The sequence below is a fragment of the Oleiphilus sp. HI0066 genome, assembly GCF_001635725.1.
The window spans coordinates 57,672-115,200 of record NZ_LWFH01000446.1 but is presented as its reverse complement, the minus strand read 5'-3'; the positions used below and the strand labels follow the sequence as shown (position 1 = coordinate 115,200).

Below are 57,529 nucleotides of genomic sequence, written 5' to 3'. Positions count from 1 at the left end.
TCAGTCCCGCGTTTTGTATTAGGTTGAACGCTTGTTCAACGGTATAGAAGTGTGCGTTGTCATTAAACAATATGTCTCTACACCCAGACGCACTGTAGAAGAATGGGCTTTCAAGAAGCTTGTTCCATAACCCGCTTTCTTTTTCCAACAGGATCGAGCTTCTAATCAGTCGAATATTGTCTAGGTTTGCTTGCATGCCGCGGGCTTTTACTAGCTCGGTGAGTACACCAGTGATCTCTCTGTGTTCCGTGCCTGGGCAGTTAATGCGCGCAACGCCATCATCATTTAACAGGTTGATCCATGCGTCTAGCTTTGAGAAATCAAAGCCTTGCCCAAACTCGATATAATCAAACTTTTCGATGTCTTGTGGTGGTAGCGCGTAGTCAGCAACAGCGAACTCAAGATTATCACATGCGCTATGTTGAGTACGCATAAGGGCATAGGCCATGTCTATTTGGCTCGCGTCAGCGCCTAGGACAGAAACATTAGTGAACTGATTGGCGTAGTCGAAGGCCTTTTGGCCAGAACCGCAGGCAAGTAATAACACGCGAACAGTTTTACCTTGCCAACTCGAAGGTGGAAGAGTTGGTGCCAGCTTTTGTTTCAAGGTTGCGTAGAAGTCTTTCTTCTGAGGAGTCTTGATCGCCGCCCAGCGCTCTTTGCTTCTCGGAAGGCCGTTCTCTAACAGTTCCGCCATCGTTTGACCAAACAATGTGTAGCGAGCATGATGCTCTTTGCTTAGTTGATATAGCGACACCTCTAACAGGCTTTGCATGGCGATTGGCCAGTCTTCTAAGTCGTAGCGTAGTAAGTCAAACGAGAAGCTCTGCACGTAGACTGCTTCGTACATACCCAAGAGAATTAATGCGCCTGAAATATCATCTATATCTGCCTTTTCGTAGCCGATATTCGTTGCGATCTGAAGCTGTATTGCCTTGATATGGTTTTGTTCTTCTTCTGTCGCTATGAGTGCGTAGTCGGTGTGGGATGCGTAAACACCAATTGCGATTGCGCAGGCTTGAAGCTCAGTTCGAAGAGTTTGGTTGATCGCGCATTCTGAAAAGATTGAAAGTCGAAGTAGGGTTACTAACTCTTCGAAATGTACGCTAGGTACAACGCCGGTCTCTAAGATACAGAGAAGCAATTCATCTTGAGCAAGTACATCGATGTCTAGTGCGGCTTCAGGATTTGTTAGATCATATTTATGCGTGATCAACTGCCCAGCGAACTCAATCAAACGACGCGTATCGATATCTTCTAGACGAAGCAGGTAATTAAGAAGCAGCTCTAACTCAACGGTGTAGGTATCGCATTGAAGATTCTCGATGCACTCTGTTATTTGGTGATGAATTTCTGTGCTTGTATGGCCATGTGCCAAGATACTGCGGTAGTGCAAGAAAGCAGCATCATATTGTTTGGTTTCGAGTAAACAGAATGCGATACCGGTAAATGCAGGCAGAGAGCTTGGCTCAAGATCGAGCACTTTATTGAATAAGGCTTGCGCTTGTGAATAGTTGCCTAGGAGTGCTTGGGCATTCGCATTGTTTAGCAGGTAATTCGCATTGCTTGGCTCAAGCATGCCGGCGCGCTGAAAGTATTCATTCGCCAGCTCTGTTAAGTCCAAATCAAAGCTAATCCGACCGGCAAGGTTTAAAGTTGCCGCTCCTGGAATGTCTTGCTCGATTACTTGTTCGATCTGGACTAGTAGTTGATTCAGTGCGGTCGTGCGTATCGCATCGCTAGAACTAAGTGCGGCATTTATCGTGTTGTAGTCTTGGTTGATCTGTATGACTCGTCGAGCTAGATCTGCCGCTTCAGTGGGTGAGAGGCGGGTGCTTTGATGGACTGTGATTGAGCCTTCTTGTGGAAGCATGAGGTAAACCTTTTCCGCTAATACTGGTAAATAAGTGATTTGTTTCGTTATTAAGGTAAGTAGCGAATGACGTGCCAAATATGATTTTGATTCAAAAAAATAATTTACTAAGTTATTGAATAAAAACAAAAAAGCCGGCATTTGGCCGGCTTCAAGAGATGTGAGCCTAGCTTACTGAAGAAGCTGCAACACACTTTCAGGCTGTGCATTGGCCTGAGTCAGAATTGATAGGCCGGCCTGCTGAAGAACCTGCGTTCGCGATAGCTCTGCAGTTTCTGCTGCGAAGTCTGCGTCTTTAATTCGAGAGTTCGAAGCAGACAGGTTTTCGGCTGCAATTTGTTGATTCTGAATCGTGGACTCAAACCTGTTTTGAATCGCACCTAAGTTCGCACGCTGCAGGTTGATGGTATTTAATGCGTTATCAACAGCATCAAGTGCTGCGATTGCGCCGGCAACCGTAGAGACGTCAATGTCTTTAACAAGAATGCCATCTTCCGCGCCACCATATTCGCCAACTTCGAAGCCTGAATTGCCGATGTTGCCGGTGAGAGTTTCAAGCGTGATCTTACCTGATGATTCAAGTGAGATTGTGCCGCGTGTTTCTGTACCAGTTGCTGGAAGACCCAAGTTAGCGAAACTCGCTGTAACAGCGCCGGTGTAGTTGTCGAGCACCATGTTTCGACCATCTTCAGCGATGAGTCGGTAAGTTGAACCGAATGCTTCAGCGCGGACACCACTCTGACCAGCTTTGTTATTGATCGCAGTGATTGTTGCGTTTTGAATATCGGTTGTCGTTGCCGTAGCACTCACAGAAATATCAATGCTCACGTCATTAATATCGAAAGTACCCGTAATCGCAGTACCAGTGGTCAGCCCTCCGCCATTTAATATGTTAGCGTTGACCTTCGCCACAACGCCGGTTTGCTCGCTAACACGGTTAATAGCTTCTGCTTTCGCGATAGCACTTTGATCAGAGTTGGCAGTAGACGCCGTGTCAAATGTTGTGAGAGTAGGGCCAACTGGAACGCCATTTATAACAATGTCACCAGATGCAAGTGCTGCACCCGGAGATGGCGCGCTTACAACACCAGAGTTGTTGCCACTATACGTTCCAACAGCTAAGCCAGCGTTCCCAATACCGCCTGTCGTTGTATCGACACTAATTGGAGAGCCGTCGTCTGAAACTAGCGTAAATGAGCCAGTGTATGTTGCGGCTGCCGCAAGGCCGATCGCGCTTGCCGTTGCTGTACCATCCGCCAAGACAACGTTTCGACCATCTTCCGCTCGTAACTGAATGCCTTCTGTTGGATTGCCGTTAAAGATAGCTTCGACACCAGTTTGTCCAGTGAAGTTATTAATCGTTTCGGCGACAGATGTTAGGTTTACTGTTTCACTAAGGTTGGCACGTGTTTCAACGTCAATGGTAATACCATTGATAACAATGTTTCCTGTCACGTTAGCAGAGGTGAAAGAGTTACCGTCGACAAATGTACCTTGAATCGAGGCTGATACACCCGTTTGCTCAGAAACAGAGTTAATTGCGGCTGCTTTTGCTATTGCAGATAAATCGTTGTTAGAGCTGGAAAACGCGTCGTCAACGCCTGATGATGCACCAATAGCTATGCCGTTGATGACGAGATCACCTGCCGCGAGGGCAGCTACAGGCGGCGTTGAAGCGGTGCTGCCCGGCGAGGATGAAATGCCATCAGTAGGTGAAACACCTAGTTGAGTAACATCTGTACCTTCAATACCGAAGCTTACATCTTCACCTTCATTTGCGCCGATTTGGAATGTAACATCGGTGAAGGATCCGTCTAGTAACTTGGTGCCGTTAAATGTTGTTTGGTCAGCAACACGTTCGATCTCAGTAATAAGCTGCTGAACTTCTTCATTCAAAGCTTCACGGTCTTGCTTGCTGTTCGTTGCGTTAGAGGCTTGTAGTGCCAAATCACGGATACGAAGTAGGTTGTCAGTCATCGAGCCGAGCGCGCCTTCAGCAACCTGAGCGAGTGACACACCGTCGCTGGCGTTTCGGATCGCGACTTTTAAGCCTTGGACTTGCGCGCTGAAGCGGGTAGAAATTGCAAGACCTGCTGCATCGTCTTTTGCGCTGTTAATACGCAAGCCTGAAGATAAGCGTTGCAGGGCTGTTTGGTTTTCGCTCTGAGACTTATCTAGGTTTCTTTGCGCGTTGATAGACGCAAGATTGGTATTAATTATTTGTGGCATGGTCTTCCCCTTCAGCCATACATGCGTGCAAATTCAAAAAATATTTTGGCGTGTTTGTAACGAATCGCCGATTGATTACTGTTCAGCGAATTCTGTGCCATGTTTGGTTTTTACTTTTATTAAATATTATAAATCAATGACTTATAGGGTTTTTTGTTTGAGGTTAAAATATGGGTGGGTTTTGATATGCCAAAAATCGGACACCGCTTGCCGCTTTTATTACAGACCTTAACACTCCGTAACAATATAGTTGCCGTTTCTTTTAAAGTTTATTTCCCGAGTGCCGTTAAGGTTTGCAACGAGTTCGACTTACAAGACATAGTTCTGTTGGTCAGAACTATGGTGTCGAACAGCAGATTGCTCAATTCAGGAGAGACGATATGCCACAAATAATTAATACTAACATCGCATCCTTAAACGCTCAGCGTAACTTGGATAGCTCTCAGTCAGCACAGGAAACAGCGTTGCAGCGTTTGTCTTCTGGTCTTCGTATTAACAGTGCAAAAGATGATGCAGCTGGCATCGCGATTGCTAACCGTATTGACGCTCAGGTTCGTGGTTTGAGCGTAGCATCACGAAATGCGGGTGACGGTGTCTCGCTTGCACAGATCGCTGAAGGTTCTATTGAATCGATTTCTACAAGTTTGCAGCGTTTACGTGAGCTTTCGGTTCAGTCTTCGAACGCTTCGAACGGTGATTCAGAGCGAGTTGCTTTGAATCAAGAAGCGCAGCAGTTGATTTCAGAAATTGAGCGAACTGCAGGTTCTGCAACATTTAACGGCGTAAATCTGCTAGACGGTTCTTTCCAAGGCAAATCTTTCCAAGTTGGCGCAAACGTTGGTGATGAGGTAACGGTTAGCCTAGGGTCTGTTGACACATCTTCACTTGGTTCAGCAGCCTCTTCTGGTGTGTCTAGTAACTCTAGCAAGGCAGCGATCGCAGCGAACGCCACAGGTGCCGCCCTTCGTGAGCTTGTTGCCGGCGATTTGGTAATCAATGGAGTGTCAGTTGGTGCATCATCTGGTGGTTCTGACACAGCATCAGCACTACTTAAGAGCTCAAGTGCAATTTCAAAAGCTGCTGCAATCAATGCAGTAAGTGACCAGACTGGTGTTGTAGCAACGGCGAATGCTAACACAGTAGAAGGTACTTCAGTAACGTCTGCATCTGGTACTACTGCGGGCACGCGTGTCGTAACTATTAATGGTGTTCAGCTGTCCTTGGTTGTTGCGGCATCAGGTGCGAACAACGCTACAGCTACTCAAACAGAACTTGGTAAAGTAGCTGATCAAATTAATTCTCGCCAAGACGCAACCGGCGTTACCGCAGCGGTCGTTGAAACTGACGACGGTTTCCGCGTTGATTTGACGGCTGAAGATGGTCGTAACATCTCGTTATTAGATGGTACGGCTGGTGACGCTGCTGCTGCAGGTTTACGTGCGGGTGCTGCAACTAACGCAAACGTCTACGTTGGTAATGTTACTTTATCAAGCACTGACGGCTCGGATATCACTCTTAGTTCAACAACAGGCAATATCGATAATGCCGGTTTTGAAACTGGTACATTCTCTGGTAACACTGCTTCAGTAGTTGGTGATAACTCTTCAGATGCCAGCCGTGCTGCGTTGGTTTCCGGTGACCTAACTATCAACGGTGCTAACGTTGGCGCTACCTTCGCAAGCGACGATACAGCTTCTACTGGTAGTCAGTCTGCTAGTGGTATCGCTTTAGCTGCAGCTATCAACCGCATTTCTGATACAACAGGTGTTTCAGCAACGGCTAACCAAAATACGGTCAACTCTGCTGCAGTATCGGCCGGTGCAGTCGCAGGTCTTACGATCAATGGCGCTACAATTAACGCTGGTGCGGGCAGCTCTTTAAGTGAACAGGTTACTAATGTCGTTGAAGCGATCAACCAAGCCTCTGGTCAAACAGGTGTTCGTGCTGAGGTTCTCGATGGTGACCAGTTAACTCTTGTTGCTGATGATGGTCGCAACATTGTCGTTGGTGGTACGGTAACAAACACTGGCCTTACAGCTGATACCTATGTAGCTGGCGTAACTTTAACTGGCGGTGGCGAAATTAACCTAGGTAGTGAAACTGGTGACATCGAAAGTTCTGGTCTGAACATTGGCTCTTACGGTGCGACAGAATCTGGTACGCTCCTTAAAGATGTGGATATTTCTACAGCTGATGGTGCTAAAGCAGCGATTGCCGCAGTGGATAATGCAATTAACACTGTGAACGCAGAGCGGGCGAAACTTGGTTCGATTCAGACGCGTTTTGAAAACGTTATCTCTGCTAACGCGATTGCGATTGAAAACTTCTCTGCATCATCAAGTCGAATTAAAGATGCGGATTTCGCAGCAGAAACGGCTGCGCTTTCAAGAGCGCAGGTTCTTCAGCAGGCCGGTATTTCAGTATTGGCTCAGGCTAATGCTCGGCCTCAGCAGGTTCTTTCACTTCTTCAGTAATAAGAAGCTAAGGACTTTTTGATCTTAGTGGCAGAAATCATTGTGCCACTAAGGTTAAACTTAAGCTAAGGATAAGGGTGCAATTATGAATGACGTTAAACTCGTAAACACTGAGTTCGCTTTGAGGCAGGGAGCTTCAGAGGTAACGCTTCCTGCAAAAACGACTGCAGGGGATTCAGCACCAAATCGTCAAGCGGATGAGATCGCTTCTGAACTAACTGATGTTGCCGAGCAGGGTGCAGAGCAAGTAGAGCAAGCGGTCGCGAATCTAAATGAATATGTTCAATCGGTACAGCGAGATTTGCAGTTTCGATTGGATGACACGTCAGGAAAAACAGTGATAACTGTTTATGATCGGAGTACTGAAGAGGTAGTTCGACAAATTCCAGATGATGTCGCTATTCGTTTGGCTCGAGATTTGCAGCAGGATGAACCGATAAGTTTATTTAAAGCAAAAGTTTAGATAAACCGGCAATCCGGTGCTGAATATGTAAGGGCAAAAGGTAAACTTTTGCCCTTTTTTGTCCTAGGCTAGTCTCGCTAGGGTAAATTATTTAAAAGGTAGTAATTATGGCTAACGTATCATCTGTAGGTATTGGTTCTGGCGTTTTGACCAGTGATCTTATCGATCAGTTAGTCTCTGCTGAAAGAACGCCTACAGAGAATCGCTTAAATTCACGAGAAGAATCCGTCACGGCTGAGCTGTCTTTATTCGCTCAGATACAATCTGCAGTGACAGATATCCGTCTTCCTGCTCGGAATCTAGCTAACCCCGATACATTTAATGAATTGACCGTCAATACAGGTAGTTCTGCCTTTACGGCAAGTACAAATTCTAAAGCGATTGCAGGTAACTATACGCTTGAAGTTACTAGTCTCGCTAAATCACAATCTTTGAGTTCTGGAACTTTCGCCGACTCCGATACAACGCAAGTAGGAGAGGGCACACTAGCCTTCACTATTGATGGTGTGACAACAAATCTCGCGATCAATTCGTCGAATAATACCTTGGATGGTATCGCGTCAGCGATTAATGAAGAGTCTGCGTTGGGAGCGAGCGCAACGGTTATTAACAATGGTTCTGGCTATCAGCTTGTTATCACGAGCAGTGAAACAGGTGTTGCGAAGGCTATAGAAATTAACGTTACTGATTCGGACGGTAATAACATTGATGGGACAGGGCTGTCGCAGCTTTCCTATACCACAGGGGCACAAAACCTAATTCAGAATCAGGCAGCAACTGATGCGTCGTTTAACTTCAACGGCATTGCTATTACGCGTACCTCGAATACCGTTGATGATCTTGTTGAAGGTTTGACAATCGAACTCAAAGGTACAAACACAGGCTCACCGGCAAGTCTTACTGTTGAGCGCGATGACGATGTGGTTGTCGAGAAAGTTCAAGAGTTTGTAGATAAATATAATGCCTTGCGAGCGTTGATTGTTGAAAACTCACAGATTGATCCAAGTAATCCTGCGGCAGCCGGCCTATTGGTTGGTGATACAGCTACGCGCTCAATTTCCAATCAAATCCGAAATATCTTAGGTAGAACAATCGAAGGTTTGGGTAATGATCCTGTACGGGGCCTTGCTGAGCTTGGTATCTCTACCAATAATGACACTGGAAACCTTCAGTTTAATGAGGCTGAATTCCGCGAAAAATTAGAGTCGAGCCCAGAGTCTGTTGCGGCGGTATTTTCTAAGCAGGGCCGTACGACCGATGGGCAAATTGAGTTTTTGAGAGCAGGGTCTGATACAAAGCCAGGTAGCTACGATATAAATGTGACGCAACTCTCAACGAAGGGTGCGTTTACAGGTGCAAGTGCATTGGCCGCCAGTACGGTGATCGATGGCGATAATGATACGTTTACGTTGAGTATCGATGGTAATAGTTCAGCGACAATTACCTTAACAGCAGGTACTTATAATCAAGCAGACTTGGTTGCAGAAATTCAATCTCAGATCAATGCGGATCAAAGCTTATCCAATGCTGGCGTAAGCCTTGTTGTCGCGCTAGATGGTTCTAATCAGCTTACGTTTACCTCTGATAGCTATGGTAGCAATTCCCAAGTTCAATTCCTTGGTGTTGATGCAACGACCTTAACTACGCTTGGCATAGATGCTGTTGCTGGTACGGCTGGATTAGATGTCGAAGGCACAATCAATGGTGTTGCTGCGACCGGTACCGGACAGGTTCTGTCGGGCGCATCAGGCACTGATGTGGCGGGGCTCTTGGTAGAAATCCAAGGTGGTGCGACAGGTAGCCGAGGATCTGTTAGCTATATCGAAGGTGTAGGTGAAAAGTTAGTTGACCTTATTAACAACTTTTTGTCCGTAGATGGTACGATAACCGCCAAGAATGAACGTTTAAATTCTGAGCTTGATAGCATTGCGTTATCGCGTGCAAAGCTTGAGGAGCGTCTTACAAATTTAGAAAGTAATCTTGTACGACAATTTACCGCTGCCGATATACTTATCGCGCAGTTAAACAGTACGCAAGATTTCATCAAGGGCCAGCTCGAAGCTTTAGCTGGTACCGGAAGCGATGACTAGTGGAGAATTATAATGAAAGCACTAAATCAATATGCGGCAGTGAATGCGCAAACTAGCGTTGTAGATGTTGATCGGCATAAGTTGATTGAGTTGCTCTATGACGGCGCTCTTGAGCGTATTAATATGGCCAAAGCACGTATTTTAGCGAAGGACTATGAAGCTAAGAATAAGTTTATCAACAAGACGATTGATATCTTGGCTGGTTTGCGAAGTTTTATTGATGAGTCAAAAGCGGAAGAGTTAGCCGATAACTTGGCGCAACTATATGCCTATTGTGAAAGCCGGTTGTTAGAAGCTAATCTCAAAAATGATGTTGAGTTGTTGGATGAAGTGGCAAGTCACATCAGAACAGTGCGCGAAGGATGGGCTGGCATTCGTTCAGAAGCAGAGGCGCAGGGGCTGATCTAAGCATTAGTGATTATCAAAAAAGGCCGCTATTGCGGCCTTTTTTATTGTGTGCGAACTAAGCGTTCTTAGTTTCGCGCCATCGATTGCTCCAGTGCTTGAATTCGTTGCTCTAATGGCGGGTGAGATAAAAACAACGCACCAAATTTAGAGTGTCTGAGTCCGGAAATGCCAAACGCTGTTAATTGGTCAGGGAGTTCTTGGCTCTCTGTTTGTGCTTGAAGTCTCTTCAATGCTGCGATCATCTTATGCGTGCCTGCTAGTTTTGCTCCGCCAGCATCAGCGCGATATTCTCGTTGGCGAGAGAACCACATAACAATGGTGCTAGCGAGTATGCTCAGTACGATTTCAGCGATAATCGTTGATACCCAATATGCAATGCCGTGGCCTCGTTCGTTTTTGAAAACCACACGATCGATGGTGTGGCCAATAACGCGACTGAAGAAAATCACAAATGTGTTCACGACGCCTTGGATTAAGCTCAATGTGATCATGTCGCCGTTAGCAACATGGCTTACTTCATGGGCTAAAACAGCCTCAGCTTCATCTTTGGTCATGTTGTTTAAAAGGCCTGCACTCACGGCAACCAATGCATTGTTTCGGTTGGCACCCGTGGCGAATGCATTAACTTCTTTACCCGGATAAATCGCGACCTCAGGCATTCCAATACCTGCCGCTTTTGCCTGCATGCTAACGGTGTCTACTAGCCATTTTTCTGTTGGGTTGCTGGCTTGCGTAATTACTTTAGCGCCGGTGGTCTTTTTCGCCATCCACTTTGAGATCGCAAGGGATATAAATGAGCCGCCAAATCCAAATACTGATGCGAACAGTAGTAAGGAGTTCATGTTTAGGTCGACACCGTTGGCGTCGAGAATGCGTTCGAATCCAAGTAGTCTGAGTGTAATACTTAAGACAACAATGATTGCTAAGTTAGTAGCTAAAAACAGTAATATGCGCTTCACTTCAATCTCCGATATGAGTACTTGAACGGATATATGGGTTAATAGTTCAAAATAAAGTGGATAGGCCGGTTTCTAAAATTACATTTTTGATATGTCTATGCAAAACGAGCGGCTAATTGCCGCTCTTTAAGAAGGTCTAGAAAATGAATTTAAGCGTCGATAATTTGAGTTCCAATTTCGATTTTCTTAGGCTTCATCGCTTCAGGAATCTCTTTGACAAGATCAACCTTTAGAAGGCCATTTTCGAGATCTGCGCCGACGACGCGAACATGTTCAGCGAGTTCGAAGGTGCGTTCGAAGTCACGACCAGCAATACCTTGATGTAGGAACTTTCGTTCTTTGTGGTCTGCAACATGCTTTCCTTTAATATTGAGCTTATTGCGCTCGCTTGTGATCTGAATTTCGTTCTTTGAGAAACCAGCAACTGCGAGTGTAATTTGATATTTGTCGGATTCGATTACTTCAATGTTGTAGGGCGGGTAGCCAGTATTTTTCGAATCGCCTCTACTTGCGCTTTCTAGCAAGTTAAGTACGTGATCGTAGCCAATTGCAGTTCTGTATAGTGGTGAAAGGTCGATAGATCTCATAGTTTTATCCTCGTTGAGCAATAAATATATCGATAACCCTGACGGCGTTATCTGTGCCCTTGTTTAGGCGTTATGTTAAGAAAAACCCTATTGGCGTCTCTCTTAATAATACATATGAGATCTTTTTTTGGGATTCCAAGGGGAGGGAATGAAAATATTTTTCTACCAAAAAGGTCGATGACTTGCAGAGGTTAAGACCTAAGGCCTTAACCTCCTATTGGTAAGCTTTAGTGTGGCTTTAAGCTGCAGATTCATCGTCTGTGATTAGGGCGCTAGTATCTTCTCCGCCAAATGCATTAAGTAGTGCTGGCAGTAAGCGGTCAACCTCAAGTGCCATGATCGCAAAACCGGCATCAAATTTTTCCGCCGCACCCTCGGCTTGTGTGTCGTCGAGCTTGTCTTGCATCATATCCAAGAATTTTACGCGCTTTACGCCAAAATCGTCAGAGAGTACGAAACTCAATTTTTCTTCCCAGGTAAAGGCTTGTTTTTTGACTTGAAAGCCTAGAGCTTTGTTTTGGTCCAATTGGTCTTTGCCGATTGCCATTCCTTTATATTTAACGGTCGCTTTTTCTTCACCGCCTGTAACAAGTTCAGACTCTTCATTTAAAACGAATCCCGAAGGAGGAAGGTCGTCCTCAGATAGCCATGCCGTCATTAATGCAGCGGGAGCTGTATTTAATGTTGGTACCCTGATTGGCAGAGACCCCATGGCATTGCGAAGATGGCTAGTTAGTTCATCAGCCAGCTTTGCAGACGATGTGTTTAACACCATGTACCCGTCTTTCGGACAAATATAAGCATAGTGTCGAACTGTTTTTGTAAACGATCTTGGTAAAAGTTCTTGAGTGACAAGTTCTTTTAGTTCGCTTTTTTCTTTGCGCGTAACTTTACGATGTTGTGCTGCTTCAATCTCAGCCGCTTTGATATTAACTTGTTCAGTGACGACTGAACTTGGCAGTATGCGCTCTTGTTTTTTTAAGCAGATCATCCAGTACTTGTCGCAAACGTGTACAAAAGGAGCGCCTTCTTGATCGATTGGGCTAGCCCACCCTAAGCGCATGGCTTCTTGGTTATCGCAAGGCTTGAATGTTCCCTCTGATAGACGAGATTCTAGCTCATCTAAGTCGAAAGGTACGGGTTTAGTAAAACGGTAGAAGAAAAGATTTTTAAACCACATAATGTCACTGCTTATATAATAGATGTTGGGTTAGACGGATATGCATCGCGCCATTATAAAAGTGGGCGAGATTATGCTGTGTATTGAAGAAAGTTCCAACTTAATTATCTAGAATTTTTATTAATAAACATCTGTAAGATATTGATAAATAAATATAATGAATGTTCGAAAAGTTGAACTGTTAGGCACAACTGCATGTCATCTATGTGAATTAGCCGTTGATGTAGTTGAGCAATTTAATGAAATGATGAAGGTGCATGACTTTCAGTTAAATGTTGAAAATTTGGATATTGCTTCAAGTGCTGCTTTGGTAGAGGTCTACGGTAATAGAATTCCCGTAATTATTGACTCGGATACCAAGAAAGAATTGGATTGGCCTTTTGATCCTGAAGGCTTGTATAACTTTTTAAGAGAATGCTCGACATAGCTTCGAGCATTATTGTGTACGAACGAGGAAGAGTTGAATGTTGTTTTTATTGTCACCCGCTAAGACGCTTGATTACGAAAATGCTGCATTGACGGATGATTTTACGACTCCAAGAATGCTTGATCATTCAGCGGAGCTAATTGAAGGCGCTAAAAATTTATCTGCAGCAGATGTAAAGGCATTGATGGGCGTCAGTGACACTATTGCTGAATTAAATGTTGAGCGCTTTGCTGCATGGTCTCAACCGTTCAGTCTTCAAAATTCAAAGCAAGCTGTCTATGCCTTTAAAGGTGATGTCTATACAGGGGTAAACGTAGAGACGATGTCTGGTCCACAGGTTGAGTATTTACAGAGCCAAGTGCGGATATTGTCTGGACTTTATGGTTTATTGCGTCCCTTAGATTTAATGCAGGCCTATCGGCTAGAAATGGGCATTAAATTTCAGAATGATCGTGGCCCGAATTTATACAAATTCTGGGGGGCGGAGATCTCTAATCTCCTAAATGAAGACTTAAGTGATTCCGAGCGCTTGGTTATAAATTTGGCGTCAAATGAATACTTTAAGGCAGTAGATAAGAAAGAACTAAACGCGCGGATTATTACGCCAGTGTTTAAGGATCTTAAAAACGGTGCATACAAAATTGTTAGCTTCTATGCCAAGAAAGCACGTGGCTTAATGGTCCGATATGCAGCGGATAAGAATATTACCGATGTAGAGTTATTAAAGGGCTTTGACTATGAGGGTTATAGGTTTAACACGGAGCTTAGTGAAGGAGATACATGGGTATTCACCAGAGATGAGCCGCCTAAAGCCAAATAATTAGATTGAAACTATGATGTCAAAACTTCTTGTTCCCCCACGCTGTGCGCGATTAGGCTTGAATATTTTGGGGGGCGCAACGGTAATAGAGTCGATTCATCGCTTTCCTCGAGCTTCTAAAATCGAAGACAAAGAGCTTAATGATTATGCGCCTTTCCGATATTGGGTGAAGGATTTGGTGCGCTCTCTTAATGTTGAGTTAGAAGTGAAAGGTACGCCCTTAGCGCAAGGTAACTTGTTTTTGGCAAACCATGTGTCATGGGTTGATACGGTTATTTTGAATCATGCTGAGCCTCTTGCTTTTGTTTCTCGTCATGATGTTGAAGACTGGCCATTCATAGGTACATTTACGCGGCGTATGGGGTCTGTGTATGTTGATAGAAGTAACAAGTTTCAGGCCTATCGCAGTATTCCAAAGTTAGAGGACAAGCTTCGCTCGGGTAGATCGGTCATCGTTTTCCCAGAGTCAACAACCTCCGATGGATCTCATTTGTTGCCTTTTTATGGGATGTTTGTTGAGTCAGCTGTTCGAGTTGGTTGTCAGGTTCAACCAATAGCGCTTCGTTATTTTGATAAGTCGGGGAATACGATGCGAGAAGCGGCTTACGCTGGTGATGACAGTTTCGGCGAGACCTTGGTTCGTATTTTAAGTCAGAAGAAAGTCTATGCCTCGATAGAATTTTTAGAGCCAATTGATGCTCTTAATGTCGATCGTAAAGAAGTGCTTCGTATTAGTAGGGATCGAATTGCGCGGGCTTTAAGTCTTTAATTGATTTTGATTGGGCACAAAAAAACCGCTAATTGAGCGGTTTTTTTGTGCCCGCTTGTTACGCAGGATAGTCACGCTTGTCGTAGCCTTTGTAAAGCTGACGAGGGCGACCAATTCGGTAGTTCTCGCTGACCATTTCATTCCAGTGAGCAAACCAACCAATTGTACGAGACATTGCGAAGATCACTGTGAACATCGACTCAGGGATACCGATTGCTTTAAGGATAATGCCTGAGTAGAAGTCTACATTCGGGTATAACTTACGAGCGATGAAGTATTCGTCTTCAAGAGCAATTTGCTCTAGTCGCTTCGCAATCTTGAGAAGTGGGTCGTTCTCTAGGCCTAGTACAGACAGAACTTCTTCGCATGTTTCGCGCATAACTTTAGCGCGTGGGTCAAAGTTCTTATAGACGCGGTGACCGAAGCCCATAAGACGGAATGGATCATTCTTGTCTTTTGCTTTAGCAACGAATTCGTCAATGTTTGCAACGTCGCCAATTTCGTTGAGCATGCTCAACACAGCTTCGTTTGCGCCGCCGTGTGCAGGACCCCAAAGTGCTGCAATACCAGACGCAATACATGCGAATGGATTTGCTCCGGTAGAACCCGCAAGACGAACTGTTGATGTTGATGCGTTTTGTTCGTGGTCAGCATGAAGCATGAAAATACGATCCATTGCGCGAACAATTGCTGGATCAAATTTAACATCGCCAGCAGGAGTGCTGAACATCATGTGCAGGAAGTTCTCTGCATAACCCAAATCATTGTTCGGGTACATGAATGGCTGGCCAATCGAGTACTTGTAACACATTGCGGCAATTGTTGGCATTTTCGCGATTAGGCGGAAGCCGGCGATCTCACGATCTTGTGCTTCAGTAATGTCCATTGAGTCATGGTAAAAAGCAGATAATGCTCCAACGACACCACACATAATAGCCATTGGGTGTGCATCACGACGGAAACCACGGAAGAACTGATTTACTTGGTCGTGAACCATGGTGTGGTTGCGAACTGTGGCGCGGAAAGCTTCACTTTCTTCTTTAGTTGGCAGCTCTCCGTGAAGAAGAAGGTGGCATAACTCTAGATAGTCAGAATTTTCAGCAAGATCGTCGATTGCGTAGCCGCGGTGTAAAAGAACACCTTTACCGCCGTCGATATATGTAATGGCTGATTCGCAAGCCGCAGTGGATACAAAGCCTGGGTCGTAAGTGAACAAGCCTTCAGATACGAGGCTTCGTACGTCTATTACGTCTGGTCCAACAGTACCTGAGTACATTGGTAAGTCGATGGTTTTGCCATCTACCAATAACTGAGCTTTCTTATCAGTCATTGTTTTCTCCTATTGCTTGAATCTACCCCGAAATGCGGTTGGCATAGCGGCGTTTTGTATTGTCAGTATTAAGGTGACCGTGTTTTTTATGATCGCCAAAGCGAGTTTCGATCTGATCGTCTATCCTTTCTAAGATTTGCACTAGTGAAGCGAAAGCATAGCTAGCGTAAATGCTAAGGCGAACCACTATAGGGTGTTGGGCAGGATTGTCAATTGCAGTCGGTATAACTAGGCTGAATAACGATAAAATGTGCGTTTGGTTGTGTTTGTTTTAACCCATCAATATAATCCTCGCGCCGACGTCAGAGCTTTGTTTTTCTTAGCGTTTTGATTTCGCCATTTTAAAAAATATAAGCGAACTTTGTGATCTGCGTTTTCTATAAGTTCGTTATTGAACATGATGTGTTCATCATCGATTTATTAAAAGAGAGAAGATAGCCGTGGAGAATAAAAGACCAGTCAATCTTGACTTGACTCAGTTTAAATTCCCTTTGCCTGCTTTAACTTCAATCGCGCACCGTATCACTGGTGTTATGTTGTTTGTTGGCTTGGTGTTTTTAATGTATGGGTTGGATTTGTCACTGAGTAGTGAGCAAGGCTTCGCTGAAGCGAAGGCGCTTTTCGATAATGCCTTGGTTAAATTCATCATTTGGGGTGTTGTATCGGCGTTGCTTTATCACTTGGTTGCTGGTGTGAAGCACTTAATTATGGATCTCGGTGTTGGCGAAACGATCGAGGGCGGTGAGCTCGGCGCACAGATCACAATCGTTCTTTCAGTGGTTCTAATCGTTCTGGCGGGGGTTTGGATATGGTAGCTAGTGTTACTAGTTTTGGTCGTAACGGTCTTTCCGATTGGATCATTCAGCGTTTTACTGCAGTCGTTTTGGCTGCCTATACAGTATTTATTTTGGGTTATCTGATTTATAACCCTGAGCTTACTTATGAGCAATGGAGCGGCTTGTTTGCGTGCACTGCGATGCGTATTTTCTCTTTGCTTGCGCTTCTTTGTATTGGTGCTCATGCGTGGGTTGGGTTGTGGACTGTGTCGACGGACTACATGCGTTCGACAGCGGTTCGTTTGAGCTTTCAAGCCTTTTTCGGCGTAGTGTTGTTTGCCTACGTTGTTTGGGGCATTCAGATTCTGTGGGGGTGATTTAACATGGCAGGATTAAGAACATTAAATTACGATGCGATCGTTATCGGTGGCGGCGGTTCTGGTATGCGCGCAGCGCTACAGTTGACAGAATCTGGCGTTAAGACTGCTTGTATCACTAAAGTATTCCCTACGCGTTCGCACACGGTTTCTGCTCAAGGTGGTATCACTTGCGCTATTGCAAGTGCGGACCCAAACGATGATTGGCGTTGGCATATGTATGACACTGTTAAAGGGTCTGATTACATCGGTGACCAAGACGCGATTGAGTACATGTGTTCAGTTGGCCCTCAAGCGGTTTTCGAGCTTGATCATATGGGACTTCCTTTCTCTCGAACAGAAGAAGGTCGTATTTACCAGCGTCCGTTTGGCGGTCAATCAAAAGGGCCTGACAACCCAACTCAAGCGGCACGTACTTGCGCAGCGGCTGACCGTACTGGTCACGCTTTGTTGCATGCGCTTTATCAAGGTAACTTGAAAGGTGGAACGACATTCCTTAATGAATGGTATGCGGTAGATTTGGTTAAGAACCAGAAAGGTGCTGTTGTAGGCGTTATCGCTATCTGTATCGAAACTGGTGAGACGGTATATATCAAAGCGAAAGCGACTGTCATGGCGACAGGCGGTGCTGGTCGTATTTATGAATCGACTACGAATGCATTGATCAATACTGGTGATGGCATGGGTATGGCATTGCGTGCAGGCTTCCATGGTCAAGACATGGAAATGTGGCAGTTCCACCCGACTGGTATTTATGGCGCGGGTACTCTCGTTACTGAAGGTTGTCGTGGTGAAGGCGGTTACTTGATTAACAGTGAAGGTGAGCGTTTCATGGAACGTTATGCGCCGAATGCTAAAGACCTTGCTGGACGCGATGTTGTTGCGCGCTCTATGGTAATGGAGATTCTTGAAGGTCGTGGCTGTGGTCCGAAGAAAGACCACGTTCTTCTTAAGCTTGATCACCTGGGTGAAGAGACCTTGAATTTGCGCCTTCCTGGTATTTGTGAATTGTCGAAGACATTTGCGCACGTTGATCCAGTGAAAGCGCCGGTTCCTGTTGTTCCAACTTGTCACTACATGATGGGTGGTATCCCTACTAACATTGGTGGTGAAGCGATCATGCAGGACTCAAACGGTAACGATCAAATCATAGAAGGTTTATACGCTTGTGGTGAGGCTGCTTGTGTATCTGTTCATGGTGCGAACCGTCTTGGTGGTAACTCGCTGCTTGACTTGGTCGTATTTGGACGCGCAGCGGGCCTACAAATTGAGAAATCTATTCGCGAAGGTCTTGTTCATGACGAGGCTAGTGAGTCCGATGTTGAGCAGGCATTATCTCGAGTTAATCGCTTGAATAGCTCTACTTCTGGTGAGAGTACGGTTGCTGTTAAAGAAGATTTGCAGCGTACGATGCAGCTTTACTTTGGTGTATTCCGTGAAGGTGAAAGCATGCAGAAAGGTCTGAAAATGCTTGAAGAGATCGGAGAGCGTTTGAAGAACGTACATCTTGAAGATAAGAGTCAAGCTTTCAATACTGCGCGTATTGAAGCGCTTGAGCTTGATAACCTTTACGAAGTGGCAGTTGCTACGGCAGTGAGTGCTGAAGGTCGTAAAGAGAGTCGTGGTGCGCACGCTCGTAATGACTTTACTGAGCGTGATGATGAGAACTGGTTGAAGCATTCCATCTTTAACCCAGTGACCAAGGAATTGACAAAGCGTGACGTGAACTTTGCGCCGAAAACGGTAGAGGCTTTCCCTCCGAAAGTTCGCTCATACTAGGAGTTATCAATGTTAGTTAGTATTTATCGCTACAATCCTGAGAAAGATCAGGTTCCTTACATGGAAGACATCGAGGTCGTGATTCCTGAGGGTAAAGACTTGATGGTTCTTGATGTGCTTCACCTTGTGAAGGCGAAAGATTCATCTGTTGCATATCGTCGCTCGTGCCGTGAGGGTGTTTGCGGGTCTGACGGTTTAAACATGAATGGTAAAAATGGACTTGCTTGTATTACGCCGTTATCGGATGTTGTTAAGAAAGGGAAGTTGGTTATTCGTCCGCTTCCTGGGCTTCCAGTTATCCGTGACTTGGTTGTGGACATGTCTATGTTCTACAAGCAGTACGAGAAAATTAAGCCGTTCTTGATTAATGATACGCCGGCTCCAGCTATTGAGCGTCTACAAACTCCTGAGGAGCGCGAGAAACTAGACGGTCTATACGAATGTATCTTGTGTGCATGTTGTTCAACTGCTTGTCCTTCTTTCTGGTGGAACCCTGATAAGTTTGTTGGACCTTCAGGTCTTTTGCAGGCTTATCGGTTCTTAGCTGATTCTCGTGATACGGCTACACAAGAGCGATTGGCAGACTTGGATGACCCGTTTAGTGTCTTCCGTTGCCGTGGCATTATGAACTGTGTGAACGTTTGTCCTAAGGGATTAAATCCGACACGCGCAATCGGTCATATTCGTGGAATGTTGTTGCAGCGTTCTACTTAATTGTTCACTTGTTGAGCAGCAAATTAAAAGCCGCTTTGTTAAGCGGCTTTTTTTTGCTTAAAAGTAGGTAAATATTTCTCAAATTAATGTAAAAGTCGCTATACTAAACGGGATCTATTGCTCCTTTTTGTTATTTGCTATCCCAATAACGTGAAGGGCAGTTTTAGAGCAGTTTGCTGCTTAAAAGGCGGCAAAGGTGTGTTCAAATACCGGGACGGGGTTATCCCCCCAAACCAAGGAAGTTTCGCAATCGCTTTTTCGTGCTTGTGTTCATTGCTTTTAAGGAAAACTCGGTCCGCATTTGATGCTAACAAGGCGAATATTTAATGCAAGACAACAACATGGCGCTACTCTGGCAGACATCCCATCTGGCCGGTGGCAATTTAGTTTATGTTGAACAACTTTATGACTCTTATCTAAGCGATCCCAATAGTGTGCCAGAAGAGTGGCGTTCTTATTTTGATCAACTTCCTCGTGTCGATGGCTATTCAGCCAAAGACGTACCGCATTCTACGGTACGCGAGCAATTTCTCCATATTTCAAAAAACAAAGCGTTAACAGCTAGCTCTGCAACTCCTGCAAGCGCAGTGTCAGAGCATGATGCGAAGCAAGTTAAAGTGCTTCAGCTGATTAGTGCTTATCGAATTCGTGGGCATCAAGCGGCGTCGCTTGATCCTTTGGGGTTAATGGAGCGTGAGAATGTTGAAGATTTAGATCTCTCTTATCATGGATTGAGTGAAGCGGATTTAGATACAGAGTTTCAAACAGGTAGTTTGGCTTTTGGTCCTGAAACCTTACCACTGAGAGACATTGTCTCAGGGTTAAAACAAACCTATTGTTCTTCAATTGGTGCTGAATATATGCACATCGTTGATACAAAGGTGCGCGCATGGTTTCACGCGCGATTGGAATCCGTACAAGGTAAGCCTGAATATGAAAGAGATACGCGCTTTCATCTTTTAGAGCGTCTTACCGCTGCCGAAGGTTTAGAGAAATATCTTGGTTCTCGTTATCCGGGGACAAAACGATTTGGCTTAGAAGGCGGGGAAAGCTTAATTCCTCTTGTCGATGAGTTGATCCAACGTGCCGGTGGTTATGGCGCGAAAGAGATCGTTATTGGCATGGCTCACCGTGGTCGTCTTAATGTACTGGTTAATACTCTCGGTAAAAACCCCAAAGACCTTTTCGACGAGTTTGATGGCAAGAAGTTGATTGATAGCTCGGGTGACGTGAAATATCACCAAGGTTTCTCATCTAACGTTATGACTCCGGGTGGTGAGGCACACTTAGCCTTGTCATTTAATCCTTCTCACCTTGAGATTGTATCTCCTGTGGTTGAGGGCTCGGTTCGGGCAAGACAAAATCGTCGCGAAGATGCTGTTGGTAATAGTGTGTTGCCGATTATTATGCACGGCGATGCTGCGTTTTCCGGTCAAGGCGTGGTGATGGAGACATTTCAGATGTCTCAGACGCGTGGATACAAGACTGGCGGCTCGATTCATATCGTAATCAATAACCAGGTTGGCTTTACTACTAACAAACGTGTCGATGCGCGATCAACTGAATACTGTACTGACGTTGCTAAGATGATTCATGCTCCAATACTGCATGTTAACGGCGATGATCCAGAGGCAGTATTGTTCGCAACTCAAGTTGCGCTTGATTATCGCAATGAGTTTAAAAGCGATGTTGTGATTGACTTGGTTTGTTATCGCCGTCGTGGTCATAACGAAGCTGACGAACCTTCAGGTACTCAGCCTTTGATGTATGACATAATTAAAAAATTGCCAACTACTCGCACCATTTATTCGAGCAAGCTTGTCGAACTTGGGTTTATTACTGCGGAGCAAAGCAAAAAACTTGAGGATGACTATAGAGCGGCACTAGATAACGGCGAGCATGTAACTCGCAGTTTGGTATTGGAGCCTACCTCTAAGATGCATGTTGATTGGGCGCCTTATTTGGGGCACGAGTGGACCGCTCGTGCGAAAACGGGTGTTGCTCTTAAGACAATACAGAAGCTCGGAAAGAAATTGCAGTCTACACCTGATGGTCTTCCTATTCAGCGTCAGGTGCAAAAAATTATCGAAGATCGTAAGAAGATGGACCAAGGCGCCTTGCCTCTTAACTGGGGATACGGCGAAACGATGGCTTATGCAACATTGTTAAATGAAGGACATGACATTCGTATTACGGGTCAAGATGTAGGTCGAGGGACGTTTTCACACCGACACGCCGTACTTCATAATCAGAAAGATGGTTCGGCTTATATTCCATTGGCAAATTTGAGTGAAGATCAGCCTCGTTTAGAGATATATGATTCTTTGCTATCAGAAGAAGCTGTTCTTGCTTTTGAATACGGCTATTCCACAACTAATCCAAATGCGCTAGTGATTTGGGAAGCTCAATTTGGCGACTTTGCGAATGGTGCTCAGGTAGTGATCGATCAGTTCATTACAAGTGGTGAACAGAAGTGGGGACGTTTGTGTGGATTAACCATGCTTCTACCTCATGGCTATGAAGGTCAAGGGCCGGAGCACAGTTCAGCTCGTCTCGAGCGATACTTGCAGCTTTGTGCGCAGCACAATATTCAAGTATGTGTTCCAACAACGCCTGCGCAGGTATTTCATATGTTGCGTCGTCAGGTTAAACGTCCTTTGCGTAAGCCTTTGGTCGCGATTACTCCAAAAAGCTTACTGCGTCATAAGGAAGCGATTTCTACGCTTGATGATTTGAGCAATGGAACATTCCAGACGGTCATCGGAGAAGTTGAAGACCTTAACCCTAGGAAAGTGACGTCGGTTATTTTGTGTAGCGGTAAAGTTTATTACGACTTACTTGATTATCGTCGTAATAATGAGATCGCAGATACAGCGATTGTTCGTATTGAGCAGCTCTATCCATTCCCTCACGACGACTTAGTTTCCGTATTCAACGAATATCCGAAGCTAAAAGATGTCGTTTGGTGTCAGGAAGAACCACAAAACCAAGGTGCTTGGTATCCAACTCAGCATCGAATGCGCGGAGCTCTAAAAGAAGTCACTGAAAAAGTCTATTTGCGTTATGCCGGGCGTGAAGGTTCAGCCTCACCAGCAGCAGGTTATACCTCTGTTCATGTCGAGGAACAGGCAGCCCTTGTTAAACAAGCTTTCGATAACGAATAAATTTTAAGGATTGGAAATGTCTATAGAAATCAAAGCGCCAACCTTCCCAGAATCTGTAGCAGATGGCACCATCGCTACGTGGCACAAGCAGCCTGGAGAACAAGTTTCTCGAGACGAGTTAATCGTCGATATTGAAACAGATAAAGTAGTACTAGAAGTCGTAGCACCTGAAGATGGTGTTGTTTCAGAAATCGTTAAAGGAGAGGGCGATGTTGTTCTCTCTGGTGAATTGATTGGTAAATTTGAAGCCGGTGTAGCTGGTTCCGAACCTGCACCAGCGGCAGAACCTGCTGCGCAAGTCGCTGAAGATGCAGCAGCTGCATCTGGCGATGTAATCATGAGCCCTGCAGCGCGAAAACTTGTCGACGAGAATAATGTTGATGTATCTCGTGTTGCTGCAACAGGTAAAGACGGTCGTATTACAAAAGAAGATATCGTGAAATATCTGAGTGAAAAGCCTGCTGCAGCGCCTGCATCTGCTCCAGTTGCAGCAGCGCCTGATTCGCCACAGTTTGTTGGTGAACGCCCAGAAAAACGCGTACCAATGACGCGTTTGAGAGCAAGTATTGCACGTCGCTTGCTTGATGCTAGCCAAAATACAGCAATGTTGACGACTTTCAACGAGGTCAACATGAAGCCGTTAATGGATTTGCGAAAGCAGTATAAAGATCTATTTGAGAAAACACACAACGGAACGAAGCTAGGGTTTATGTCTTTGTTTGTGAAGGCCGCGGCTGAAGCACTCAAACGATTCCCTGCAGTGAACGCTTCGATAGACGGTAATGACATTGTTTACCATGGCTATCAAGACATTGGTGTTGCTGTATCAACAGAGAAAGGTTTGGTTGTACCAATTCTCCGTGATGCGGACACTATGAGCCTAGCGAAAATTGAATCTTCGATTAAGGAATTTGGTGGTAAGGCTCGCGATGGCAAGTTAACGATCGAGGAGATGACAGGTGGCACGTTCACTATCTCTAATGGCGGTGTGTTTGGGTCGTTAATGTCAACGCCTATTCTTAATCCACCGCAGACTGCGATTTTGGGTATGCACAAAATCCAAGAACGTCCTATGGCGGTCAACGGTGAAGTTGTGATACTGCCAATGATGTATCTAGCACTTAGCTACGATCATAGAATGATCGATGGTAAGGAAGCTGTGCAATTCTTGGTAACGATCAAAGAGTTGATCGAAGATCCAGCACGTATTCTTTTAGATATCTAATTCAGGCGGGAAAATTATGTCAAATAAATATGACGTTATTGTCATTGGCGCAGGCCCTGGTGGGTATGTTGCAGCGATTCGTGCGGCTCAGTTGGGGCTAAAAACTGCTTGTGTTGAAAAATGGACCAGTGACAACGGAAAGGTTGTTCTTGGTGGGACATGTCTAAATGTTGGGTGTATCCCTTCCAAAGCGCTTTTAGAGTCATCTCATAAGTATGAGGAAGCTAAGCACGACTTCGATATTCATGGTATCTCTGCAGACGATGTTGAAATAGACGTGCCAAAAATGATGGGTCGTAAAGAAACCATCGTTAAAAACCTTACTGGTGGCGTTGGTATGCTCTTTAAGGCGAACGGCGTAACGTCCATTCACGGTACTGCAAAAGTGCTAGCAGGTAAGAAAGTTGAAGTGACAGATAATGGTGGGAAGGTTTCAAGCTATGAGGCTGAAAACGTTATTATCGCAACGGGATCTAAGCCTATTGAGATTCCGCCAGCCCCTATAACTGAGGGGTATATTGTTGACTCAACGGGCGCTCTCGAATTCACAGAAGTTCCAAAACGAGTTGGTGTGATTGGCGCAGGCGTTATTGGCCTTGAGCTAGGCAGCGTTTGGGCTCGTCTTGGATCGGAAGTTACGGTTCTGGAAGCTCAGGACACGTTTTTGAGTGCTGTTGATCAACAAATCGCAAAAGAAGCGCTAAAGCAGTTTAAGAAGCAAGGCCTCGATATTCGTCTTAAATCTATGGTTCAAGGTACAGATGTTAAGCGCGGTCTCGTGAACGTTCAGTACAAAGATGCTAAAGGCGATCAAGAACTTAAAGTCGATAAGTTAATCGTTGGAGTTGGTCGAGCTCCTGTTACCGATGGTTTGTTGTCTCCAGATAGTGGTATCAATTTGGATGAGCGCGGTTTTATCTATGTTGATGATCATTGCCAGACTGATGTGCCCGGTGTCTATGCGATCGGTGATGTTGTTCGCGGTCCAATGCTTGCGCACAAAGGTTCTGAAGAGGGCGTCATGGTTGCCGAGCGTATTGCTGGTCAAAAGACGCAGGTCAATTACGATATTATTCCGGGTGTTATTTATACGCACCCAGAACTAGCATGGTGTGGTCAAAATGAAGAGCAGCTCAAAGCTGATGGCGTTCCGTACAATGTTGGTATTGCACCTTTTGCTGCAAGCGGCCGAGCGATGGCGACAAACGCGACGGCGGGAATGGTTAAGATTCTTGCGCATGAAGAAACGGATCGCATTCTAGGAGTGCATATCATTGGACCTAGCGCGTCTGAACTTATTGCCCAAGCTGTGATCGCGATGGAATTTGGTTCTAGTTCTGAGGACCTTGGTTTGACAATGTTTGCGCACCCTACGCTTTCTGAATCTGTGCACGAGGCGGCTTTAGCTGTTTCAGGACACGCTATTCACGTAGCAAACAGAAAGAAACGCAAATAATACATAATTTAGATTCGCCTATAAGTATAGGTGTTAACTAGGGGCAGGTTTGTGGTGTTAGTCGTACGCCTGCCGCTCACTCATTAATACAACGGAATAAGCTATGAACTTACATGAGTATCAGGCAAAGCAACTCTTTGCTGAGTACGGACTGCCAGTATCACAAGGGTATGCCTGTGATACAGCGGAAGAGGCTGCAGCCGCTGCTGACAAAATCGGCGGCGACAAGTGGGTCGTTAAAGCGCAAGTTCACGCCGGTGGGCGTGGTAAAGCGGGTGGGGTAAAACTCGTCGATAGCAAAGAAGAGATCAAAGCCTTTGCTGAAAAATGGTTAGGCCAAAACTTGGTGACTTACCAGACCGACGAAAACGGCCAGCCAGTGAGTAAGATCTTAGTTGAGTCTTGTACTGATATTGACCAAGAACTTTATCTTGGTGCTGTTGTAGATCGTTCTACGCGTCGCGTTGTATTCATGGCGTCTACCGAAGGCGGTGTTGAGATTGAGACCGTTGCAGAAGAAACGCCAGAAAAAATTCTGAAAGCAGAAATCGATCCTTTAGTAGGTGCTCAACCATACCAAGCACGCGATCTAGCGTTCCAACTTGGTCTCGCTGGCGATCAGATTAAGCAGTTCACAAAGTTGTTTTTGGGGCTTTCTAAACTTTTCCATGATTACGATTTAGCGTTGTTAGAAATCAACCCTCTCGTAATTACTCCTGAGGGCAACATCCACTGCCTAGACGGAAAAATTAACATTGATAGTAATGCGATGTATCGTCAGCCGAAGTTACGTGAAATGCACGATCCTTCGCAAGAAGATGAGCGCGAAGCACACGCGGCTGAATGGGAACTCAATTACGTAGCCCTTGATGGCAACATTGGTTGTATGGTGAACGGTGCAGGTCTTGCGATGGGCACTATGGACATCGTTAAGCTTCACGGTGGCGCTCCAGCAAATTTCCTTGATGTTGGTGGTGGTGCAACTAAAGAGCGTGTAACTGAAGCATTCAAAATTATTCTTTCTGATAGCAACGTAAAGGCCGTATTGGTAAATATCTTTGGTGGTATTGTTCGTTGTGACCTGATTGCAGAAGGCATCATTGGCGCAGTAAAAGAAGTCGGTGTTGAAGTTCCTGTAGTTGTTCGCTTAGAAGGCAACAACGCTGAACTTGGTGCTAAAACACTTGCAGAAAGTGGGCTTGATATTATTGCTGCAACAAGCCTTACCAACGCAGCGGAATCAGTAGTCGCAGCGGCGGGAGGTCAAGCGTAATGAGTGTATTAATTAATAAAGATACGAAGGTAATCTGTCAGGGCTTTACTGGATCGCAAGGTACATTCCATTCTGAGCAAGCTATCGAGTACGGAACCAACATGGTTGGTGGTGTTACGCCAGGCAAAGGTGGCCAAACACATTTAGGTTTGCCTGTATTCAATACTGTACGCGAAGCTGTGGAGCAAACTGGCGCGGAAGCATCTGTTATCTATGTCCCTGCTCCTTTCTGTAAGGATTCAATTCTGGAAGCTGCGAATGGCGGTATCAAGCTAATTGTCTGCATCACAGAAGGTATTCCAACGCTTGATATGCTTGATGCTAAGGTTAAGTGTGATGAATTAGGCGTGCGTTTAATCGGCCCTAACTGCCCAGGTGTGATCACGCCAGGAGAGTGTAAGATCGGAATTATGCCTGGTCATATTCATCTTCCAGGTAAAGTTGGTATCGTATCTCGTTCAGGTACGTTGACTTATGAAGCAGTTAAGCAGACGACTGACTTCGGATTTGGTCAGTCTACTTGTGTAGGTATTGGTGGTGACCCGATTCCAGGATCAAACTTTATCGACATTCTTGAGATGTTCGAGAACGACCCTCAAACTGAAGCAATTGTTATGATCGGTGAGATCGGTGGCACTGCAGAAGAAGAGGCTGCTGAGTACATCAAGGCGAATGTAACTAAGCCTGTTGTATCATATATCGCAGGTGTTACTGCTCCTCCGGGTAAGCGTATGGGACATGCTGGTGCGATTATCGCTGGCGGTAAAGGTACTGCCGATGATAAGTTCGCAGCGCTAGAAGCAGCTGGCGTAACTACGGTTAAGAGTCTCGCAGACATCGGTAAAGCACTTAAAGAACGTACTGGTTGGTAAGTTCTTAAGGTTTAAAAAAGGAGGCTCTTGCCTCCTTTTTTAATTTTGAGGAGTTAGATTTTTACTGTTCTAGTACTTCTAAGAAAATCTTAGAGGCATGCTCTAAAAATGCGTTGAGCTTCGGAAGTTTGTTTCGGTGTTTTAGAAACAATGCATATATGCCTATATCTGACATTTTCCAATCGTTTAACACGCGCACAACGCTTCCTTCCTTTGCCTCCTCTTTGCACATATAACTTGGCAGTATCGCAATACCTAGACTATCTATCGCCGCCTGTTTAATAATCGAAAACTCATCAACGAGTAGTTTAGGTTTGATGCTGAGTGTAAGTTTGGTTTTGTTTGAATTCTGTTTATAAAAATCGACTTGATTGCGATGAGCAAGATGTGACATCAGGAGTATGTTGTGTTCTGTTAGATCATCGAGATCTTTGAGTGGTGCGTTATGCTTTAGGTAGCTTGGGCTCGCATAAATATAACGTTTTGCGCAACCAAGCGATTTCGCAACAAGACCCGAGTCATCTAGTTTTCCAACACGTATCAATAAATCATATCCACCTTCAATTAAGTCTATGCGTTGATTGATAAGACGAAGATCTACATCAATATCAGGATAGTACATTAAGAATTATGATAACGATGGTCTTAGAATTTCGTTTGCAATTGATATCGATGTTCCAATACGGAGTTGCCCACCAAATTCGTTTTTCATCTCTGAGATAGAGAAGTTTGCTATGTCAATCTCTTGCTGGATTTTCCTACAATGATCGACATATTGATAACCCACTTCCGTTAGTCGTTGCGATCTCGTTGAGCGCTCTAAAAGCGTCACGTCAAAACTGTCTTCGAGTTTGGACACCTTTCGGCTCACATTTGCCTTCGGAATATCTAATTTCTCAGCAGCTGCAGTAAAACTACCTGAATCAATGACAGCTAGAAAAACTAGCATGTTGTTTAAGTCGGTCTGTTTATCAAATCTTATGGCGAATAATTGTTGTCAAAAATGAGATTGTTTTACTCAATTATGCGTATATATAATTAATTGTGGTCTGTATTTTCTCCATATTGATAGGAAAAACGTTTTAACCAGGAGATCGAGATGGAAATAATAGCGAGAGAATCATTGCCATTAGGAGGCTTTGCAGGACTAACTGAGCATAGGCTCGTTACGGATAGCCGAGTGTTTAGTCATCGAAAACCTCTTAACACTTTTGAAGGGCTAGGGCGCTTTGTTTATCTTGCAGATGCGAAATTTGATCTTTACGTCTAAACGATCTTTTTCTGAGTTACAGAGTAGTGATGAACATATCTCCACAAATATTCTTAGTGCGAGGCTCGTTCAGTTAGAGCAGGACGGGCTGATTCATAAACAGGTCGATCCGGCTGATAAACGCCGAAAAATCTATACCTTGACGCCAAAAGGTGTAGATCTCATGCCAGTTATACTCGAGATGATCCGTTGGAGCGGCAAGCATGACTCAGCGACGAATGCACCTCAAGGCTTGCTTGACCGAATCGCTAAAGAACGCGATGAATTGATCGAGGAATCGCGTCACGCGGTAGAGTAATATTTAGCGAAATCTCTGATAAAAATAAGAAAATGTTATGTATGAACGATACATATTGCCTCACCTAATTAATTGCGCCTGCGGTTCGCCTCAGATCATGAAGCTCCGAAGCCAAATCGTGCCGAAGTGTTCTGGACGCGTCTTGGAAGTTGGTGCAGGTTCCGCCATTAATCTACAATTTTATGACCCAAAAATTGTTGAGTTTGTTTGGGGGCTAGAACCTTCAATAGGAATGCGTAATAAGGCTAAGAGTAACGTAGTCCAGAGCGGAATTGACTGGCGATGGCTAGACTTGCCTGGCGAGCAAATTCCTTTGGATGATGAAAGTGTTGATACAGTTCTTCTTACTTTTACCTTGTGCACCATTGTGGATACGAGGACAGCACTTGCACAGATGCGGCGCGTATTGAAACCAAATGGCAAGCTGCTTTTCTGTGAGCACGGTCTTTCTGCAGATCTAAACGTTCAAAAGTGGCAAAACAGAATTAATCCCCTTTGGTCTAGGTTAGCCGGCGGCTGTCAGCTTAATCGCTCTATTGATCTTCTGATTAGTGATGCGGGTTTTCAAATAAGTGAGCTTTCTAAAATAAACGTTCCTAAAACGCCGTCTTTCGCGGGTTTCGTCTATATGGGTGAAGCTTCTGTTTCATAACTGAAGTCGGCACGAAATTTGTTTGTTTTTTGAGCTGTCCACATTTGTTGCCGCTGTAAAGTTTTTGTAAAGATTATTGTGCAATGTGGCCACATGTAGCCGTATTGAATGTTCGTCACATCAATCGGAGTTTAGATCGTTGAGAATACGAGGCAGCTAGGGAGTAGTCAGCGTATAACAATAATTTGAGCGGGAAGAGCTCTATAAATATAAGGGAGTAAGCGATGCTAGATAAAAGCTTGGTATCGGGTAAGGCATTTCGTGACGACAAGAATTTTCCACATGGATTTAGTCGCAGTGGGAATTTTTCTCGTAATGAGTCAGAACTACTAACACGAGGAGGCTGCTGCGCAAACAGTCTTATTGCCGGAGAAATAGAGCCAAAGGGAAAGGCTCAAAAACAGCTGATTGCAGTGTGCCGCGGTGAACGCGACGCCGAGACTGAATTTGAAAAAGTCTGGATGAAGTACGCTGATTTTATTGGTCGTAAACGCTGCGTGTTTAGCTTTGCATCAAGTGGAAATTTAGCATCATCTGAAGGCAGAGTTTACGCTAAAGACTTATTGAGTTAAGTCAGCCTGAGATACAGACCAAAGTATGGTGCTTTGGGTCAACGTCTTGCGTTCGTAATTGGTGTTTTTGTATAGTTCGCCGCTCAAAATTCATTTGCTTGAGCGGTTATGTTGCAAAACTACATCAATTATCGGAAGCCAAAAATCGTTTGGAATAATCCGAATGCGGGATTTCTGACGGCGTTTGCCGCAGCGGTAATTGTTCATCTGTTGGTAGCGATCGTTTTCTATTCGTATGCGCTAGGGCCTAAGGCGTATATCGTCGATAATTCAACGTACCGGGTTGCCTTGTCTCAACGCATTTTAGAACCCACTCCTGAGTCTATTATTGAACCCTTGTCGGCCAGTCAAGAATCGCCAAAACAGGAAGATCTTACCCCTAAATCGAAACCCGATCCTGTGGTGAAGCCTGTCGAGAAACCGGTTGTCGAACCCGAACCTCAAAAGTCAACGGAAGCCATTTTAGAAAGCGAGCCTTCTAAATCATCACCGGTTGAGACTATTCAAACAGTTGCTCCATCCAAGAAGAAAATTGCGAAGCAATCCGAAGCGAGCATCAGTGATCATTCGGATAAGGGTGAACCTGCTAATAAAGTTGCCGAAAGCAAAGCAAAAGAGCAGCCTCAACAAGATCAAAAAGAGCAGAAGGCTCCGGTCAAGAAAATTGAAGAGCCTAAAGAGCAATTTAGATCGCCAGCTTATGTGCTAGGTAGCCCTTCAAATCCCAGACCAGTTTATCCTAGCTTAGCGCGCAGGCGTGGTTGGGAAGGGGATGTATTATTAGGAGTGCATGTTGATGTTACGGGCTCGGTGACTTACGTAGAGATTCTAGAATCGAGTAATGTATCGGCTTTAGATTTTGCCGCTTATTCAACTATTTACGAAAGCTGGAGCTTCTCTCCTGCTGATGCGGCTGAAGCTTCGTTGAGAGGCTATGTTACTGTACCCATCTCGTTTAGGCTCGACTAAACGTTTTGCTCTTCATTGCAGTTCTGATCTTCGTACACTCGACCATGTTACTTCATTAGTCCCGTCACTCCTTGCCCCAGTTTTAATAAATCAATTGACTTGAAAATGTGAACTGCGTAAAGTCGCAGCCCTGCTTGAGGTGCTCAATCACTAAATCTAGTGAGCGAGTGAAACGGGAAGTTGGTTGAAGTCCAACGCTGCCCCCGCAACGGTAAGCAAGTTAAGTCGGCATCCTCGCCACTGTGCAGTAAAGCATGGGAAGGCCGTTCGACTAAGTCGAATGACAACTTGTAAGCCCGGAGACCGGCCTGAAGTGATTTTTTAGATATTGCGGAGGGCGATATTTGGGACTGATGTCTAACGAACTAGATTGTCGCTCGTTAACCATTACTGTTCTTTGCTTCTCTCTCTGCGCGATTGCTGGTGAAGTGCGTGGGTCTACGTTTAGTTTTACTTTCTCTACTTCTTGTTTCGACGTTTGCTGTTGCTGAGGAAACCGTCGAGCATGAAACCGTTGTGGTGACAGCTTCTAAGCTTGATGCCGATCATATCAATACCGAGCATACTTCAAGTCATACAACAGTAATTCGTTCTAGTGAGTTTGGTCATGAGTTCTCTAATGTCGCGGATGTGTTATCTGATCAGAGTGGCGTTCAAATTCGTCAAGTAGGTGGGATAGGTTCTTATTCGACTGTGAGTATCCGTGGGTCTAGTGCAGCACAAGTTAATGTGTTTCTCGACGGCATGTTATTGAATGATGCGCACGGAGGAATTGTTGATCTTGGCAATATTCAATTGAGCTCAATCGAGAGAATAGAAATATATCGTGGTAATACCCCAGCGCAGTTGGGCGTGTCATCAATTGGTGGTGCAATAAATCTCGTAAGCAAAAAAGGTGCTGCGAAGCCTTATCATACTGTGAGGGCGGGCTATGGATCGTTCAAAAGCCAGCTCGGCGCGTTGACCTCTGCTTTTCATTCTGGAGATACAAATTATCTTGTTAATGCAGAGTATGTTTCTAGCGACAACGACTATGAGTTTTTAAATGATCGGCAGACTCCTAACAATCCTTTCGATGATGAGGTACAGCGTCGTCAAAACGCACAATACGAGCAAGGAGCGATTCATTTATCTGCGGTCACAGATATCTCTAAGTCTTTAGATGCAAATAACGTAGTTCGCTACTCGAAGTCTTCTAAGGGCGTGCCGACTGCGCGAAACGCCAAAGATAATTCGGCGACATATGATGTTGAAACCCTATCTATTCAAAGTAAGTTGAATCATGAACTTTCTACTAGGTTAAAAGCGTCTTATCAGATTTATGGTTCGCTGTTGAAAGGCGATTATGACGACACTGAAAACAAAGTTGGTCTGTCTGCAAATCTAGAGAAATCTGAGTCATCTAATATAGGCGTTAAAACTGACTGGGCTTTATCTTCGGGTAATCATTTGTTCAATATTGCCGCACTGCTACGTTTTGAAAAATATGAAAACGAAGACCTTATTCAGAACACGTCTACGGATGCATCGCGCATGCAAACATCATTGATTGCTCAAGATGAATGGTTAAATTATGCGGGTACCTTACAACTAACCGGTAAGATTGGTCTTCGTTATTTGCAAGACGATCAAGATATTCCAAAATCAGTTAGTAATACTGAATCTTATTACGCTGCTTACAGCGGCCTGCGCTACACGTTTTTTCCATCCCTCGCACTCACCGCAAGCCTCTCTCACGAAGTCCGTCCGCCCAAACTTAGCGAATTGTTTGGTGACACCGGTTCGTTGTTAGGCAATGACGAGCTGGTCGAAGAGTATGCAACCAACGCGGAACTTGGGTTGCAGTTTTTGCAGGGGAATTCCAACCTTAACTCCTCCTTGTTTTACAGATCACTAAAAGATGCGATTGTCGTTATTTTCGATTCGCGCGGAATAGGTCGCGCTGAAAACGCTGCAAGTGCGCAGATATATGGTCTTGAAGTAGACGGGAGCATTCTATTGACTGAATTTTGGAAAGCTGGGTTAAGGGCGACTTTGCAAAGTAGTGAAGACACGTCTGATATCCCAGCTTTTAAGGGGAACTCTCTCGCTGGCGTGTATGAATCTGCCGCGACTATTTCAAATGAATTGTCGGTGTTCGACTACAAGCTAAATTTGGAGTATCAACGCCAAGATGGTGGTTATTATGATCGAAGTGCGTCTGCAGAGATGCCAACAAATGAACAGATTAACGTTAGTATCGAGCGCCGTTTGGGTCAGCACAACGCAAGGCTTTCCTTAGTAAATATTACAGACGAAAGAATCGAAGATTTTAATCGTTACCCGGGTCCGGGACGACGAGCTTTCCTAACCTATAGCTATACCTTCAATTAAAGGAACTGAAAAAATGAATGCTAGACAATTAATAAAAGCGACCGCATTAGTATCTATTTCGGCATTTCTTGGCGCATGTTCAAGTAGTGATTCAACTGACAACTCTGTCGACTGTTTTGACTGCGCGGTAATTTCCACGGTATCAGCAGACTTTACATCAAGCGCTGTTCAGTTTACTGATACAATCCCAGCTTACGAAATATCTTCGGATTATGCTGCTCAAGATTTATCTGATGTACGCTTTCTAACATTTGGCGATCATTTCTATCGCATGGGGCGTTTCGGGATTAACAACTTAGCGAAATTCTCATTTGATGATGCCGAGAACCCAATTTGGGAATACTCTGTGGCTAAGGATGATAGCGATAATCCAAACCCATATACGGTGGTGTTTGTATCTGAAACACAGGCTTATGTTTTACCTTTTGGTACTGATGAGATTATTGAGATTAATCCAAGCGTTACTGATAGTAATCAACAAAGTGATTTTATCGTAGATCGCTTAGACTATTCGAAATATAGCTTTGGAAATGGAATCGGAGCATCGGATGGTTTTGTGAAAGATGGATTGCTGTACGTTCTATTAAATGGCCAAGATTCATCTTTTGTTCCGCAGACCTCTCGAATTCTTGTGATTGATCCGTCGACAAATCTTGAAGTCGACGTGAATGGTTCAGGTGAAGCGTACGACTTAACCGTCAAGAATGCCCAAGATATGGATGTAGTGGGTGGTTATATATATGTCGCTGGGGTAGGTCGTTATGCTTCATTAGATGGATCTCGCCCTGCTGAACTTACAGGTGGTATAGAGAAAGTTGATATCCGTGGCATGACTTACTTGAGTACCTTATTAGTTGACGATAATGATGCAAGCGTAAATGCACAAATTGCGGGAGTTGAAGTGTCATCATCTGATAACAAAGCATATTTAATTCGTTATAACGCTTTCCAGGATAACGACCTTATTCAGTTTAACCCAACATCTGGAGCTGTAAGTGCTTCGCCGAACGATGGATTTTCAGGTTTAGACATTAAAACAATCGAGATTGATTCAAGTAACCAACTTTGGGTTGCACTTGGCGATACAGTTAATCCTCGTATAGAAGTGATTAGCATAGCGGATGATTCATCGGTGGCGACCATCAACACTATTCGTAATCCTGTTAGAATTGAATTCGCCGATACAACTAACTAAAACACGAATTTTATGTCCACATTAATGATACAAGGCACGACCTCGGATGCAGGTAAAAGCATTCTCGTCGCCGCCTTGTGTCGTTGCCTGTATCACCGAGGAATTTCGGTGGTACCGTTCAAACCTCAGAACATGGCGCTGAACAGCGCTGTGACCGCCGATGGTGGAGAGATAGGTCGTGCGCAAGCCCTACAAGCGCAGGCCTGTCATCTTGAACCTCATACCGATATGAATCCGATCTTGCTGAAGCCCAATACAGATATTGGTGCACAAGTCATTGTGCACGGTAAGGCTAAAGGTGATATGGATGCAGTCAGCTATCACCGTTACAAAACCCGGGCGATGGACGCGGTCCTCGAATCTCATCAGCGGCTCGAAGAGCAATATCAGTGTGTCATTGTGGAAGGTGCAGGCTCCCCGGCCGAGATAAATCTTCGCGATCGAGATATCGCTAACATGGGCTTTGCTGAAGCGGCTGATTGCCCTGTCATTATTGTCGCTGACATCGATAAAGGAGGTGTGTTCGCGCAATTAGTGGGGACTTTAGATCTTCTTAGCGAAAGTGAGCAAAATCGCGTTGTGGGTTTTGTGATTAATCGATTTCGGGGCGATATAAAACTCTTAGAGAATGGACTCGAATGGTTAGAACAGCGCACTGGCAAACCTGTATTGGGTGTTTTGCCTTATCTTCATGGTTTGAATATTGATGCAGAAGATGCGTTGCCAGATGACAACTTGAAGCAAGACGGTGAGTTTCGTGTTGTAGTGCCAGTGCTTCCGCGCATTAGTAATCACACAGATTTCGAGGCTTTGCGTTTACATCCAGAAATAAACTTTACTTATGTTCCTCCGAATGGAGACATCCCTCCTGCAGATTTAATTATCCTTCCTGGTTCTAAGTCGGTTCGCGCTGATCTAGCCTTTTTGCGTGAGCAAGGATGGGAAGATGCAATAAATAAACATCTTCGATACGGTGGGAAAGTACTCGGCATCTGCGGCGGTTATCAAATGCTGGGCCAAAGCATTGATGATCCTGATGGTATTGAAGGCGATCCAGGTTTATCTCAGGGCTTTGGGTTCTTGGAACATCATACAATGCTTACAAAAGAAAAAGCGCTTGTTCGGGTAAGAGGGCAGTTTGCCTCAGATGGTGTTGCCGTCCAAGGTTATGAGATACATGCTGGTCGTACGCATGGTGAATCATTAGATAGGCCGTTTATTCACTATGAGAATGGTAATTCAGACGGCGCTGTGAGCCTTGATTCAAATATTGCGGGGACATACTGGCATGGTCTTTTAGATACACCTGATGCGCTTACTTCTGTGCTTAATTGGGCGGGCTTTAAAGTTAAAGAACAACTTGACTATCAAGCTGTTCGTGAAGCTTCAATTGAGCGTTTGGCTGTTGCATTTGATGAAAGCATCGATATGGAGAATGTGCTCAGTTTCTTGGAGTTAGATGAATGAAGCATCTAGTCCTTGGGGGTGTTAAGTCTGGAAAAAGTCGATATGCAGAGACTCTTGCTGCAGATGTAGCTAGCAAAACTAAATTTAACGTTGCATTAGTCGCAACCGCACAAGCTCTTGACGAAGAAATGACTCAGCGTATTAGCAAGCATCAAATCCAGAGACCGGATAATTGGGTGGTGATCGAAGAGCCTGTCGATCTTGCTAAAGCTTTAAGAGATTTAGATGCAGACCCGAGCGTAGGTGTTATCGTGATTGATTGCCTAACACTATGGTTGACCAATTTGCTTGTAAAACCTGAGGTTGTTGACCATAAAGATTCGTTTATTTCTGTGTTTAAGGGGCAACTAGAGACGACAGATACACCTTGTATTTTGGTGTCTAATGAAACCAATATGGGACTCATTGGTATGGATAAACTTACCCGTGATTTTTGTGATGAAGCTGGACGCTTGCATCAATCCCTAGCGACTATCTGTGATCATGTGAGTTTAGTCGTCGCCGGTTTACCCCTTTCAGTGAAGTGAGCTGGTTATGTATCTTTTATCACCAGATCTGCTTTCGCCAACCTTGAGCGCATTCGCTGAGCTTTCGTTTTTCCCGATTTTTACTAATCCGGTTTACGCTTCAATGTGTGTCTTGTTGGCTTTTGTATTCGATTCGATACTTGGTGAGCCAAAAAAATATCATCCGATCGTTGGCCTTGGAAATCTTATCGCGGTCGTTGAACGAGCTTTTTATCCTGAGAATAACAATAGACCTCGATTGCTAATTAGGGGTGTGAGTGCGGCGTTTATTGTGCATAGCTCACTGTTTATTTGTATTTTGCTAGTGGTGTTGGCGCCGTCAGCGATCATAGAGAGTGATAACGTACATGTATGGTTTGGTATGCTGTCGGTCATTATCTTGTATATATGTATTGCTCCTCGCTCTTTGATTCAGCACATTTCTTCAGTCGAAACGACTCTCGCGAGTGGAAATGTTGAAAATGCTAGAGTTGCTCTTTCAAGGGTGGTCAGTCGCGATACGTGTTCGCTTGAAGAACCAGAGATTGCCAAAGCGGCGATTGAAACACTTACCGAGAACGAAAATGATGGAGTGATTGCGCCTTTGTTTTGGTTCCTTATTGGAGGCCCGATTGGTGCCGTATTTTTTAAAGTATCTAATACCTTAGATTCAATGTGGGGCTATCGTAACACTCGGTATAATTATTTTGGACGTTTCTCCGCGCGCGTCGACGACGTCCTTGGTTATATTCCTGCACGCCTTTGCGCTTTGATTTTTTCGATTTCAATTCGCCGTTTTGTACAAGCATTAAGAAATGGGCGAAATTGGTATAGCCCAAACGCTGGTCCAGTGATGGCCGCTGGTGCACTAGCATTGGGTGTCTCCTTAGGAGGGCGGGCTGTCTACGATGGTTCAGTTAAAATACGTCCAGTTTTGGGAGCCGGCCCCGAGCCAACACCTCTCGATTTAACGCGATCAATCACAATGATTCGCTGGATACACAGGTGCCTAATGTTAGGCTTTTCTGTGCTGTTTCTAGTGTCGCTAGTATTGGGCTGGTGAACGGTATGTCTTCGCAAATTAAAAATGCAACGATGTTGCGGGTAGAACATTTAAGTTGGACAGCACCAAGCAGAGGATTAGCATCCCCAGTAAAAATTCTTGATGATGTTTCATTTAAAATCGAGACGGGCAAGTTTGTTGGCCTTATTGGCCCAAACGGCGCAGGGAAGTCCTCTTTGATGCGATGTGTCTATCGAGTAACTAAACCCACTGAGGGCGAAGTGTTTGTGGATGAACAGAATGTTTGGGAATTGAGTGCGAAACAATCTGCCCTAAAAACCGCTGTTATTCTTCAAGAACAAAATGACTATATGGGCTTAACTGTTCATGATGTTATCGCACAAGGGCTGACGCCCCATAAGGGCTTGTTTGAATGGAATACTCGAGATGATGATGCCTTGATCGCGCAGCTCCTCAAAGAGATGGAGCTTAGTGAACTTGCAGAGAAGCCCTTTTCAGTTCTGTCAGGCGGCGAAAAGCAAAGGGCTTATTTAGCACGAGCCTTGCTCCAAAAGCCGCAGCTACTCATCATGGATGAACCGACTAACCATTTAGATATTCATTTTCAGTTAGAGGTGCTTCGTAAAGTTAAGGCCCTTCCGGTGACGGTCTTTGCTTCATTTCATGATTTGAATTTAGCGGCTGCGTTTTGTGATGAAATTATTGTCTTAAATCACGGAAAATTATGCGCCCAAGGTTCTCCGGAAGATGTACTGAACGAGGATCTTATTAGTGAAGTATATCGGACATGCTGTGTCGTCGATCGCCATCCTTTATATGACCATCCGCGCGTTAGTTTCGCCTTTCAAGACGGAGTTCACCGTCAGTGATAGGCATAACGCGAACAACTGTTTTTATAAGCCTTTGCGTGGCTGTGGCCATGTTCAGTCTGTTTGTTTCTGTCGTCTTCGGTGCGGCGAGCATTACTTTTAATGACGTGCTTTCGAGTACTTTCAGCCTTCTGACAGGCCAAGAATCTGAAATCAGTGCGATACGTGAACGTATTATATGGGAGTTACGTGCCCCAAGAGCGGTATTGGCGTTTCTTGCGGGAGCAGGTTTGTCCCTTGCTGGTGCGGTACTTCAGACCGTCACGAGAAATCCCCTGTCAGATCCATATTTGTTTGGTATTTCCTCCGGTGCATCCTTTGGGGCTGTGCTGGTGATTGCGGCGTTGTCAGGCACTAGCGTATCGGCAATTTCTGGATTTTCAGAATATAGTATTGCGGTTGGTGCGTTTGCTGGCAGCCTTTTTTCGGTAGTAATCGTCATCGCACTCGCAGGGCGAAGCGGAAACGTTGAACGTATGTTGCTTGCGGGTGTCGCGACGTCCTTCATGTTTAGTGCGGCGACAAGTTTAGTTTTGTATTTGTCTGATCCCTTGGCAGCTGCATCACTTATCTTTTGGACCTTAGGAAGCTTTGCTCGCGCGGAGTGGGCTTCAATAGGACCGGTGATTGTCGTTTTACTGATTAGCTTGCTTTGCTTCTTCGCCTTTTCTCGGCCTCTAAAAACCATGTTGGCTGGAGATGAAAATGCAAAGGCGCTTGGTGTTAATGTCGTACGCTTACGCCTTGGGATGCTGGTGATGAGTTCGCTAATGACCGCAGTGTTGGTCGCAAATTGCGGTGGCATCGGTTTTGTTGGCTTGATGATTCCTCATATTGTTCGAAGATTAGTCATTGGATTACGTGTTAACTTGTTTGTTGCTGTGGCCATGGTGGGTGGTATTTTCATGATTTGGGTGGATGTGCTTGCTCGGGTCTTGCACGAGGGAACAGAGCTGCCAATTGGCGTAATTACAGCAGCGCTGGGGAGTGCTTTTTTCTTACTAGTGCTAGTGCGAAGAGATGCACGTTCATGACTGATATTTCGAAACCTAGGCCAAAACATGGTGGAGACCTTTCGTGCTTGAGATATGAGCGGGATTTGCAAGGTAGCATTTTAGATTTATCGAGTGCGGTCAATCCTTTTGCCTATGACAAACTAGATAACGAGCCAGAACAATGGAAATCTCTCCCGAATATCTCGCCCTCTTTGAAAGAGAGGGTTGCGCAATACTATGACAATGAGAACTTCCTCCTGACACCAGGTTCTCAGTGGGCTATTGAGTATCTGCCTAAGCTATTCAAGCAACAGCTCGATAAGTCTTTGTCAGTTGCGGTGCCGAGTGAGGGTTATGCTGAACATCGCTATCATTGGCAAAAAGTGGATGCACGACTGTATGAGTATGACGTCTTGGCTTCTAATGAACTAATCGAAGCTGTTGATATTTGTGTTGTGATCAATCCAAATAATCCAAGTGGAGACTTTCTTACCGCAAAAGAAATTATTACGTTAGCCGAGCGAATGACCGCGGCTGGAAAATGGATGATCATTGATGAGGCTTTTGTCGATTTTCATCATGAGTTTTCCGTGTCGAGTTACGTTGGTAAGCCCGGGCTAGAGAACTTAATTGTTCTACGCTCGTTCGGTAAATTTTCAGGTCTTCCTGGCGCGCGTATCGGAGCGGTGGGTGTTTCTACTCAGTTACGCCATGTCGTAAAGAGTGACATCCCATTGTGGGGCATTAGCGGGCCATCTTTAACGCTGTTTGAACGTGTTGTAGCAGATCAGGCATGGTTGCGTTCTGCTTGTGAAGAAGTGACAGTTTGGTCTCGCAAATTAGATGTTGTGTTACGGCGATACTTTAGTGATGTAAACAGCGCAGTAAAGCTATTTTCAATAATCAGAACACCTGACGCACTCATTATATTCGAACGGCTACTGAGTGATGGCGTGTATGTCCGTTTGTTAGATAACGGTTTAGGCCTTCGTGTTTCTGTTCCGAAAAACGAAGCAGAATTAAATTACCTAGAAACTGCGCTCGCGCGCGCCTTTAATAGAGAAGATATTAGTGCTTAAGTTTAGTGTTTCTGTGTTTTTGCTTTTGTTCGTATCCATGGTTGCGAATGCTAAACAGGTAGAACGTATTATTGCGTTGTCGCCGCATTCGGTTGAGATACTTTTTTTGTTAGGCGTAGGTGACAAGATTGTCGGAACGGTCGATTTTGCGGACTATCCAGAAGAGGCTAAATCGATTCCGAGGATCGGCGGGCATACTGCTATCCAGATTGACCGGGTACTTGAACTTGAGCCAGATATAGTGATTGCCTGGGAGAGTGGTAATCCAACACGAGACATCGAACGAATCAAAGAGTTAGGTATCGTCGTGTATGAAAGTACAACGAAAGAACTCGAGGATATTCCGCAAGAGATATTGAGAATAGGCGATAAGGTTGGACGTTCAGCTGAAGCTCAGGTGCAGGCGCAAAACTATCGGGAGCGTCTAGATTCTTTACGTGACAATTATCAGTCTAGAAAACCTGTCAGTTTCTTCTATCAATTGTGGTCTAAGCCATTACGTACAATGGCTGCAGGGAGTTGGATTAATCAAATGTTCGCAGGTTGCGGTGCTGTAAATGTCTTCGACGACCCTTCAATGGATTACCCGCAAGTAAGTTTAGAATCCGTGATTGATTTGCGTCCAGAGGTCATCGTTGTGCCAACGCATCACGGTACAGAAATGGACTTGAATATGTGGAATGACTGGCCTGAGATTCCTGCGGTTAAAAACGATCATATCGTATTTTTTAATGGTGACTTATTGCACCGGTTTTCATATCGAACACTCTACGGCATGCAGCAAATTTGCGAAGTGTTTGATGATATTAGACAAAGCAAAAAGTAGCGCATTGATAAGCGTAGCTTTAAACAAAGTAAGAGAAGGTTTATGACAGACGAGAATGCTAAAAACGAATCGCACAAGAAAGCGATGCAAAAGCAAAAAGAAAAAGTAGACGCGCATATTGCAGCGGCTGATGAAGAACGCGGTATTTCTTTGCTACTTACCGGTAACGGCAAGGGCAAAAGCAGTTCTGGGTTTGGAATGGTATTACGTGCCTTAGGGTATGGGCATAAAGTTGGCGTTGTTCAATTTATTAAAGGTGCTCAGCTTTCAGGAGAAGAGATCTTTCTAAAAGAGAAGATGCCAGAAGTTGATTTTTACCAGATGGGTACTGGGTTTACTTGGAATACGCAAGATCGAACGGCTGATATTGAAGCTGCTCAAGCGACCTGGGTTGAAGCCGAACGTATGTTGAAAGACGAAAGTATTGATCTCGTTTTACTTGATGAATTGACCTATATGATTGCCTATAAGTATCTCGATGAGCAGATGATTTTGGATGCAATCGCGAACCGACCACCCGAGCAGAGTGTGATTGTTACGGGTCGTGGCGGTGGTAGCGCTTTAAGAGATTTGTGCGATACCGTTTCTGAGGTGAAGGAAGTGAAGCACGCGTATAAAGCAGGTGTGAAAGCACGTAAGGGTGTTGATTACTAGAATGAGCTTTGCCGATAGCGTTCAGCGAAAAATAGATACCAAGACCAAGCCTATTGGTGCGCTTGGAGATATTGAGGCGTTAGCGAAACAAGTGTGTTTAATTCAGCAATCGCTGGAACCTCAACTCACCAAACCGACCATGCTGGTTTTCGCAGGCGATCATGGTATCGCCGGAGAAGGCGTGAGCGCATATCCGCAGGAAGTGACTTGGCAAATGGTCATGAACTTTGTTGCTGGAGGTGCTGCGATCAATGTATTTACGATCCAGAATGGTATGGATCTTCAGGTCGTTGATGCAGGTGTTAACTATGAATTTCCTGATGATTTGCCGATCGTTTATCGCAAGACAGCAAAAGGAACACGTAACTTTTTAGTTGATCAGGCGATGACCGAGTGGCAACTGAATCAATCCTTACAATCAGGCGCGGATGTTCTTGGTGAGTTGCATGATAAAGGCTGCAATGTTGTTGGGTTTGGTGAAATGGGTATTGCAAATACGGCATCTGCAGCTGCTCTTATTTCCCAGTTAACTGGGATTCCGGTATCAGAAATAGCTGGTCGCGGTACGGGGCTTAATGACCGTCAACTGAGTCATAAAATTCAGGTACTTGAAAAGTCTTTTACCTATCATGGTGAGTTAGATGGTGTTCACGCAGTACTCCAAACGTTTGGTGGTTTTGAAATAGTACAAATGGTTGGTGCGATGCTCGAAGCAAGCAAACGTAATGTGCTGATATTGGTTGACGGCTTTATTGCGAGTGCCGCATATTTATGTGCATACAAGCTGGACCCTTCGATTAAGGACAATGCCGTGTTTTGTCACTGCTCTCAGGAGCAAGGGCATAGAAAGCTGTTAGATTATTTAGGCGTCAATGCGCTACTAGATTTGAATCTTCGCTTGGGTGAGGGCTCAGGATGTGCTTTGTCTTATCCGCTTGTAAAGGCGGCTGTATCGTTTATTAATGAGATGGCTAGCTTTGAAGATGCGGGCGTCTCAGACGCTTAAGCCAAACGAGCCTCGATCATGATTAAACGACAGCTTCAACTAATCCATTATGCTTTGATGTTTTATACGCGCATCCCTTTGCCATCTTTGAGCAATGTAGATCAGAGCACGCAAGACCATGCCAGCCGCTATTTTCCCCTTGTCGGCTGGCTGGTTGGTTCAACGACAGCTCTCGCATTCATCCTTTTAAGTCATATATTTTCTCAAGAGCTAAGTATTCTTCTCGTCATATTACTTGGCATATACATGACGGGCGCCTTTCATGAGGATGGTTTGGCTGATACCTGTGATGGTCTTGGTGGTGGTTGGTCACAAGAGCACATCCTGAATATTATGAAGGATAGCCGTTTAGGTACCTATGGTGCTGTTGGGCTATTCTTCGCACTGGCGTTAAAGTTCATCGCACTGATGCAATTACCTGCTGATTATGTACCGGTTGTTATATTAGTTGCTCATGTTTTTTCGCGTTGGTATAGCGTTCTGGTAATGCGAATGATGCAGTATGTTCGTTTGGATGAAACTAGCAAGGCTAAGCCGATTACAAAGCGTTTTGGTAATAAAGATTTTTCGATAGCAACGGTTTTATCATTTCCTGCATTAATCTTACTTCCTCCTAATACTATAATAGCTGTCGTACTTATGGGATTGCCGGTTTACTATCTGGCGATCAAACTTAAACGGTGGTTAGGCGGCTACACTGGAGATGCGCTGGGCGCAATCCAACAGATCTCCGAGATTGGGTTCTTGTTGGCTGTTCTAGCATTATTACGCCTAGCTTAATGTTCTCAAACCTCACGCGCATATTGCCATGAATGATTCTTCTGACCCTACGTTTTCCTATACTCGCGCAGAAAAAACAGCCATTTATAAAGTCATGGCGGAACGCCGAGATATGCGGCATTTTAATAACGAGAAGGTTTCCGAAGACCTTATTAGCAAGCTGCTATATGCGGCTCATATGGCTCCGAGTGTTGGTTTAATGCAGCCGTGGCGTTTTATCCGAATTCGCAATACTGAAAAGCGTGAAGCGATTCAAACGCTAGTAGAGAATGAGCGCGATCTTACCGCTGCTGCATTAGCCTCTCGCAAAGCTGAGTTTCTTAAACTCAAAGTAGAGGGTTTAAAAGAATGTTCAGATGTCATTGTTGCGGCACTGCCCGATAAGCGTGATGAACATGTATTTGGGCGACGAACATTACCAGAAATGGATTTGGCTTCGTTGTCTTGCGCTATTCAAAATATGTGGCTTGCCGCGCGTGCTGAGGGAATTGGTATGGGATGGGTCTCCATTTTTGACCCTGAGGCGCTAAAAACGGTTTTAAACATGCCGCCCGATAGCCATCCTGTCGCGATTCTATGCATTGGTCATGTAGATGCTTTCTATGAGAAGCCCATGCTCGTTATGGAGGAGTGGGCGACAGAGCGTAGCTTAGATGAGTTCGTGTTTGAGGACGAATGGCAATACTAAGCTTAGCCTACAATCAAAGGATAGATTTTAACGATATTGCCACGACGATTCCTAAATAATTACCGAGAACATAGCCAGTAATTGCCGCGCAAAAACCGGGCACCAATAAGGCTTGATTGCGAAGTGCTCCAACAATCACTGGGATAAAAGGTACAGACATTATTGCTGCGGAAGATGTGACCAAGAAAGTGTCTACATCAATCTTGAAAACGCGACAGAGTCCCGCATGAATTGTCATAGCGCCAATTAGCATTAAGCCAATGTAGCTAAACAGAGCCCAATTTAAATCTGCTAGAACACTTAAGTTCGTCATACTTCCCATCGTAAAGCAGAACACAAGTACTAGGTACATTCCAACGCGAAAGCTCACTGTTAAACGACGAATTTGAGGAATGAACGAAGCAAGCATTCCGAGCGTTGTAATGAGAATGATTGTTCCTGATGATTTCATTGAACTGGGCAAGAGACTCGCCAAGCCAAGTGCTAAACCAATGATTAGTAGCGAGAGCACTGCCGTAATTATACCTTCTTTTAAACCTCTGAGCGTTCCAAGTACTTGGTAACTTGCTGAGGTTTCTTCGCCCAAATGTGCAAACTTGTTTTCCGACTTGTTAAGTACGTCCTGAGCTGCTGGTAATAAGACTTTGGTGAATAGCGGTTTGGCGAAACTTAAGACAAATAGCAAATATATCGCAGATAATAGAATGTCATAGCTAGTCATCATCACGAATATATCTTTATCACCTTCTATGGCTGCGTTGATTGCGGCCATGTTTGGCCCTCCGCCCGTATAAGCACCAACAGATAAGCCTGCTACCTGCCATAAGCCTTCGATGTGTCCTTGAAAAATAAAACTGAGGATAAACGTACAAATAATGATTGAAGCAAAAGCCATCAACATAGATTTACTAGATGAACCTGCTTGGGTAAAAGCACTTTTTAAATCTATAGAAAATACGAGTAAGGGTAGCGCAAGAGCGATTGTGAGTTCTGTAATTTGGGTTTGAATATTGATAAGCGAATTGGACACAAAAGGCGAGACATCGGTAATAGAACCGGTTAGTGTGTTCAAGAGAATCCCGCTCGCAAAACAAACCAATACCAGTCCTGCTCGATCAATTAGAGCATGACGCAGTCCTAGCGTAATTGCGATTGCAGGAAAAACTATGCATAAAAGGGCGATACAAACTTCAATCATTACGACTCTCGAGATTTACCTTTTTTATTAGCATCAAGTCTGACTTGAGTCGCTTGATAAACCGGCCAGTAGTCGATTTCGTTATTTGGTTTGATTAACAGAAGTTCTCCAAACTGGAGCATGACCGCCTCGCTTTGGGTCGGACGAAATAAAACGCAGTCACCAGGCTTTAGAGTGTCGTTAGTGTGCGATATAAATTCTTGATTGCTCGATCGACCAAACAAGGAGTTAGTCTTGAAACCCTCTGGATAAAATGGACTCGCCATCCAGTTACCTCCGTAAATATATGCACCTTTATTAGGGACTTTACCGATAAAGCGAAATAGTGAATTCAATGGGGTATTGAAGGGCTGAGGTAAGGGGAGTTGTGGTTTTTCGACTGCCTTTAGTATTGGTGTTGCAATGAACAATGCTGGCTTGAACTCGTTCAAATGAGGAAGCTCAAAGTCTTCAGGTTTTACAAAGATAGATCCAATCGAAATATCATTAATGACATCGTTGCCCTGATACTCAGTGAAAGTTGTACTGCCAGCGCTATTAAATGTTAGCTCTTCTTGATTGCCAAAACGCTCTGCAATCGCTTTGAAGCGGCGATATTTCTCTGTGACCTGTTTAAGTGCTAATTTCATACCCCCGAATACATCAGGGATTTTAGACGCATGAGCTTCATAGCCCATGAGACCTGAGAAACTTAGATTCTCTGAATCTGCGATGGTAAGTAACGCGATTTTTAGTTGATCTTCGTGAGCGAAACCCCCGCGGTTCAGACCTATATTGATCTCTAAGTTAATACGAATGTTTATGTTCAGCCGCTCAGCAATTTCCAAATATGCGTCTAAGTGTTCGTGAGTATCGATTAGCCACTGAACATTATCTAGCACTAAACCTTCTTGAAGAAATTCAGTCGCAAGGTGCTCAAAACTTGCCGGGGGCATGGGCTTGCCTAACAGAATATCTGCCTTGGGAAAGATTTTTGCGGTCTGCTTGATAAAAGGTCCGTGAAAACACATGAACCGTGAGCAATTTAGTTGATCACTAATGTATTTAATTAACTCAGCACACGGTAAAGATTTGACGACTAAGCGTATGCTTTTATCGCCATCAATGCGACGACGAACGCTTGCAATATTTTCATTCAAAACTGACTGTTCAAGCACGAGTGTGGGCTGAAGAATATAAGGTGAAATTGATTCGCAGAGTTGATTAGGGCTCATTACGCTTTTTCTTTGTGACTGCAGATCAAAGTGTAAATTAAGCTAATCAACCGGAACAATATTAAAGAAGGTCAAAATCAAACGTTGTTTATTAAATGAAATAACTCAAGCGTTTTCGCGCTCATTCACGACGATGCTCGATTTATTGAATGTGCATTTGAATACCGCGCCTTTTAACGTTGAAGGCGTGTGCTCAGTGAGCTCTATGCTTCCGTTGTTTCGCTCAATAACTCGTCTAACAAGTGCAAGTCCAATCCCAGATCCTTCAGATTTATCACGTGACTGCCCGACTTCAAACGGCATAAATATCGAATTTAACTGATCTTCGTTAATTCCCTTTCCACTGTCACTAAACGTCATTTCTAAGGACGTGTTTAATTGTTTGAATTCCAACTTGATATATAAATCGCTATCTGCGCCACTATGAAGAATACTGTTTTTTATCAGGTTGCTTAACACCAATTCAAACAAGGTTCTGGATACATGTAGCTTGGCATTTGGTGCGATAATAATGTTTACATTTAGTGGTGAGTCGAAATTATTTACTAATTCCCTTGCGCACAGATTCGGATCTATTAATTTATTGTCATCAGCACTGTGCTTGTCAGCACGAAAGAAAATTAATAGGTCTGAGAGTAGGTTTGATAGTCGCGTTGATCGGCTCTTAAGAAGCGAAAGATGTTCTCTAACGTTATTATGATTATCGGTGGCTAAGTCTTCTTCGGCCCATTGAATGAGATTTTTCATTCCATTTAGAGGAGCGCGCATGTCGTGACTTGCTAATGAAACGAATGTCTCTAAATTCTGATTTGCGTCGGCTAGTGCTTCGTTTTTATCTTGAAGCTCGGTATATGCTCCCTTCAGAGCCCTGTTTAAGTCTTTGTTTTTATCTAGCTCGGAAGAGATTGTCATTCTACTTTTCACGAATGCTATCAAGCAGAGCAAGGTGAGTAATGAGAGAATAATCAGACCGATATTTTGAGTTTTGACGCGTTCTTGCTCGTGCCAAAGTTGTTCTACCATTTGGATGCTCGGCGTCATCCAATTTTTGATCGATCGGTCTATCGTTCCATCGGCATAAAGTATTGCAAGGCCCTTATTAATTTGATCCAAAATTAAGTCATTGCCTTTTTTAACAGCGATGCGTGAATAGCTTTTTGGTAATGGACTAGAAATGCTTTTTAAGTTTGCAATTCTAGAATTGAAGATCGTATTCATTCCGACGAGATGATCAACGAGGACGGCATCAATGTCTCCGTTTATGACGCCGCGCATTCCTTCTTCCCACGAGCTTACCAACGCCAATGGGATATCGTTACGTTTGAGGTAACTGTAGGGGTAACCCTTGGCCTCAACACCGATAATCATGTTATTTAGATCAATATTATTTTCGTCGAAGTTAGAATCCCGATGCACGAATAAGTGGAATTCTGAAACAACGAGTTCTGTTGAAAAATCTAATATCTTTTCTCGTTCAGGATTGGTGTTGATATGCAACAAAGCATCAACACCACCTTTTAATATTTGTTCTTGCGCTTGCGCCCAGTTCATTCCGATAACACAAGTCGGTTCACTAATATAGCTTTCGAGCTGTTTTGCTATATCAAATACGATTCCTGAAGCATTCTCATTCTCTTGAATGAAGTAGGGAGATATCGATTCATTCGCGGCAAAAATCAACGTATTCTCTGGGCATTCTTTCGCGTGAATAATGGGGCTGACAAGGTAAACTGCGAGAAAATATGCCAAGTAAGTAAAGTATCTATATTTATTGTTTTTATACATTTTGAAACTTAAGGGATCAGTGGAAACACAAGTTTATATATGCTAAGTATAGTTCATTAAATGAACGGGTACGGTGTTCATATGCGAATTTTAATTGTCGATGACGACGTAGTTGATCAGATGGCTATTTTTCGGGCGCTCCCAAAAAAGTTCGTTATCTCTCAAGCAGAATCCGTAAAAATGGCCCGACGAGCGCTTGATGCCACTTCATTCGATTGTGTTATCGTTGATTACTCAATGCCTTTGCAAAAAGGCACCGATTTAGTTTCCAAATTTAATTCCTACGAGAAGGTTACTCCTGCCATTGTTATGGTGTCACATAGCGATGAAAAAAACATTGAATATGAAGCCTTGTCTCAAGGCGCACACGAATTCTTGTGTAAATCGGAATTAAGCCAGTCCTCTTTAGTGAATACGATCGATAAAGCGGTTACACGAGCGCGTTATATCAACGACGCAAGATTGCGGCATCGCGAAGCCCATGAAGATGCGAATACAGATTCACTTTGTAATATTCGTAATCGACGAGGGCTTAATTTGGAGCTTGCTGACATCGAAGGCGTAAGAGGAAGTTACGAGCTAGTTGTTATAGATGTTGATAATTTTAAGGGGATTAACGACACCTTCGGTCATTTGGTTGGCGATCAAGTTCTACGTTTTATCGCAAACAAATTATCAGCTATGGATTCAGATAATCTGATCACCTTCCGCTTAGGCGGAGATGAATTTGGTGTGTTAAAGATAAATGATGATTCGTTTGATGGAAAGGTCGTTGATAGTCTCGAGTTGCAATTGCAACAGGAAATAAAACACGGCTCTATAAATCTAAAAGGTATAGATATCTCCTTCTCTACAAGTCTCGGAATTGCGAAGTGCATTGATCAAATATTCACTTGGGATCAGTTGTACGATGACGCAGATCAAAATCTATATCACGTGAAAAAAAGCCTAACGCACTAAGGTATATTTGATATCAATTCTGTCGCGATACTGAGTGTTTTGCCTGTCTTTTTAATTTCGGTTTCTGGCAATATATCAAGGCTAGGCCATAACCCGTTTCCAAGCGCGTTGATATATCCCTGATTCAATCCTGCACTTTGCATAAGGGCCTGTGTGTTCTTAAAGTCATAACAGAGACGATGCCAGCTGACCTCTAAACCTTCTGCATTTGGTGTTATTAGCATATACCAGACATCTGCAGTTGCGTCATTTGCGGGCATTCCAATAACGCCGGCATTCAACCATGCCTTGTCTTCAATCAACTCTCCAAAAGGCAAGCCACAATGTCCGCCAATAATTATGTCGGAGTCGGTTTGCTTAAGTTGCTGTAGTTTGTCCGTCGTAGAGCTTGACCTAAAGATAAATTGACTCTGTTGGTTCACTCCGCCATGGATGACAATGATGGTTTTACCGTGGTAGTTAATCTTTAGATTATTGGGAAGGTCTGCCATCCAGACTTTCTGATCTTCACCAATTCTTGCTTTAGAGTATTCGTACCATTGTTTTGACGCGAGGTCGCACGACGAGTTTTCCTCAAATCCGCAGCCACAATCGAATTTATCGTTTCCTAATGCGTCTTCACAATTGCCTTGTACAACGTGAATACCCCAATCATGAATTAAGTCAGTACACTCTCGCGGCGAGGCGCAATATGCAACAATATCGCCTGTGCAAATAACGTTGCTTTTGGGAATTTTTAGCTCAACGGCTTTTTCACGAATTGCCAGAGTGGCGGCCAAATTACTATATGGCCCGCCAAACACGAGTAAGGGTAAGTCTTGTCTTACTTCAATGAGCACACTAGACCCCTGACAATTGTTGGGTGCGTGGTTTATTCATAATTAGAGAAATAAAGAATGCAGTGCACCCAATCGCTAATACGCTCAATGAAATCCACAGAAGCTTCGTATATTTATGTGCGTCACCGAGTAATGCTGTATGCCCTGATGATTCAGTAAAATATAAGGCAGCACCGCCGATAGCGCTAATGAATGAGCATAAGTAAGCCCAAGGTGATATATGTTCATTACCCGCCCAAATGCAGAAAAATATTACTGGCGCAAGGTACATTGAAGCTGTGCCGCTTACTGCTACTGCACTAAAGATGTCTTTGTTACCCAAGAAGACCATTGCGATGCCTAAAATCATGAAGGCAAGCATGATGATTCGTCCATTAGTGATAGTCGCGGCCATCACTTTCATATCAATGACAACGAGTTTTGCAGAGCTAGATAATGTGCTGTCGAGCGTTGATAAGGCAGACACCACGAGTGCAATATTAAATAGCAGCATCATATTGTCGCCGAGAATTCGTTCTAAGGTGACGTTCATAGAATCGCCGTCCAAAGCATTTGCCCCAGCAATTATGCCAAGAGAACCGAAAGCAATGATGCATAAAATACTAATCCACGCAGCATGCAAAAAACTACGCTTAGTTGTATCTCTGTCGGCGATAAAACCTCTATCCATCATGACTGGATCGTGAAGTGGATAGCTCCAGACCTGCAGCAGCGCTACAGCAAGTAGGATTGGCCCAGGGTTAGTTACATCAAACTCGACAAAATTCAGCGCTTCTACGCTGTAGAGGCCATCACCTAATGCACTAACTACAAGTAAGGCTAGAACTGCGATGAAAATTAGCATTTGCATAACATCTGTTTTTAGCGACGCATGTAAGCCTCCTAACATCGAGTAAATCATAGCAATGGCAGCAAAAGCGACAACGGCGATGGTATAGCTACTCGTGCCAGCGGCTCCAAATAGAATTCCGATCACTAGAATGTTTGCGAAGACTTCGCTTATCAGACGCAATCCAACCACAAAGTTGTAACAGTGCGTGCCTAATTTGCCGAAACGATCCTCTAGGAAGGATTGGACGCTATTGAATCCGTGTTTAAAACGAATTGAATCAACGATGGCTGCTCCAGTTAGGAATGATAAGTAATAAGCCGCATAAGCAATCGTTCCCCATATGCCGTAATAAAATCCTAGTATGGCTGCGTTAAGTAGAGATCGAGCAAAAATCCAAGTCGTGACTTGGCTGAGCACTAAAGTGAACAGAGATGGAGCCTGACCTTGTGGGCTGAAACCGGAAAAGAAACCTTCGTTAGATTTTGCTTTCGGTGAGATTGCGATTGATAACAAGGCGAGTGCAGCAACAACAATTGGTAGGGTTGCGCTCATGAGAAAGACTCCGTGTGTTTATTATGTTGTAAAATGGTCTACTTCTAGACTTCTAGACTTCTAGACTTCTAGACTTCTAGACTTCTATCGAACCGATTGGTTCAAATCCTGTGTAATTAAAAACTATTTGTAGGATTTCTTATCATCGACCACATAGGTGGACTTCCTTTTCCTAGATCGATCTGGCCAATACTCTCAAAGCCAAAGCGTTGATAGAACATTAAATTTTCTTCTTTGCTGTTCTCTAGATAGATCGGCATATTTGCGCTTTCAGCGGTCTGTATACATCTATTCATGAGTAAGGTGCCGTAACCTGAGCCCCTCGCTTCTTTAACCGCGCCAATTCCAAGAATATAGTAATGCGGTATAGATGGGGTATGTCGTACAACAAGCGTTTCCGCGCGAATTCCACGTAATACGCTCTTAAAACCGCCGCTTGAGATCATTGCTGGAACTAAAGGTAATGACGATATGACAGGCACATGCTTACTGATTCCTGGTTTCAGAAATAATACTGCCGCTTTATTGTCTGGGGTTGCATAGCTGTCGCTGTATTTAAGATATATGCGTTTAGCATAAAGGCCGAAAAACAGGCCGATGTTCATGCTAGGTCCAAATATCCAACGTTGAATCGGGTCGTCATCGAAAACCTTTCCCATGATATCAACTACACGCTGATAATCATTTGGTCCAAGTTGCTCTAGTTCTGTCATCTATATCGGTACTGTCTTAATTTTGTGTGATCAAGATATGTTATTCGCTGAGAAGAATGAAGTTAACAAGTATGTATAAAATACATTAGAATTATCTAAATTAGATACTTCTAATGTTTGAGGTGTTTTATGGAAGCATATATTCCTGCTTTGTCAGGTGGATTATTGATTGGTGCTGCTGCGGCTGTTTTATTAGTTTTGCTAGGACGAGTAGCGGGCGTGTCAGGTGTTTTGTTTTCGACAATGACGGGGCTATTGAAAGGCGACGTCAGTGACAATTTATGGCGAATTTTGTTTTTGGTTGGCCTAGTGCTAGGTCCAATTATTGTTCATCAATTTGGAGGTTTACTGATACCTGATGCTCCAGAAGGCTCTATTACTCTAGCAATTGTAGCGGGCTTATTGGCGGGGTTTGGAATCAAGGTTGGTTCAGGCTGTACCAGTGGTCACGGGATATGCGGTATGGCGCGCTTATCTAAACGCTCGATTATTGCGACCTGTACGTTTATGGCTGCGGGTTTTGTTACAGTATTTATCGCACGTCACGTGATGGGAGCTTAAGCATGAAAAATTTAGTTGGTATGTTTGCCGGCATTTTATTTGGTGCTGGTTTGGCTTTATCTGGGATGACAGATACGCAAAAAGTTATTGGATTCTTAGATTTTTTCGGTGCATGGGATATTACGCTGATGTTCGTAATGGGAGGAGGATTGCTAGTGAGCTTCCCTGTTTATCAGTATATGAAGAATAAGCCTCGTCCAGTTTTTGACGAAGATTTCCACTTACCATCGAAAACGATTATCGATAAAAGACTTATTGGTGGCGCGATATTGTTTGGTATTGGTTGGGCCTTGTACGGATATTGCTCGGGACCGGCGATTTCGTCTTTGGCTTACGGGGATATGAATTCGATAATATTTGTCGTCACAATGGCAGCTGGGATGCTGTTGTCTAAGCTTTTACCGACAGCCGATAAGGCCTAATATGAAAGTTGACCAAATCCAGATCGAACAACAATCTGTGGTTGTAGAGCGCTATCTTAAAGCGCTCTCTAACAAAAATAGATTGATGATTTTATGCTCATTGGCTGATGAAGAGCTTTCAGTTTCGGAAATTAACCGCAAGGTTAACTTGTCTCAATCTGCTTTGTCGCAACATTTAGCTTTGTTGCGAGAAGATGATTTTGTCGATACCAGAAAAGTCGGTCAATCGGTTATATACAGTATTAAGGACGATAAAGTATTGGCACTCATACAGAGTTTTTATGCAATTTTTTGCAAGAATATATAGTTCATATATGGCCTTGTCATTAAAAAACTGACCAAATGGTTTATTAAAACAATGATTTAGTGATTTAAAGGTGTTATAGATGAGAACTATTTCGACTATGGCACATTTATATTTCAAAAAAGTGACTATTTGGTCAAATAAGGTAGTTTTTGATCTAGAAATTGATTCGCAAAATCTGTAGCTTCTCGTCCCGTTCAAAATACAAAGTTCGTACTTTTGTTCTACTTTAGAGCACTAGTGCATAAAATTCCGCCGAACGAGGAAACGAAAATGCTAGAAAAGCTATTTAAGCTTCAAGAGCACCAAACAACAATTAAGGTAGAAATTGTAGCCGGCCTGACTACTTTCTTGACCATGTCTTATATTCTTTTTGCTAACCCAGACATCATGTCTGCAGCGGGTATGCCAAAAGAAGCAGTATTTACAGCAACTGCGGTTGCAGCAGCAGTAGGCTGTATCTTGATGGGTTTGTGGGCTAACTTCCCTGCAGGTCTTGCTCCAGGTATGGGTCTGAATGCGTTTTTCGCATTTGCCGTTGTTGGTGGCATGGGATACACGTGGGAACAGGCTCTTGCAGCAGTTTTGATTTCTGGTGTTATTTTCTTCTTGTTATCTGCATTCAAAATTCGTGAATGGATTCTACATTCAATTCCGGGTTGTTTGCGTCACGGTATTACTGTTGGTATCGGCCTTTTCTTAACCATTATCGGTTTGAAGAACGCGGGTATTATTGCTGATCATCCTGCAACGCTTTTGACTTTAGGTGATCTTGCTTCTCCAGGTCCACTTCTAGCTGGCCTTGGTTTACTTCTTATTATTGCTTTGGATTACCGCAAAATTACTGGTTCTATTGTAGTCAGCATGCTGGCGATCTCTATCGTTTCTTCGATTCTAGGTATTACTACATTCAGTGGCATTGTCGGTGAGCCTCACTCAATGTCTGAGCTTTTCTTCGCGCTAGACTTTAGCCGTGTACTAGAAGCAACAATGATCTCTGTAATTTTGGCGTTCGTCTTCGTCGACTTGTTCGATACTTCAGGTACTTTGATGGCGACAGCTTCTAAAGCAGGTCTTACTGATAAAGATGGCAAGTTCGACGCGATGGGTAAAGCAATGCTTGCTGACTCTACGTCGACAACTGCTGGTGCTGCATTAGGTGTTTCTTCGGTAACTACGTACGTTGAGTCAGGCGCTGGTATTGCCGCTGGTGGTAAGACGGGGCTTACTGCAGTTACAGTAGGTGTGTTGTTCTTGGCGGCGATGTTCTTCACGCCTCTACTAGACTTTGTTCCTGCATTCGCTACGGCACCTGCATTGATCTATGTTGGTCTAATGATGACTGCTGATATGCGTCACATTAACTGGGACGACATGACAAGTGCTGCGCCTGCATGGATTTGTGCAATCATGATGCCGTTCGGCTTCTCTATCTCTCACGGTATTGGCCTTGGTTTTGTTGCGCACACAGTTCTCCAGTTGTTGACCGGTAAAACATCAGAGATTCGCCCAGCGGTTGCGCTAGTATCGGTTCTTTATGTTCTAGGGATCGCAACAGGCGTTCTTTAACGATTATTTCGTTAACTCCTTATTGGCCGCAATTAGGTAGACCTAATTGCGGCTTTTTTTGTTGTCTTATATTTGTCTCTGTGAAGCGTGAAGAAAGAAGACATGCTTGGCGCTGGGAATGGATGATTACATTATTAAGCTAATTGATGCTGCTATTTTGACTCAGGCATTAGTGGATTGGTCGCCGGCTTAGGCTGTTGCTCTACTCATAAGGATTAGCCTAGGCCATAGCTGAGAAATCTTCTTGGCTTTTTATTCGGTCTATCCATTTTAGAATATTTGGGTAGTGATTTAGATCGAAGCCGCCATCATGCGCTACATGCGTATATGCAAACAAGGAAATATCGCAGGTTGTTATCGAGTCTCCAGTCAAAAAAGGTGTTTGCGTAAGTTGAGTTTCCATGATTCGAAGTGCTGAATTACCGCCTTCTTGTTTTGACTTGTATTCCTCCAGCCTTTCTTCGGGCAACCCAAGGTATTTGTTAATAAACCTTGCAACAGCAATATATGGTTCGTGGCTGTATTGTTCAAAAAACTGCCACTGATGCACTTTAGCTCGATGCCAGATATCGCTGGGGTATAGCGCGCTACCTTCGCATAGATAATTCAAGATGGCGTTCGACTCGCTAAGCGTCTCTCCTTGATCTGTTATGAGTAATGGAATCTTACCTGCAGGAGAAAGAGCTAGAATTTTTCTGGTTTTGGTTTCGCCCTTCAGGATGTCTATATGAATCCAATCATGCTCAATGTTGAGAAGCTGGCATGCTAGATGTAGTTTGTAACAGTTGCCTGAGTTAACATCTCCGTAGATCTTCATCTCATTTCCTTATGCGTTTACGATCATCTTAGTTTATCAATTTTCGTTTTAGTGAGTTAGTTAATGTCTCAGTGGAAGTCAGTACCTGATTTTTCGAACATCAAGTATGCACGTTATATCGTTCCAAATTTTGCTTCAAACACAGTTTGTATTGAGCTTAATGAAGCTAAGGTTGTTGTAATTAGCCCTGGAAAGTCTCTGATCGATAGTTTTGCTGAAATGTACCCGGGTTTTGATGAGGTTTTAGGTGAGGGGTTGGAGATCGTTATGCCTAATGCCTATCATTTTTTAGGCGTCGCTTCTTGGCTTGAGCGCTTTCCAAAGGCGAAACTGTATGCGTCAGAACAAGCAAAGCCGCTTCTTGAAGGTAAGGGTGTTAGAAATATTAATGTCATTTCGGATGGTGACTCTCTATTCGACAGTGATTGTCAGTGGTTTGCGCCGCCTGGACATCGAGGTGGAGACTTGTGGTTAAGTGTTAGAGAGCAAGGCAAAGTCTGCTGGGTGACATGCGACAGCTTTTTGAACTACCCGCGGATGTCGAATCAGCCAATAGCGCGTTTTACCCAGAAGATAATGGGTGCAGCCCCTGGTTTGAAGTTGAGTCGAGTGATCAAATATTTATTGCTCACGAATCGCAAGAGTTTCAAAAAATGGTGTTTAGATATGATTCATCAGGAACGCCCAGTTGCGCTGCTTCCTTCGCATGGTGATCCGATGTTAAGTACCGAACTTGCGGATGAGCTTGAACGGCTTGTACTATCGAGGCTTTAGTCTATATGCTGAGCTAGAGCCCAAGCTACATGCTCGCGGACCATGCCGTCTTCATGATTTTTGTGAGCTTTTAGAGCTTCAATAACTTCGATTGATGTTGGTGCGTTGCCTAGTGCAACTGCAATGTTTCGTAGCCAGCCATGATAGCCAGTACGTCTTATTGCTGAACCTTCTGTTTTTGCTAAGAATTCACTTTCTGTCCAACCAAATAAGCTGACTAAAGTTGCTTTGTCTAGTTCGTGTCGTGGGGTGAAATCGTCTTGGTCGCTATGTTGAGCGAATTTATTCCATGGGCAAACAAGCTGGCAGTCATCACAGCCAAATATTCGGTTGCCCATGTCTTTGCGAAATTCGAGTGGGATTTCTGATTTGTTCTCTATCGTGAGATAAGAAATGCAACGTCGAGCATCAAGCTCATAGGGTGCGGTGAAGGCTTTTGTTGGGCATATGTCTAAGCATGCAGTGCAGCGGCCGCAATGTTCTTTCTCATAGCTGGGTGTGATGGGTAGTGCGAGGTTGGT

55 protein-coding genes and 1 riboswitch (2 of these 56 only partly in view) are annotated in these 57,529 nt (G+C 44.2%); of the genes, 39 read left to right on the top strand and 16 right to left on the bottom strand.

Going from position 1 to position 57,529, the window contains the following annotated elements; genetic code table 11:
* Positions 1-1,873: the 5' portion of a class I SAM-dependent methyltransferase gene (locus A3738_RS06405; protein ID WP_197472466.1), read on the bottom strand. Its footprint begins 89 nt before the window's first position; only the first 1,873 of its 1,962 coding nucleotides appear in the window; it begins with the start codon at positions 1,871-1,873; its stop codon lies off the left edge, out of view.
* 171 nt (positions 1,874-2,044) lie between these two features.
* Complete coding sequence (locus tag A3738_RS06400; protein WP_068502585.1) at positions 2,045-4,102, bottom strand: flagellin; 2,058 nt, start codon at positions 4,100-4,102, stop codon at positions 2,045-2,047.
* A 380-nt stretch (positions 4,103-4,482) separates the two neighbouring features.
* On the opposite strand from A3738_RS06400, the gene A3738_RS06395 reads away from it, so the two are divergent.
* From A3738_RS06395 to fliS, 4 genes are all read left to right on the top strand, one after another.
* A complete protein-coding gene (locus tag A3738_RS06395) occupies positions 4,483-6,576 on the top strand; it encodes a flagellin (protein ID WP_068482113.1) in 2,094 nt (697 codons plus the stop codon).
* An 85-nt stretch (positions 6,577-6,661) separates the two neighbouring features.
* Positions 6,662-7,039, top strand: coding sequence for a flagellar protein FlaG (locus tag A3738_RS06390; protein ID WP_068482116.1), 378 nt, complete (start codon positions 6,662-6,664; stop codon positions 7,037-7,039).
* Between the two features lie 107 nt (positions 7,040-7,146).
* Positions 7,147-9,129, top strand: coding sequence for a flagellar filament capping protein FliD (fliD, locus tag A3738_RS06385; protein WP_068482119.1), 1,983 nt, complete (start codon positions 7,147-7,149; stop codon positions 9,127-9,129).
* Between the two features lie 12 nt (positions 9,130-9,141).
* Positions 9,142-9,537, top strand: a complete 396-nt coding sequence (fliS, locus tag A3738_RS06380) for a flagellar export chaperone FliS (RefSeq protein WP_068474697.1) — start codon at positions 9,142-9,144, stop codon at positions 9,535-9,537.
* Between the two features lie 65 nt (positions 9,538-9,602).
* Here the strand turns inward: fliS and htpX are convergent, their stop codons facing one another.
* The 3 genes from htpX to A3738_RS06365 all read right to left on the bottom strand — a co-directional run bounded on the left by htpX (position 9,603) and on the right by A3738_RS06365 (position 12,263).
* The gene (htpX, locus tag A3738_RS06375; protein ID WP_068482122.1) at positions 9,603-10,496 is read right to left on the bottom strand and encodes a protease HtpX; all 894 of its coding nucleotides are present in this window, start codon (positions 10,494-10,496) and stop codon (positions 9,603-9,605) included.
* A gap of 149 nt (positions 10,497-10,645) precedes the next feature.
* Complete coding sequence (locus A3738_RS06370) at positions 10,646-11,083, bottom strand: Hsp20 family protein (protein ID WP_068482125.1); 438 nt, start codon at positions 11,081-11,083, stop codon at positions 10,646-10,648.
* Positions 11,084-11,321: 238 nt separating this feature from the next.
* Positions 11,322-12,263, bottom strand: a complete 942-nt coding sequence (locus A3738_RS06365; RefSeq protein WP_068482128.1) for a recombination-associated protein RdgC — start codon at positions 12,261-12,263, stop codon at positions 11,322-11,324.
* A gap of 157 nt (positions 12,264-12,420) precedes the next feature.
* Between A3738_RS06365 and A3738_RS06360 the strand changes: the two genes are divergently transcribed.
* From A3738_RS06360 to A3738_RS06350, 3 genes are read left to right on the top strand one after another with little or no spacing between them, the layout of a single operon-like run.
* On the top strand, positions 12,421-12,690 hold the full coding sequence (locus A3738_RS06360; RefSeq protein WP_068482132.1) for a glutaredoxin family protein: 270 nt from the start codon (positions 12,421-12,423) through the stop codon (positions 12,688-12,690).
* Positions 12,691-12,727: 37 nt separating this feature from the next.
* Complete coding sequence (yaaA, locus tag A3738_RS06355) at positions 12,728-13,510, top strand: peroxide stress protein YaaA (protein WP_068482135.1); 783 nt, start codon at positions 12,728-12,730, stop codon at positions 13,508-13,510.
* 13 nt (positions 13,511-13,523) lie between these two features.
* On the top strand, positions 13,524-14,279 hold the full coding sequence (locus tag A3738_RS06350; protein ID WP_068475697.1) for a 1-acyl-sn-glycerol-3-phosphate acyltransferase: 756 nt from the start codon (positions 13,524-13,526) through the stop codon (positions 14,277-14,279).
* Positions 14,280-14,337: 58 nt separating this feature from the next.
* Here the strand turns inward: A3738_RS06350 and gltA are convergent, their stop codons facing one another.
* Positions 14,338-15,609, bottom strand: a complete 1,272-nt coding sequence (gene gltA, locus A3738_RS06345; RefSeq protein ID WP_068482138.1) for a citrate synthase — start codon at positions 15,607-15,609, stop codon at positions 14,338-14,340.
* Positions 15,610-16,049: 440 nt separating this feature from the next.
* On the opposite strand from gltA, the gene sdhC reads away from it, so the two are divergent.
* The 9 genes from sdhC to sucD all read left to right on the top strand — a co-directional run bounded on the left by sdhC (position 16,050) and on the right by sucD (position 27,245).
* Positions 16,050-16,424, top strand: coding sequence for a succinate dehydrogenase, cytochrome b556 subunit (gene sdhC, locus A3738_RS06340; protein ID WP_068482142.1), 375 nt, complete (start codon positions 16,050-16,052; stop codon positions 16,422-16,424).
* A complete protein-coding gene (gene sdhD, locus A3738_RS06335) occupies positions 16,418-16,762 on the top strand; it encodes a succinate dehydrogenase, hydrophobic membrane anchor protein (protein ID WP_068473757.1) in 345 nt (114 codons plus the stop codon). Before sdhC ends, sdhD begins: the two co-directional genes overlap by 7 nt.
* 6 nt (positions 16,763-16,768) lie before the next feature.
* Complete coding sequence (gene sdhA / locus A3738_RS06330; RefSeq protein WP_068482145.1) at positions 16,769-18,541, top strand: succinate dehydrogenase flavoprotein subunit; 1,773 nt, start codon at positions 16,769-16,771, stop codon at positions 18,539-18,541.
* A 9-nt stretch (positions 18,542-18,550) separates the two neighbouring features.
* Positions 18,551-19,255, top strand: a complete 705-nt coding sequence (locus A3738_RS06325; RefSeq protein WP_068482148.1) for a succinate dehydrogenase iron-sulfur subunit — start codon at positions 18,551-18,553, stop codon at positions 19,253-19,255.
* A 326-nt stretch (positions 19,256-19,581) separates the two neighbouring features.
* Complete coding sequence (locus A3738_RS06320) at positions 19,582-22,419, top strand: 2-oxoglutarate dehydrogenase E1 component (RefSeq protein ID WP_068482150.1); 2,838 nt, start codon at positions 19,582-19,584, stop codon at positions 22,417-22,419.
* Between the two features lie 16 nt (positions 22,420-22,435).
* Positions 22,436-23,644: a 2-oxoglutarate dehydrogenase complex dihydrolipoyllysine-residue succinyltransferase gene (gene odhB, locus A3738_RS06315; RefSeq protein ID WP_068482154.1), complete on the top strand. Its 1,209-nt coding sequence runs from the start codon at positions 22,436-22,438 to the stop codon at positions 23,642-23,644.
* 16 nt (positions 23,645-23,660) lie between these two features.
* The gene (gene lpdA / locus A3738_RS06310) at positions 23,661-25,100 is read left to right on the top strand and encodes a dihydrolipoyl dehydrogenase (RefSeq protein ID WP_068502675.1); all 1,440 of its coding nucleotides are present in this window, start codon (positions 23,661-23,663) and stop codon (positions 25,098-25,100) included.
* A gap of 103 nt (positions 25,101-25,203) precedes the next feature.
* Entirely contained in the window at positions 25,204-26,373 is a 1,170-nt protein-coding gene (gene sucC, locus A3738_RS06305; protein ID WP_068482160.1) for an ADP-forming succinate--CoA ligase subunit beta, read from the top strand.
* On the top strand, positions 26,373-27,245 hold the full coding sequence (gene sucD, locus A3738_RS06300; RefSeq protein WP_068482163.1) for a succinate--CoA ligase subunit alpha: 873 nt from the start codon (positions 26,373-26,375) through the stop codon (positions 27,243-27,245). The genes sucC and sucD overlap by 1 nt, the downstream gene beginning before the upstream one ends.
* A gap of 61 nt (positions 27,246-27,306) precedes the next feature.
* Here the strand turns inward: sucD and A3738_RS29170 are convergent, their stop codons facing one another.
* Together A3738_RS29170 and A3738_RS29165 are read right to left on the bottom strand one after the other, a co-directional pair.
* Positions 27,307-27,867 carry a substrate binding domain-containing protein gene (locus A3738_RS29170; RefSeq protein WP_068475514.1) on the bottom strand — a complete coding sequence of 187 codons (561 nt, stop codon included), beginning with the start codon at positions 27,865-27,867 and terminating at the stop codon, positions 27,307-27,309.
* 6 nt (positions 27,868-27,873) lie between these two features.
* Positions 27,874-28,194: a LysR family transcriptional regulator gene (locus tag A3738_RS29165; RefSeq protein ID WP_082878532.1), complete on the bottom strand. Its 321-nt coding sequence runs from the start codon at positions 28,192-28,194 to the stop codon at positions 27,874-27,876.
* Between the two features lie 304 nt (positions 28,195-28,498).
* Between A3738_RS29165 and A3738_RS06290 the strand changes: the two genes are divergently transcribed.
* The 17 genes from A3738_RS06290 to bluB all read left to right on the top strand — a co-directional run bounded on the left by A3738_RS06290 (position 28,499) and on the right by bluB (position 44,468).
* Positions 28,499-28,813, top strand: a complete 315-nt coding sequence (locus A3738_RS06290) for a helix-turn-helix domain-containing protein (RefSeq protein WP_197473641.1) — start codon at positions 28,499-28,501, stop codon at positions 28,811-28,813.
* Between the two features lie 97 nt (positions 28,814-28,910).
* Positions 28,911-29,465: a class I SAM-dependent methyltransferase gene (locus tag A3738_RS06285; RefSeq protein ID WP_231876550.1), complete on the top strand. Its 555-nt coding sequence runs from the start codon at positions 28,911-28,913 to the stop codon at positions 29,463-29,465.
* A 224-nt stretch (positions 29,466-29,689) separates the two neighbouring features.
* Positions 29,690-30,037 carry a DUF413 domain-containing protein gene (gene maoP, locus A3738_RS06280; RefSeq protein ID WP_068482169.1) on the top strand — a complete coding sequence of 116 codons (348 nt, stop codon included), beginning with the start codon at positions 29,690-29,692 and terminating at the stop codon, positions 30,035-30,037.
* A 108-nt stretch (positions 30,038-30,145) separates the two neighbouring features.
* On the top strand, positions 30,146-31,006 hold the full coding sequence (locus A3738_RS06275) for an energy transducer TonB (RefSeq protein WP_068477629.1): 861 nt from the start codon (positions 30,146-30,148) through the stop codon (positions 31,004-31,006).
* Between the two features lie 120 nt (positions 31,007-31,126).
* Positions 31,127-31,333: riboswitch (cobalamin riboswitch) on the top strand.
* A gap of 105 nt (positions 31,334-31,438) precedes the next feature.
* A complete protein-coding gene (locus A3738_RS06270; RefSeq protein WP_068502673.1) occupies positions 31,439-33,379 on the top strand; it encodes a TonB-dependent siderophore receptor in 1,941 nt (646 codons plus the stop codon).
* Positions 33,380-33,392: 13 nt separating this feature from the next.
* A complete protein-coding gene (locus A3738_RS06265; protein WP_068481552.1) occupies positions 33,393-34,574 on the top strand; it encodes a hypothetical protein in 1,182 nt (393 codons plus the stop codon).
* A 12-nt stretch (positions 34,575-34,586) separates the two neighbouring features.
* Positions 34,587-36,041 (top strand): cobyric acid synthase, encoded by a 1,455-nt coding sequence (locus A3738_RS06260; RefSeq protein WP_068481555.1) that lies wholly within the window; start codon positions 34,587-34,589, stop codon positions 36,039-36,041.
* Positions 36,038-36,568 (top strand): bifunctional adenosylcobinamide kinase/adenosylcobinamide-phosphate guanylyltransferase, encoded by a 531-nt coding sequence (gene cobU / locus A3738_RS06255; protein ID WP_068481558.1) that lies wholly within the window; start codon positions 36,038-36,040, stop codon positions 36,566-36,568. Before A3738_RS06260 ends, cobU begins: the two co-directional genes overlap by 4 nt.
* Before the next feature lie 7 nt (positions 36,569-36,575).
* On the top strand, positions 36,576-37,610 hold the full coding sequence (gene cbiB, locus A3738_RS06250) for an adenosylcobinamide-phosphate synthase CbiB (protein ID WP_082878530.1): 1,035 nt from the start codon (positions 36,576-36,578) through the stop codon (positions 37,608-37,610).
* Between the two features lie 5 nt (positions 37,611-37,615).
* A complete protein-coding gene (locus A3738_RS06245; protein WP_068481561.1) occupies positions 37,616-38,440 on the top strand; it encodes an ABC transporter ATP-binding protein in 825 nt (274 codons plus the stop codon).
* A gap of 50 nt (positions 38,441-38,490) precedes the next feature.
* On the top strand, positions 38,491-39,474 hold the full coding sequence (locus tag A3738_RS06240; RefSeq protein ID WP_082878533.1) for an iron ABC transporter permease: 984 nt from the start codon (positions 38,491-38,493) through the stop codon (positions 39,472-39,474).
* Between the two features lie 65 nt (positions 39,475-39,539).
* A complete protein-coding gene (locus A3738_RS06235) occupies positions 39,540-40,514 on the top strand; it encodes an aminotransferase class I/II-fold pyridoxal phosphate-dependent enzyme (protein WP_197473640.1) in 975 nt (324 codons plus the stop codon).
* On the top strand, positions 40,507-41,340 hold the full coding sequence (locus tag A3738_RS06230) for a cobalamin-binding protein (RefSeq protein WP_082878529.1): 834 nt from the start codon (positions 40,507-40,509) through the stop codon (positions 41,338-41,340). Before A3738_RS06235 ends, A3738_RS06230 begins: the two co-directional genes overlap by 8 nt.
* 42 nt (positions 41,341-41,382) lie before the next feature.
* Positions 41,383-41,994: a cob(I)yrinic acid a,c-diamide adenosyltransferase gene (cobO, locus tag A3738_RS06225; protein WP_068476065.1), complete on the top strand. Its 612-nt coding sequence runs from the start codon at positions 41,383-41,385 to the stop codon at positions 41,992-41,994.
* A 1-nt stretch (position 41,995) separates the two neighbouring features.
* Positions 41,996-43,000, top strand: a complete 1,005-nt coding sequence (gene cobT, locus A3738_RS06220; protein ID WP_068481573.1) for a nicotinate-nucleotide--dimethylbenzimidazole phosphoribosyltransferase — start codon at positions 41,996-41,998, stop codon at positions 42,998-43,000.
* An 18-nt stretch (positions 43,001-43,018) separates the two neighbouring features.
* Positions 43,019-43,780 (top strand): adenosylcobinamide-GDP ribazoletransferase, encoded by a 762-nt coding sequence (cobS, locus tag A3738_RS06215; protein ID WP_068481576.1) that lies wholly within the window; start codon positions 43,019-43,021, stop codon positions 43,778-43,780.
* Positions 43,781-43,808: 28 nt separating this feature from the next.
* The gene (gene bluB, locus A3738_RS06210) at positions 43,809-44,468 is read left to right on the top strand and encodes a 5,6-dimethylbenzimidazole synthase (RefSeq protein ID WP_068481579.1); all 660 of its coding nucleotides are present in this window, start codon (positions 43,809-43,811) and stop codon (positions 44,466-44,468) included.
* 13 nt (positions 44,469-44,481) lie between these two features.
* Here bluB and A3738_RS06205 read toward each other — a convergent pair whose 3' ends face one another.
* From A3738_RS06205 to A3738_RS06195, 3 genes are all read right to left on the bottom strand, one after another.
* Positions 44,482-45,666: a DUF819 family protein gene (locus A3738_RS06205; RefSeq protein WP_068481581.1), complete on the bottom strand. Its 1,185-nt coding sequence runs from the start codon at positions 45,664-45,666 to the stop codon at positions 44,482-44,484.
* Positions 45,666-46,880 (bottom strand): alanine racemase, encoded by a 1,215-nt coding sequence (locus A3738_RS06200; RefSeq protein ID WP_068481584.1) that lies wholly within the window; start codon positions 46,878-46,880, stop codon positions 45,666-45,668. Before A3738_RS06200 ends, A3738_RS06205 begins: the two co-directional genes overlap by 1 nt.
* Positions 46,881-46,985: 105 nt before the next feature.
* Positions 46,986-48,665 carry a transporter substrate-binding domain-containing protein gene (locus tag A3738_RS06195; RefSeq protein ID WP_068502670.1) on the bottom strand — a complete coding sequence of 560 codons (1,680 nt, stop codon included), beginning with the start codon at positions 48,663-48,665 and terminating at the stop codon, positions 46,986-46,988.
* 81 nt (positions 48,666-48,746) lie between these two features.
* On the opposite strand from A3738_RS06195, the gene A3738_RS06190 reads away from it, so the two are divergent.
* Positions 48,747-49,625, top strand: coding sequence for a diguanylate cyclase domain-containing protein (locus A3738_RS06190; RefSeq protein WP_068502668.1), 879 nt, complete (start codon positions 48,747-48,749; stop codon positions 49,623-49,625).
* Here the strand turns inward: A3738_RS06190 and A3738_RS06185 are convergent.
* The 3 genes from A3738_RS06185 to A3738_RS06175 all read right to left on the bottom strand — a co-directional run bounded on the left by A3738_RS06185 (position 49,622) and on the right by A3738_RS06175 (position 52,561).
* Complete coding sequence (locus A3738_RS06185) at positions 49,622-50,464, bottom strand: metallophosphoesterase (protein ID WP_156502731.1); 843 nt, start codon at positions 50,462-50,464, stop codon at positions 49,622-49,624. The genes A3738_RS06190 and A3738_RS06185 overlap by 4 nt on opposite strands.
* Before the next feature lies 1 nt (position 50,465).
* Positions 50,466-51,848, bottom strand: a complete 1,383-nt coding sequence (locus A3738_RS06180; RefSeq protein ID WP_068502665.1) for a sodium:proline symporter — start codon at positions 51,846-51,848, stop codon at positions 50,466-50,468.
* A 116-nt stretch (positions 51,849-51,964) separates the two neighbouring features.
* Entirely contained in the window at positions 51,965-52,561 is a 597-nt protein-coding gene (locus A3738_RS06175; RefSeq protein WP_068481603.1) for an N-acetyltransferase, read from the bottom strand.
* Between the two features lie 129 nt (positions 52,562-52,690).
* Between A3738_RS06175 and A3738_RS06170 the strand changes: the two genes are divergently transcribed.
* The 4 genes from A3738_RS06170 (at position 52,691) to A3738_RS06155 (ending at position 55,417) form a co-directional block, all read left to right on the top strand.
* On the top strand, positions 52,691-53,122 hold the full coding sequence (locus tag A3738_RS06170) for a YeeE/YedE family protein (RefSeq protein WP_068481606.1): 432 nt from the start codon (positions 52,691-52,693) through the stop codon (positions 53,120-53,122).
* 2 nt (positions 53,123-53,124) lie between these two features.
* Complete coding sequence (locus A3738_RS06165) at positions 53,125-53,544, top strand: DUF6691 family protein (RefSeq protein WP_068481609.1); 420 nt, start codon at positions 53,125-53,127, stop codon at positions 53,542-53,544.
* A gap of 1 nt (position 53,545) precedes the next feature.
* Complete coding sequence (locus A3738_RS06160; protein WP_068481612.1) at positions 53,546-53,851, top strand: helix-turn-helix transcriptional regulator; 306 nt, start codon at positions 53,546-53,548, stop codon at positions 53,849-53,851.
* Positions 53,852-54,121: 270 nt separating this feature from the next.
* The gene (locus A3738_RS06155; protein ID WP_068481614.1) at positions 54,122-55,417 is read left to right on the top strand and encodes an NCS2 family permease; all 1,296 of its coding nucleotides are present in this window, start codon (positions 54,122-54,124) and stop codon (positions 55,415-55,417) included.
* 220 nt (positions 55,418-55,637) lie between these two features.
* On the opposite strand, the gene A3738_RS06150 is transcribed toward A3738_RS06155, so the two are convergent.
* Positions 55,638-56,234 carry a glutathione S-transferase family protein gene (locus tag A3738_RS06150; RefSeq protein WP_068481617.1) on the bottom strand — a complete coding sequence of 199 codons (597 nt, stop codon included), beginning with the start codon at positions 56,232-56,234 and terminating at the stop codon, positions 55,638-55,640.
* Positions 56,235-56,297: 63 nt separating this feature from the next.
* Between A3738_RS06150 and A3738_RS06145 the strand changes: the two genes are divergently transcribed.
* The gene (locus tag A3738_RS06145) at positions 56,298-57,008 is read left to right on the top strand and encodes a hypothetical protein (protein ID WP_068481620.1); all 711 of its coding nucleotides are present in this window, start codon (positions 56,298-56,300) and stop codon (positions 57,006-57,008) included.
* Here A3738_RS06145 and queG read toward each other — a convergent pair.
* On the bottom strand, positions 57,005-57,529 hold the end of the coding sequence (queG, locus tag A3738_RS06140; protein ID WP_068481623.1) for a tRNA epoxyqueuosine(34) reductase QueG. The gene runs 552 nt beyond the window's last position; only the last 525 of its 1,077 coding nucleotides appear in the window; the start codon falls outside the window, past its right edge; the stop codon is at positions 57,005-57,007. The two genes, A3738_RS06145 and queG, sit on opposite strands and share 4 nt — an antisense overlap.

What these genes read in the sequence shown, in the direction of transcription:
- A3738_RS06400 (WP_068502585.1), bottom strand. Translation starts at nt 4,102, where the DNA reads ATGCCACAAATAATTAATACCAATCTTGCGTCTATCAACGCGCAAAGA.
- A3738_RS06395 (WP_068482113.1), top strand. Translation starts at nt 4,483, where the DNA reads ATGCCACAAATAATTAATACTAACATCGCATCCTTAAACGCTCAGCGT.
- A3738_RS06390 (WP_068482116.1), top strand. Translation starts at nt 6,662, where the DNA reads ATGAATGACGTTAAACTCGTAAACACTGAGTTCGCTTTGAGGCAGGGA.
- fliD (WP_068482119.1), top strand. Translation starts at nt 7,147, where the DNA reads ATGGCTAACGTATCATCTGTAGGTATTGGTTCTGGCGTTTTGACCAGT.
- fliS (WP_068474697.1), top strand. Translation starts at nt 9,142, where the DNA reads ATGAAAGCACTAAATCAATATGCGGCAGTGAATGCGCAAACTAGCGTT.
- A3738_RS06370 (WP_068482125.1), bottom strand. Translation starts at nt 11,083, where the DNA reads ATGAGATCTATCGACCTTTCACCACTATACAGAACTGCAATTGGCTAC.
- A3738_RS06365 (WP_068482128.1), bottom strand. Translation starts at nt 12,263, where the DNA reads ATGTGGTTTAAAAATCTTTTCTTCTACCGTTTTACTAAACCCGTACCT.
- A3738_RS06360 (WP_068482132.1), top strand. Translation starts at nt 12,421, where the DNA reads ATGAATGTTCGAAAAGTTGAACTGTTAGGCACAACTGCATGTCATCTA.
- yaaA (WP_068482135.1), top strand. Translation starts at nt 12,728, where the DNA reads ATGTTGTTTTTATTGTCACCCGCTAAGACGCTTGATTACGAAAATGCT.
- A3738_RS06350 (WP_068475697.1), top strand. Translation starts at nt 13,524, where the DNA reads ATGATGTCAAAACTTCTTGTTCCCCCACGCTGTGCGCGATTAGGCTTG.
- gltA (WP_068482138.1), bottom strand. Translation starts at nt 15,609, where the DNA reads ATGACTGATAAGAAAGCTCAGTTATTGGTAGATGGCAAAACCATCGAC.
- sdhD (WP_068473757.1), top strand. Translation starts at nt 16,418, where the DNA reads ATGGTAGCTAGTGTTACTAGTTTTGGTCGTAACGGTCTTTCCGATTGG.
- sdhA (WP_068482145.1), top strand. Translation starts at nt 16,769, where the DNA reads ATGGCAGGATTAAGAACATTAAATTACGATGCGATCGTTATCGGTGGC.
- A3738_RS06325 (WP_068482148.1), top strand. Translation starts at nt 18,551, where the DNA reads ATGTTAGTTAGTATTTATCGCTACAATCCTGAGAAAGATCAGGTTCCT.
- A3738_RS06320 (WP_068482150.1), top strand. Translation starts at nt 19,582, where the DNA reads ATGCAAGACAACAACATGGCGCTACTCTGGCAGACATCCCATCTGGCC.
- odhB (WP_068482154.1), top strand. Translation starts at nt 22,436, where the DNA reads ATGTCTATAGAAATCAAAGCGCCAACCTTCCCAGAATCTGTAGCAGAT.
- lpdA (WP_068502675.1), top strand. Translation starts at nt 23,661, where the DNA reads ATGTCAAATAAATATGACGTTATTGTCATTGGCGCAGGCCCTGGTGGG.
- sucC (WP_068482160.1), top strand. Translation starts at nt 25,204, where the DNA reads ATGAACTTACATGAGTATCAGGCAAAGCAACTCTTTGCTGAGTACGGA.
- sucD (WP_068482163.1), top strand. Translation starts at nt 26,373, where the DNA reads ATGAGTGTATTAATTAATAAAGATACGAAGGTAATCTGTCAGGGCTTT.
- A3738_RS29170 (WP_068475514.1), bottom strand. Translation starts at nt 27,867, where the DNA reads ATGTACTATCCTGATATTGATGTAGATCTTCGTCTTATCAATCAACGC.
- A3738_RS29165 (WP_082878532.1), bottom strand. Translation starts at nt 28,194, where the DNA reads ATGCTAGTTTTTCTAGCTGTCATTGATTCAGGTAGTTTTACTGCAGCT.
- A3738_RS06285 (WP_231876550.1), top strand. Translation starts at nt 28,911, where the DNA reads ATGAAGCTCCGAAGCCAAATCGTGCCGAAGTGTTCTGGACGCGTCTTG.
- maoP (WP_068482169.1), top strand. Translation starts at nt 29,690, where the DNA reads ATGCTAGATAAAAGCTTGGTATCGGGTAAGGCATTTCGTGACGACAAG.
- A3738_RS06275 (WP_068477629.1), top strand. Translation starts at nt 30,146, where the DNA reads ATGTTGCAAAACTACATCAATTATCGGAAGCCAAAAATCGTTTGGAAT.
- A3738_RS06265 (WP_068481552.1), top strand. Translation starts at nt 33,393, where the DNA reads ATGAATGCTAGACAATTAATAAAAGCGACCGCATTAGTATCTATTTCG.
- A3738_RS06260 (WP_068481555.1), top strand. Translation starts at nt 34,587, where the DNA reads ATGTCCACATTAATGATACAAGGCACGACCTCGGATGCAGGTAAAAGC.
- cobU (WP_068481558.1), top strand. Translation starts at nt 36,038, where the DNA reads ATGAAGCATCTAGTCCTTGGGGGTGTTAAGTCTGGAAAAAGTCGATAT.
- cbiB (WP_082878530.1), top strand. Translation starts at nt 36,576, where the DNA reads ATGTATCTTTTATCACCAGATCTGCTTTCGCCAACCTTGAGCGCATTC.
- A3738_RS06245 (WP_068481561.1), top strand. Translation starts at nt 37,616, where the DNA reads ATGTCTTCGCAAATTAAAAATGCAACGATGTTGCGGGTAGAACATTTA.
- A3738_RS06240 (WP_082878533.1), top strand. Translation starts at nt 38,491, where the DNA reads ATGTTCAGTCTGTTTGTTTCTGTCGTCTTCGGTGCGGCGAGCATTACT.
- cobO (WP_068476065.1), top strand. Translation starts at nt 41,383, where the DNA reads ATGACAGACGAGAATGCTAAAAACGAATCGCACAAGAAAGCGATGCAA.
- cobT (WP_068481573.1), top strand. Translation starts at nt 41,996, where the DNA reads ATGAGCTTTGCCGATAGCGTTCAGCGAAAAATAGATACCAAGACCAAG.
- cobS (WP_068481576.1), top strand. Translation starts at nt 43,019, where the DNA reads ATGATTAAACGACAGCTTCAACTAATCCATTATGCTTTGATGTTTTAT.
- bluB (WP_068481579.1), top strand. Translation starts at nt 43,809, where the DNA reads ATGAATGATTCTTCTGACCCTACGTTTTCCTATACTCGCGCAGAAAAA.
- A3738_RS06205 (WP_068481581.1), bottom strand. Translation starts at nt 45,666, where the DNA reads ATGATTGAAGTTTGTATCGCCCTTTTATGCATAGTTTTTCCTGCAATC.
- A3738_RS06200 (WP_068481584.1), bottom strand. Translation starts at nt 46,880, where the DNA reads ATGAGCCCTAATCAACTCTGCGAATCAATTTCACCTTATATTCTTCAG.
- A3738_RS06195 (WP_068502670.1), bottom strand. Translation starts at nt 48,665, where the DNA reads ATGTATAAAAACAATAAATATAGATACTTTACTTACTTGGCATATTTT.
- A3738_RS06190 (WP_068502668.1), top strand. Translation starts at nt 48,747, where the DNA reads ATGCGAATTTTAATTGTCGATGACGACGTAGTTGATCAGATGGCTATT.
- A3738_RS06180 (WP_068502665.1), bottom strand. Translation starts at nt 51,848, where the DNA reads ATGAGCGCAACCCTACCAATTGTTGTTGCTGCACTCGCCTTGTTATCA.
- A3738_RS06175 (WP_068481603.1), bottom strand. Translation starts at nt 52,561, where the DNA reads ATGACAGAACTAGAGCAACTTGGACCAAATGATTATCAGCGTGTAGTT.
- A3738_RS06170 (WP_068481606.1), top strand. Translation starts at nt 52,691, where the DNA reads ATGGAAGCATATATTCCTGCTTTGTCAGGTGGATTATTGATTGGTGCT.
- A3738_RS06165 (WP_068481609.1), top strand. Translation starts at nt 53,125, where the DNA reads ATGAAAAATTTAGTTGGTATGTTTGCCGGCATTTTATTTGGTGCTGGT.
- A3738_RS06160 (WP_068481612.1), top strand. Translation starts at nt 53,546, where the DNA reads ATGAAAGTTGACCAAATCCAGATCGAACAACAATCTGTGGTTGTAGAG.
- A3738_RS06155 (WP_068481614.1), top strand. Translation starts at nt 54,122, where the DNA reads ATGCTAGAAAAGCTATTTAAGCTTCAAGAGCACCAAACAACAATTAAG.
- A3738_RS06150 (WP_068481617.1), bottom strand. Translation starts at nt 56,234, where the DNA reads ATGAAGATCTACGGAGATGTTAACTCAGGCAACTGTTACAAACTACAT.
- A3738_RS06145 (WP_068481620.1), top strand. Translation starts at nt 56,298, where the DNA reads ATGTCTCAGTGGAAGTCAGTACCTGATTTTTCGAACATCAAGTATGCA.